At 62.9% G+C, this 45,068-nt stretch carries 38 protein-coding genes; 20 read left to right on the top strand and 18 right to left on the bottom strand.

What is annotated here, in order from left to right; translation table 11 throughout:
* Positions 1–204 precede the first annotated feature (204 nt).
* Positions 205–855, top strand: a complete 651-nt coding sequence (locus tag U4Y90_RS33370) for a hypothetical protein (RefSeq protein WP_321801127.1) — start codon at positions 205–207, stop codon at positions 853–855.
* Here the strand turns inward: U4Y90_RS33370 and U4Y90_RS33365 are convergent, their stop codons facing one another.
* The 5 genes from U4Y90_RS33365 to badH are packed head-to-tail and all read right to left on the bottom strand — an operon-like array spanning position 856 to position 5,551.
* Positions 856–1,080 carry a hypothetical protein gene (locus U4Y90_RS33365; protein ID WP_321801126.1) on the bottom strand — a complete coding sequence of 75 codons (225 nt, stop codon included), beginning with the start codon at positions 1,078–1,080 and terminating at the stop codon, positions 856–858.
* A 58-nt stretch (positions 1,081–1,138) separates the two neighbouring features.
* Complete coding sequence (gene aliA / locus U4Y90_RS33360) at positions 1,139–2,779, bottom strand: cyclohexanecarboxylate-CoA ligase (RefSeq protein ID WP_321801124.1); 1,641 nt, start codon at positions 2,777–2,779, stop codon at positions 1,139–1,141.
* Between the two features lie 27 nt (positions 2,780–2,806).
* Entirely contained in the window at positions 2,807–3,958 is a 1,152-nt protein-coding gene (gene aliB / locus U4Y90_RS33355; protein ID WP_321801123.1) for a cyclohexanecarboxyl-CoA dehydrogenase, read from the bottom strand.
* 14 nt (positions 3,959–3,972) lie between these two features.
* Complete coding sequence (gene badI, locus U4Y90_RS33350) at positions 3,973–4,755, bottom strand: 2-ketocyclohexanecarboxyl-CoA hydrolase (RefSeq protein ID WP_321801121.1); 783 nt, start codon at positions 4,753–4,755, stop codon at positions 3,973–3,975.
* A 28-nt stretch (positions 4,756–4,783) separates the two neighbouring features.
* Positions 4,784–5,551, bottom strand: coding sequence for a 2-hydroxycyclohexanecarboxyl-CoA dehydrogenase (gene badH, locus U4Y90_RS33345; RefSeq protein ID WP_321801119.1), 768 nt, complete (start codon positions 5,549–5,551; stop codon positions 4,784–4,786).
* Positions 5,552–5,690: 139 nt separating this feature from the next.
* Between badH and U4Y90_RS33340 the strand changes: the two genes are divergently transcribed.
* Positions 5,691–6,197, top strand: coding sequence for a MarR family winged helix-turn-helix transcriptional regulator (locus U4Y90_RS33340; RefSeq protein WP_415749440.1), 507 nt, complete (start codon positions 5,691–5,693; stop codon positions 6,195–6,197).
* 24 nt (positions 6,198–6,221) lie between these two features.
* Here the strand turns inward: U4Y90_RS33340 and U4Y90_RS33335 are convergent, their stop codons facing one another.
* The gene (locus U4Y90_RS33335; RefSeq protein WP_321801118.1) at positions 6,222–7,400 is read right to left on the bottom strand and encodes a porin; all 1,179 of its coding nucleotides are present in this window, start codon (positions 7,398–7,400) and stop codon (positions 6,222–6,224) included.
* A gap of 117 nt (positions 7,401–7,517) precedes the next feature.
* On the bottom strand, positions 7,518–7,877 hold the full coding sequence (locus tag U4Y90_RS33330) for a hypothetical protein (protein ID WP_321801117.1): 360 nt from the start codon (positions 7,875–7,877) through the stop codon (positions 7,518–7,520).
* 331 nt (positions 7,878–8,208) lie between these two features.
* Between U4Y90_RS33330 and U4Y90_RS33325 the strand changes: the two genes are divergently transcribed.
* Together U4Y90_RS33325 and U4Y90_RS33320 are read left to right on the top strand one after the other, a co-directional pair.
* Complete coding sequence (locus U4Y90_RS33325) at positions 8,209–8,469, top strand: hypothetical protein (RefSeq protein ID WP_321801116.1); 261 nt, start codon at positions 8,209–8,211, stop codon at positions 8,467–8,469.
* Positions 8,470–8,544: 75 nt separating this feature from the next.
* A complete protein-coding gene (locus U4Y90_RS33320; RefSeq protein WP_321801115.1) occupies positions 8,545–10,941 on the top strand; it encodes a phosphoketolase family protein in 2,397 nt (798 codons plus the stop codon).
* 1 nt (position 10,942) lies between these two features.
* Here the strand turns inward: U4Y90_RS33320 and U4Y90_RS33315 are convergent, their stop codons facing one another.
* Both U4Y90_RS33315 and U4Y90_RS33310 read right to left on the bottom strand, forming a co-directional pair.
* Positions 10,943–13,219: a mechanosensitive ion channel family protein gene (locus U4Y90_RS33315; RefSeq protein ID WP_415749441.1), complete on the bottom strand. Its 2,277-nt coding sequence runs from the start codon at positions 13,217–13,219 to the stop codon at positions 10,943–10,945.
* A 211-nt stretch (positions 13,220–13,430) separates the two neighbouring features.
* A complete protein-coding gene (locus tag U4Y90_RS33310; RefSeq protein WP_321801113.1) occupies positions 13,431–14,054 on the bottom strand; it encodes a TetR/AcrR family transcriptional regulator in 624 nt (207 codons plus the stop codon).
* A 263-nt stretch (positions 14,055–14,317) separates the two neighbouring features.
* Between U4Y90_RS33310 and U4Y90_RS33305 the strand changes: the two genes are divergently transcribed.
* Genes U4Y90_RS33305 through U4Y90_RS33295 form a run of 3 tightly spaced genes read left to right on the top strand, consistent with a single transcriptional unit; the run spans position 14,318 to position 20,042 of the window.
* Positions 14,318–15,439 carry an efflux RND transporter periplasmic adaptor subunit gene (locus U4Y90_RS33305; RefSeq protein WP_321801112.1) on the top strand — a complete coding sequence of 374 codons (1,122 nt, stop codon included), beginning with the start codon at positions 14,318–14,320 and terminating at the stop codon, positions 15,437–15,439.
* Positions 15,436–18,585 carry an efflux RND transporter permease subunit gene (locus tag U4Y90_RS33300; RefSeq protein ID WP_321801111.1) on the top strand — a complete coding sequence of 1,050 codons (3,150 nt, stop codon included), beginning with the start codon at positions 15,436–15,438 and terminating at the stop codon, positions 18,583–18,585. Before U4Y90_RS33305 ends, U4Y90_RS33300 begins: the two co-directional genes overlap by 4 nt.
* On the top strand, positions 18,582–20,042 hold the full coding sequence (locus U4Y90_RS33295) for an efflux transporter outer membrane subunit (RefSeq protein WP_321801110.1): 1,461 nt from the start codon (positions 18,582–18,584) through the stop codon (positions 20,040–20,042). Before U4Y90_RS33300 ends, U4Y90_RS33295 begins: the two co-directional genes overlap by 4 nt.
* Before the next feature lie 53 nt (positions 20,043–20,095).
* Here the strand turns inward: U4Y90_RS33295 and U4Y90_RS33290 are convergent, their stop codons facing one another.
* Together U4Y90_RS33290 and U4Y90_RS33285 are read right to left on the bottom strand one after the other, a co-directional pair.
* Complete coding sequence (locus tag U4Y90_RS33290; protein WP_321801108.1) at positions 20,096–21,097, bottom strand: sulfate ABC transporter substrate-binding protein; 1,002 nt, start codon at positions 21,095–21,097, stop codon at positions 20,096–20,098.
* 92 nt (positions 21,098–21,189) lie between these two features.
* On the bottom strand, positions 21,190–21,795 hold the full coding sequence (locus tag U4Y90_RS33285) for an alpha/beta hydrolase (RefSeq protein ID WP_321801107.1): 606 nt from the start codon (positions 21,793–21,795) through the stop codon (positions 21,190–21,192).
* A 157-nt stretch (positions 21,796–21,952) separates the two neighbouring features.
* Here U4Y90_RS33285 and U4Y90_RS33280 point away from each other — a divergent pair, with 157 nt between their 5' ends.
* The 4 genes from U4Y90_RS33280 (at position 21,953) to U4Y90_RS33265 (ending at position 25,864) form a co-directional block, all read left to right on the top strand.
* The gene (locus U4Y90_RS33280; RefSeq protein ID WP_321801106.1) at positions 21,953–22,759 is read left to right on the top strand and encodes a GntR family transcriptional regulator; all 807 of its coding nucleotides are present in this window, start codon (positions 21,953–21,955) and stop codon (positions 22,757–22,759) included.
* Positions 22,760–22,827: 68 nt separating this feature from the next.
* Positions 22,828–24,564, top strand: coding sequence for a fumarate reductase/succinate dehydrogenase flavoprotein subunit (locus U4Y90_RS33275; RefSeq protein ID WP_321801104.1), 1,737 nt, complete (start codon positions 22,828–22,830; stop codon positions 24,562–24,564).
* A gap of 12 nt (positions 24,565–24,576) precedes the next feature.
* Positions 24,577–24,822 carry a ferredoxin family protein gene (locus U4Y90_RS33270; RefSeq protein WP_061148611.1) on the top strand — a complete coding sequence of 82 codons (246 nt, stop codon included), beginning with the start codon at positions 24,577–24,579 and terminating at the stop codon, positions 24,820–24,822.
* Between the two features lie 37 nt (positions 24,823–24,859).
* A complete protein-coding gene (locus U4Y90_RS33265; RefSeq protein WP_321801103.1) occupies positions 24,860–25,864 on the top strand; it encodes a HEAT repeat domain-containing protein in 1,005 nt (334 codons plus the stop codon).
* On the opposite strand, the gene U4Y90_RS33260 is transcribed toward U4Y90_RS33265, so the two are convergent.
* The gene (locus tag U4Y90_RS33260; protein ID WP_321801101.1) at positions 25,855–26,742 is read right to left on the bottom strand and encodes a LysR substrate-binding domain-containing protein; all 888 of its coding nucleotides are present in this window, start codon (positions 26,740–26,742) and stop codon (positions 25,855–25,857) included. The two genes, U4Y90_RS33265 and U4Y90_RS33260, sit on opposite strands and share 10 nt — an antisense overlap.
* Before the next feature lie 122 nt (positions 26,743–26,864).
* Here U4Y90_RS33260 and U4Y90_RS33255 point away from each other — a divergent pair, with 122 nt between their 5' ends.
* On the top strand, positions 26,865–27,626 hold the full coding sequence (locus tag U4Y90_RS33255) for an SDR family NAD(P)-dependent oxidoreductase (protein WP_321801099.1): 762 nt from the start codon (positions 26,865–26,867) through the stop codon (positions 27,624–27,626).
* A gap of 689 nt (positions 27,627–28,315) precedes the next feature.
* Here the strand turns inward: U4Y90_RS33255 and U4Y90_RS33250 are convergent.
* From U4Y90_RS33250 to U4Y90_RS33230, 5 genes are all read right to left on the bottom strand, one after another.
* Positions 28,316–29,107 carry a helix-turn-helix transcriptional regulator gene (locus U4Y90_RS33250; protein ID WP_321801097.1) on the bottom strand — a complete coding sequence of 264 codons (792 nt, stop codon included), beginning with the start codon at positions 29,105–29,107 and terminating at the stop codon, positions 28,316–28,318.
* A gap of 148 nt (positions 29,108–29,255) precedes the next feature.
* Positions 29,256–31,226 (bottom strand): hydantoinase B/oxoprolinase family protein, encoded by a 1,971-nt coding sequence (locus U4Y90_RS33245; protein WP_321801096.1) that lies wholly within the window; start codon positions 31,224–31,226, stop codon positions 29,256–29,258.
* A gap of 7 nt (positions 31,227–31,233) precedes the next feature.
* The gene (locus tag U4Y90_RS33240) at positions 31,234–33,288 is read right to left on the bottom strand and encodes a hydantoinase/oxoprolinase family protein (protein WP_321801094.1); all 2,055 of its coding nucleotides are present in this window, start codon (positions 33,286–33,288) and stop codon (positions 31,234–31,236) included.
* 9 nt (positions 33,289–33,297) lie between these two features.
* On the bottom strand, positions 33,298–33,519 hold the full coding sequence (locus tag U4Y90_RS33235; RefSeq protein WP_061178399.1) for a hypothetical protein: 222 nt from the start codon (positions 33,517–33,519) through the stop codon (positions 33,298–33,300).
* Between the two features lie 33 nt (positions 33,520–33,552).
* Entirely contained in the window at positions 33,553–35,052 is a 1,500-nt protein-coding gene (locus tag U4Y90_RS33230; protein ID WP_321801130.1) for an aldehyde dehydrogenase family protein, read from the bottom strand.
* A gap of 450 nt (positions 35,053–35,502) precedes the next feature.
* Between U4Y90_RS33230 and U4Y90_RS33225 the strand changes: the two genes are divergently transcribed.
* Positions 35,503–36,612: a porin gene (locus U4Y90_RS33225; protein WP_321801092.1), complete on the top strand. Its 1,110-nt coding sequence runs from the start codon at positions 35,503–35,505 to the stop codon at positions 36,610–36,612.
* Between the two features lie 109 nt (positions 36,613–36,721).
* On the opposite strand, the gene U4Y90_RS33220 is transcribed toward U4Y90_RS33225, so the two are convergent.
* Positions 36,722–36,997, bottom strand: coding sequence for a hypothetical protein (locus tag U4Y90_RS33220; RefSeq protein WP_321801090.1), 276 nt, complete (start codon positions 36,995–36,997; stop codon positions 36,722–36,724).
* Positions 36,998–37,318: 321 nt separating this feature from the next.
* Here U4Y90_RS33220 and U4Y90_RS33215 point away from each other — a divergent pair, with 321 nt between their 5' ends.
* The 7 genes from U4Y90_RS33215 to U4Y90_RS33185 form a co-directional block, all read left to right on the top strand.
* Positions 37,319–38,116, top strand: coding sequence for an SDR family NAD(P)-dependent oxidoreductase (locus U4Y90_RS33215; protein ID WP_321801088.1), 798 nt, complete (start codon positions 37,319–37,321; stop codon positions 38,114–38,116).
* A gap of 207 nt (positions 38,117–38,323) precedes the next feature.
* On the top strand, positions 38,324–39,079 hold the full coding sequence (locus U4Y90_RS33210; RefSeq protein ID WP_415749439.1) for an enoyl-CoA hydratase/isomerase family protein: 756 nt from the start codon (positions 38,324–38,326) through the stop codon (positions 39,077–39,079).
* Positions 39,080–39,144: 65 nt separating this feature from the next.
* Positions 39,145–40,035, top strand: a complete 891-nt coding sequence (locus tag U4Y90_RS33205) for an SMP-30/gluconolactonase/LRE family protein (protein WP_321801087.1) — start codon at positions 39,145–39,147, stop codon at positions 40,033–40,035.
* Between the two features lie 27 nt (positions 40,036–40,062).
* Positions 40,063–41,553, top strand: coding sequence for an aldehyde dehydrogenase family protein (locus tag U4Y90_RS33200; RefSeq protein WP_321801086.1), 1,491 nt, complete (start codon positions 40,063–40,065; stop codon positions 41,551–41,553).
* A gap of 59 nt (positions 41,554–41,612) precedes the next feature.
* Positions 41,613–42,683 carry a zinc-binding dehydrogenase gene (locus tag U4Y90_RS33195; RefSeq protein WP_321801084.1) on the top strand — a complete coding sequence of 357 codons (1,071 nt, stop codon included), beginning with the start codon at positions 41,613–41,615 and terminating at the stop codon, positions 42,681–42,683.
* A 212-nt stretch (positions 42,684–42,895) separates the two neighbouring features.
* On the top strand, positions 42,896–44,305 hold the full coding sequence (locus U4Y90_RS33190; protein ID WP_321801082.1) for an MmgE/PrpD family protein: 1,410 nt from the start codon (positions 42,896–42,898) through the stop codon (positions 44,303–44,305).
* A gap of 79 nt (positions 44,306–44,384) precedes the next feature.
* Positions 44,385–45,068: MFS transporter (locus U4Y90_RS33185; protein WP_321801081.1), on the top strand; the 684-nt coding region annotated here is incomplete at its 3' end.

Below are 45,068 nucleotides of genomic sequence, written 5' to 3'. Positions count from 1 at the left end.
ATGCGATGGCTGCTCGCGTCTTCATGTTCCCTCGTCATTCGTTCAGGTTGCGATCGCCCCGATGATCGGGCACGGCGGCGCGCATCGGCGCTCTTCATCCGCGTGCTGGCGAAATTGCAGTGCATGTTGGCCAGCAGTCGGTGTTACGCACATTCCGTCCCGCGCGAGTTAAGCTACTCACTCCACGCGCATCGGGATGACGTCATGAGTCGAACAGATGGAGTTGCGCAAAGCCGATGGCTCGCCGACGCGCGCGAGGAAATCGCCGCTGCGCTCCGAACGTCCGATGAAGCCTGGCTTCACGACATGAGCATACGCTGGGGCTGCCGGCTCGCGATGCTCGTCGCGGATTTCGGCGTGCGCGTGATGCTGCATGAAGAAGGCATTGTTATGAAGTTAGAGCCGCCGTCGGAGTTCAACGGCGCGCTCGTCGACTGCGACGACGGCAAGCCGTGTTCCCTCGCCCGCGCCGCCTCGATCAAGCTTGCGAAATTCGAGGAACTCGCGACCGCCGTTCTCGAAGCGAGTGCGCTCATTCAGGGCGACGCGCAATGCGACACCTGTCGCGAAACCATTCTCGCGTGGCGTCAAATGCTCGTCGCCGCGAACGAGTGGCCGAGAGAGGAAGCGGACGCGTATATCAGCCACGCCTGCCGGCCGATATTGAAGCAGTTCATGAATCTCGCGGCGTGCGCGACAAACGGGAATCAGTTCGAACTCGCGCGCGACGGCGATTACAAGGAAACGTGGCGCGAGTTCGAGCACTTCTGCTCGAACGAATACGCATTGCCCGCGACCGAATGGGGCCGCAAGTATCGGCACGAAGTCAGCATCGCCACGCGGCCCGCGGCCTGATCAACGGTGATCGAACGCCGGCGTGCGATTCTCGATGAACGTGCTCCTGCCTTCATGTGCATCCTCGCTCGCGAGGCGCGCTTGCAGTTTGCGCCGCTCGAAGCGGAGCCCTTTCGCCAGCGACGATTCATACGCGCGGTTCACAGACTCCCTGATCGCCCTCAACGCAGGCAGCGAATAGCCCGCGATGCGCGCGGCGAGCGCCTCGCCGCCCGCTCCCGGCATCACGCCGTTGCTTGATCTCGGGCAGTCCGAAAGTCGATGATGGCTGGCTTCTCCATCTTCACGCTCCTTCGCGCAACCACTCGCGCAGCTTGAACTTCTGCACCTTGCCCGCCGGTGTCGTCGGCAAGCTGTCGCGCACGACGAGGCGCTCGGGAACGTATTGCATCGCCACCTTGTGCGACTTCAGAAAGCCGGCGATGTCGGCCAGATCGAGCTGCTCGCCCGGCTTCATGACGACGACGGCACATGCACGCTCGCCGAGCCGCTCGTCCGGATACGCGACGAGCGCGGCCGCCGCGATCGACGGATGGCGATACAACAGCGCCTCGATCTCGACGACCGGAATGTTCTCGCCGCCGCGGATGATCACGTCCTTGCTCCGGCCGCTGATGCGGATATAGCCGCGCTCGTCGAGGCAGGCGAGATCGCCGGTGTCGAACCAGCCCTCCTCGTCGGTGGCGTTCAGATGCGCGCGATAAAGATAGCCGGCGAAGCCGGAGCACGAGCGCACCAGCAGGCGGCCGACGACGCCCGACGGCACCGGTGCATCGCAGGCATTGGCGATGCGCACCTCGACGCCGGGAAGCGGTGCGCCGTCGGTGCTGGAGGCGCGCTCGTCGTCGTCGTCGAGCCGCGTCAGCGTGACCGCGCCCATCTCCGTCATGCCCCACGCCGATACGATCTTCGCGCCGAGCGCCGTGCGCGCCTTCTCGACGAGCGGTCCGGGAATCGGCGCGCCCGCGCACAGAAACGTGCGCAACGTCGGCGCGGATTGCCCGCTCTGACTGAGCGCATCGGCGAGATCCGTCAGAAATACGGTCGATGCCATCGTGAAGCTCACGCGCTCGCTTCGTATCAGCGCGATCGCCGTCTGCGGCTGCCAGATGTCCTGCAGCACCGCGCTCGCGCCGAGCATGAGCGGCATCATCAGGCCGTACATGAAGCCCGTCTGATGCGCCATCGGCGAAGCCATCAGCACGACATCGTCCGGACCGAGGCGCATCGCGTCGGCATACGGGCGAATGTTCGACATCAGCGTGTTCGCCGTGTGCATCACGCCCTTGGGCTCGCCCGTGGTGCCGGACGTGTAGAGCAATTGCGTGACGTCGTCCGGGCCGGGACGATGACGCGTGAGGATCTCGCGCGCATCCGCTTCGCGCTCCCACGCGGGTTCGCTCAATCGCGCCTCGAAACTGTCGATGCCCTCTCCGCCGACCACCACGACATGTTCCAGCCGGGGCAAGCGCGCTTGCAGGCCCTTCGCCATCTGCTCGAAGTCGAAGCCGCGAAACATGCGCGGCACGATCAGCACCTTGCTCGCGGCATGTTCTAGCATGAAGCCGAGCTCGCGCTCGCGAAAGATATGCATGAGCGGATTCACCACCGCGCCGATGCGCGAGCACGCGAGATACGTCAGCGTGAATTCCCAACCGTTCGGCAACTGCATCGACACGACGTCGTTGCGTCCGACGCCGAGCCGCGCGAGACCGACGGCGATGCGATCGGCCATCGACGCCATCTCGCGATACGTGAAGCGCGTCGTCGTGCCGCTCTCCACCTGAAACGCCGTGAGCGCGAGCTTGTCGGGGCAGCGCGCAACGCACGCATCGAGATCGTCGTTGATGGTGCGGTCGTGCCAGTAGCCGCGCGCGATGCTCTCTTCGCGCCTCGGCGGAATCAGTACGGCGTCGAACTCCATGTGATGTCTGAGCTCCTCTGATGTGGGTCACGCGGGCACCGCGTCGCGCCCGGCGCGCGTACGGGCGATGATCGTTTTCATGATCTGCGCGGTGCCGTCGCCGATCTGGAAGCCGAGCACATCGCGCAGCCGCTGCTCCATCGGTCCGCGATCGTAGCCGCCGTGTCCGAACGACAGCAGGCATTGATGCACGACGTCATACGCGAGCTTCGGGCCCCACCATTTGCACATCGCGGCTTCGGCGGTGTGCGGTAAGCCTCGGTCCTTGAGCCACAGCGTTTGCAGGCACAGCAGACGCGCAGCTTCGACCTGCGTCTCGAAGTCCGCGAGCGGATGCGACACGCCCTGAAATGCCGACAGCGGCTTGCCGAAGGCCTCGCGTTGCGCGACATGGGCCCACGTCTCTTCGAGACTCACCTTCGCGACCGCGAGCACCTGCAAGCCGATCAGCGCGCGCGAAAAGTCGAATCCCTGCATCACCTGCACGAAGCCTTTGCCTTCGTCGCCGAGCCGATGATCGACCGGCACGCGCACGTTCTCGAAGAAGATCGAGCCGCGCCCGATCGCGCGCTGGCCGTGACAGTCGAAACGATTGCGCGTGATGCCCGGCAGATCCATCGGCACGAGCATTGCGGAGACGCCGCGCGCGCCATCCTCGACACGTCCGGTGCGCGCGAACACGACGGCCGCATCGGCCTGATCCGCCGCCGATATCGACGTCTTCTCGCCGTTGAGCACGTAGTGATCGCCGACGCGCTCCATGCGCAGCCGCAGATTCGCCGCGTCCGATCCGCCGCGCGGCTCGGTCAGCGCGATCGCGAGCAGCGCGCGCCCTTGCGTCAACCGTTCGAGCCAGGGCCGCGCGATCTCGGGCGCGGCGTGCTGCGCGAGAATCTGCCCGTTGAGCGATGCAAGCAGGTTGATATACGAAAGACTCAGATCCGCGCGCGCGATCTCTTCATGGATGACGCCCGCCGCGAGACAGCCCAGCCCCTGGCCGCCATAGCGCTCGGGCAGCTCGGGCGCGATGAAGCCCATCTGCCCCATTTCGAGCATGAGCTCGCGGTCGAGCGTGCGCGTCGTGTCGCGTGCCTCGAAGCCGGGCGCGACGCGTCCGAGTGCAAAACGTCGCGCATGTTCGCCGAGCGCGACGAGGTCTTCATCGAGATAGGGATTCATGGCATCGCTCCCGCTTACTTCGCATGACGCCGGAAATCCGGCTTGCGCTTCTCCTGGAATGCGCGCACGCCTTCACGCGATTCCTCGGTGTCGTAGTAGAGCTTCAGCGCGTACATGCCCATGCCCGCGATGCCTGCCTGATGGGCGGTGTCCATGTTGAACGAGCGCTTCGCGATCGCTATCGCGGTCGGGCTCTTGTCCATGATCTCGTCGCACCACTTCTGCACTTCGGCATCGAGTGCCTCGTGCGGAACCACTGCATTGACGAGGCCCATCGCGAGCGCCTCGGATGCGGGGTAGCGGCGGCACAGATACCAGATCTCGCGCGCCTTCTTCTCGCCGACCACGCGCGCGAGAAATGCGGTGCCGTAACCCGGATCGACCGATCCGACCTTCGGGCCGGCCTGCGCGAACACGGCCTTTTCCGATGCGATCGTGAAATCGCAGATCGTGCACAGCACGTTGCCGCCGCCGACCGCATAACCCTGCACGCGCGCGATCACGGGCTTGGGCACATCGCGGATGGCGTTGTGCAGCTCTTCCATCGGCAAGCCGATGGTGCCGCGTCCGTCGTATTGCCCTTCGTGCGCCGACTGATCCCCGCCGGTGCAGAACGCTTTCTCGCCCGCGCCCGCGAGCACGATCACGCCGATCTCGCGCGCATAGCCCGCGCGATTGATCGCGTGAATCAGTTCGTCGCAGGTGCGTCCGCGAAACGCGTTCATCTTCTCGGGACGATTGATCGTGATCCATGCCGCGCCGTTGCGCACTTCGTAGAGAATGTCTTCGTAGTTCATCGTGATGATTCCTCGTTCCCGTTCGGATTCAGCCGGCCATCGTCAGGCCGCCGGATACGCTCAGCACCTGGCCGGTGATGTAGCGCGCGTCGTCGCTCGCGAAGAAGACGATCGCGCCGGGCAGATCGTCGGGCTGGCCGATGCGGCCGAGCGGAATGGAGCGCTGGAACGCTTCGAGCAGCTTGTCGGGATTGCCCGCCCCTTCCTTGTATTCGGCGAAGAGCGCGGTATCGGTCGGACCGGGACAGACGACGTTCACCGTGATGCCATGGCGTGCATGCTCGCGCGCGATGGTCTTGGAAAACGACACGAGCCCGCCCTTGCAGGCGGCATAGACCGCTTCGCCCGACGAGCCGACGCGCGCCGCATCCGATGCGATATTCACGATGCGCCCCGACTTGCGCTCGACCATGCGCGGCAGCACCGCGTGATGCAGATGCAGCGCGCCCGTCAGATTGATCGCGATGAGCCGTTCCCACTGGCTCGGCTCCGTCTTCGTGAACGGCTTGAACACATCCCATCCCGCGTTGTTCACGAGTATGTCGATGGGACCGAGCTTCGCCTCGACCGATGCGATCGCCGCATCCACGTCCGCGCGATTCGCGATGTCGCAGCGAATGGCTTCGGCGATGCCATCGGCGCGGCGAATCTCGTCGCGCACTTTGTCGGCCGCGTCGAGCGACAGATCCAGCACCGCGACACGCGCGCCTTCCGCTGCGAAACGACGGCATGTCGCCCCGCCGATGCCACCGCCACCGCCCGTGACGATCACCGTCTTGCCTTGCAGTCTTTGCACAGTCTTCTCCGTGAGTAGTCAGCGTTACCATTGCGGCTATCGGACCGAATCGATCGCGCCGCTTAAATACGTCAACATATTGACGTATACTAGGAACACGTCGCGACGAAGACAAGAACGATGTGCTTAGGAGAATCCCTTGGTTTCCGCAAAATCAGGCAATACGGCGAAGCTCGAGCTCGCCAACCGGCTGTTCTTTCGCCTATACCAATGTGCCAATATGTTGCATAAAACGGGAAGCCGTGCGGTCGAAGCGGAAGGGCTGACGACGCAGCAATGGGCGGTGCTCGGCGCGCTTTCGCGGCCGGAAGCCGAATGCGGCATGAGCGTGGGAGATCTGGCGCGGTATCTGATGGTGAGCCGGCAGAACCTGTCGGGGCTCGTGAGCCGCATGGAGCGCGACGGCCACCTGAGCGCGAGCGCGGATGGCCGCGACCGCCGCTCGCGGCTCATCACGATGACTGCGCCGGGGCGTGAGCTATGGACGCGGCACGCAACGCCGAAGATCCACGGGTACTACGAGGAAGTGCTGAAGGACTTTTCCGTCGATGACGTGACGCACACGCTGCACTATCTGCTCAAGCTGCTCGACAACATGAAGAAGCTCGACGATGCAGCGCAATCCGGCGCGGATGATGAAGCATGACGCGCCGCACGTTGAGAACGGCGCTCAGAAGCGATGCCGCAAGCCGACCGTCGCCTCGACCTGATTGCTCGTCGACGAAGGCGCCGTGAGGCCGTTGATCCATGCGACGCCCAGCGGCGAGTTGCTGCTGGCGCTCACGCCTTGCCATACGCCCTGGACGTAGACATCGGTGCGTCGCGATAAACTATAGCCGGCCATCGCGCTGACCTGATTCCAGTGCGGGTTGCCCGAGCCGGCAAGGCCGCTCGCGCGCGAATACGTGTACGCGGCGGATAGTTCGACGGCAGGCGTCAACGCATAACGCACGTTGCCTTCGAAGTTCTGGACATGCGTGCTCAAGCCGGTCTGAAACAACTCCGTCAGATTGGTCTGCGTATAGACGAGACCGGCAACCGCCGGGCCGAACGCATAGTTTACGCCCGCGCCCCACGTTTGCTGACGGCTCGACAGCGCGCCCAGCGGAACGGCCGTATTCGTGAGCACGCCCTGCAGCGACGAGCCGGTCGTATCGGTGACGGCGCCATTGGTGTTGAGCTGTCCCGGCGTCGCAGCGTCGCTGTTGAGCTGCAGGAACCCCGCCCCGAAATTGAGCGGACCCCAAATGTACGAAATGCCGAAGCTATACGCACGATTGTTCGAAAAGCCGCCGGCCTGATTCGAAAACCCATATAAAGCACCGAGCTTGAATCCCGCGAAATCGGGGCTCTGATATTTCACGGCGTTATTGATCTGGAACGAATCGTTGAGGTTATCGATATCGAACGGATGCGCGAAGTGCGTCCCGCCATATTGCGTTCCCGTCAATGAAAGCGGAGCGACGAAATCGACCATGTCGTCGGTCTGCCGGCCGAAGGTGAGCACGCCGTAATCGCGGCTCGACAAGCCCACATACGCCTGACGATTGAAGATGCGGTTGCTGGACGTGTACTGCCCGTCGTTCAGGTTGAAGCCGCTCTCTAAATTGAAGATGGCTTTCAATCCTCCGCCCAGATCTTCAGCGCCGCGCAAACCCCATCGGCTGTACTGGACAGGGCCGCTTTTCAACTCCCAGTTGCTGTGCCCGCTGCCAGTCGAATTGATCTGACTATTCGAGTAGGTTATGCCCGCATCGATGAGGCCGTAGAGCGTCACGCTACTTTGTGCGTGCGCCGCGCCCGCGAGCGTGAACATCGTGGTCGCGCTGGAAATCAGCAACTTGTTCATTTGCCTGGGCTCCATCGATGTCGGGGAAAGACACGGCGTGCTCCACCCACATTATGCGACTGAATCGACCACCGGCAACCGCGAAATGTCGCGCAGGCCACGCAGCGTGGCACGCCCTCAGAAATCGTGGCGCACGGAGAATGTCATGCCCTTTTCGTGCTCGTGATTCACGCCGAGTTGCGGGTTGGCATAGAAATGCCAGTCGTCGACGTCGCTGCCGATGTCGTCGCGCGGTCGCACCGGGCCGGGCACCGAATTGGGCGATGGCGGCAACGGATAGGCCCGCGCGAGTTGGCTCAGATCGGGATGAACGCTCCTGTCGTATTTCGACAGCGTGACGGCATCGAGCGCGTCCATGGTGCTTTTGAAGATATATCGCGGATGACGGGCGGCGGACGGATGGGTGCTCGCGGTCGAGACAATCGCCGGAGCCGGAAAGAACAGCACATTCGCCGCCACTCGCTGAACGGGGATCACGCGAGTTTGCTCACTGGCTGATGCGAAGCTGCCGACAAGAAAAGCCGCGATGCCGGCGAGCCAATATCTTCGGATATGGCGTGTCATCGAATCTCTGCAAGACGCTTCGGTCGAATCAATCTGAGCGTTGTTAAATCATTTTAATTCATTTGACGGCGTCTTTCCGGGGAATGATGTACAGCGAAGAAATAGTGCATCGCGAATCGCACCGAGGAATTGTTCAGGGAATCGAAACGAGCCCTTTTATTCGCTCAACGCGTTTCACAACTCTTCTCACAGCATCTATCTTGAAGAGCGTCGGGAATTTGTCGACGCACTCTCAGGAGATCGCATGATGCTCGCGCGTCAGCTTCGACTCATTGCTTTGTCCACTGCAATACTCGTCTGTGCCGCACCGAACGCCTCTTTCGCAACGGAACAGGCCCAGCAACGCCGGGCGGCACGCGACGTCCGACAGGACACGCGTCAGCACGCCCGCCATACCAAACAGGATTGCCGCGCCGCGAACCAGCAGTCCAATTCGCATTGCCGTCAGGACAAGCGCGAAACGAAACAGCATGGGCGACAGGCAGCGCGCAACATCAAGTACTGATTCTGCAGGACAGCACCTTTTGTCCATTGCATTTCCGCAATTGCCGATGAACCTTTACTGAAAGGAGACTTCTTGATGAGCAAGCACTCCAGGAATGGCGCGTCGCATTCTTCCGCACTTGGGGACGAAGAACTACGCCTCGTCGATGCATGGTGGCGCGCGTGCAATTATCTTTCGGCAGGCATGATCTTTCTCGCCGAGAATCCGCTTCTGCGCGAGCCGCTCAGATCCGAGCACGTGAAACACCGCCTGCTCGGGCATTGGGGCGCGAGCCCCGCTTTGTCGTTCGTGTGGGCGCATCTGAACCGCGTGATCAAGCGCGATGATCTCGACGTGATCTTCATGGCCGGGCCCGGTCACGGCGCGCCCGGCGTGCTCGGCCCCACGTATCTCGAAGGCACGTATTCGGAGGTGTATCCGGACAAGACCGAAGATGTCGAGGGCATGCAGAAGTTCTTCAAGCAGTTCTCTTTTCCCGGTCATATCGGCTCGCATGTGACACCCGAAACCCCGGGCTCCATTCATGAAGGCGGCGAGCTCGGCTATAGCCTGTCGCACGCCTATGGCGCGGCGCTCGACAATCCTGATCTGATCGTCGCGTGCGTCGTCGGCGACGGCGAAGCGGAAACCGGCCCGCTCGCGACCGCGTGGCATTCGAACAAGTTCATCAATCCCGCGCGCGACGGCGCGGTGCTGCCGATCCTGAATCTCAACGGCTACAAGATCGCCAATCCGACGATTCTCGCGCGCATCAGCCACGACGAACTGGAGGCCCTGTTCGTCGGCTATGGCTATCGGCCTTATTTCGTCGAGGGATCGGATCATGCCGAGATGCATCGGAAGATGGCGGAAACGTTCGATGCCGCCGTCGCCGAGATCCGCGCGATCCGCGACAAGGCGCGCAGCGGCAAGGACGTCGAGCGGCCGCGCTGGCCGATGATCGTATTGCGCACGCCGAAGGGCTGGACCGGTCCGAAGGAGATCAACGGCCATAAGGTCGAAGGCTCGTGGCGCGCGCATCAGGTTCCGTTCTCCGATGTCCATTCCAACCCCGCGAATCTCGCGGTGCTCGAACGCTGGATGCAGAGCTACAAGCCCGAAGAGCTTTTCGACGAAGCCGGTCGCCTGCGTGAAGAGATCAGGGCGACCGCCCCGACCGGCACGAGGCGCATGAGCGCGAATCCGCACGCGAACGGCGGCGTGCTGCGCAAGGAATTGAAGCTGCCCGACTTCCGCGACTATGCCGTCGATGTCGGGCAGGCCGGCAAGATCCAGCATGAGAACACGCGTCCGCTCGGCGCCTTTCTGCGCGATGTCATGCGTTGCAACATGGACCGGTTCCGCGTGTTCGGTCCCGACGAAACGGCATCGAATCGCCTTCAGGCAATCTACGAAGTCAGCAAGAAAGTCTGGATGGCCGACTTCCTTCCTGAAGACGAGGACGGCGGCGAACTGTCCCGCGACGGCCGCGTGATGGAAATGCTCTCCGAGCACACGCTGCTCGGCTGGCTCGAAGGCTATCTGCTTTCGGGGCGACACGGCTTCTTCCATACCTATGAAGCTTTCGCGCATGTGATCGACTCGATGTTCAACCAGCATGCGAAATGGCTGGACATCTGCAAGAACCACGTGCCGTGGCGCGCGTCGGTTTCGTCGGAAACGATTCTGCTTTCTTCCACCGTGTGGCGGCAGGATCACAACGGCTTCTCGCATCAGGACCCGGGCTTCATCGATCTCGTCACGAACAAGAGCCCATCGGTCACGCGCGTGTATCTGCCGCCCGATGCCAATACGCTGCTCGTCGTGGCCGATCAGTGCCTGCGTTCGAGCGATTGCATCAACATCATCGTCGCGGACAAGCAGAAGCATTTGCAGTTCGCGACCATCGACGAAGCGATCGTGCATTGCGCGAAAGGCATGGGTGTGTGGCGGCGCGCGAGCACCGATGAAGGCGAAGAGCCCGATGTCGTCCTCGCCTGTTGCGGCGATGTCGCGACGCAGGAAGCGCTGGCCGCCGCCGCGATACTGCGCGAACGGCTGCCCGAATTGAAGCTGCGCTTCGTGAACGTGGTCGATCTCTTCAAGATGCAACCCAACACCGAACATCCGCACGGATCGAGCATACGCAATTTCGAAAGCCTGTTCACGCTGGACAAGCCCGTGATCTTCAACTTTCACGGTTATCCGTGGCTGATCCACAGGCTCGCTTATCGCTTCCGCAATCACGAGAATCTGCACGTGCGCGGCTATAAGGAGAAGGGCAACATCAACACGCCGCTCGAACTGGCGATACTCAATCAGGTCGATCGTTTCAATCTCGTGATCGATGTCCTCGATCGCGTGCCGCGATTGCAGGGGAGGACCGCGCATTTAAGGGAAGACATGAAGAACACGATCATTCGCCACCTCGACTACGCGCATACGCACGGCACCGATAAGCCGGAAATCGCCGAATGGGTATGGCCGTTCTGATTCAGGGCGATTCCTTGAGCACGCGAAGATCCGGCTGCACGGCGCCGTCCGCTGCATGCCGGGTCTGCGCCTGCGCGCGCTCTTCGCGTTCCTTCGACGCGTGAATCTGCATCTGCGGCAACAGCATCTCGATGCCGGCTTCATCCATCTTGAGCTTGAGCCGCGCGTTGAACGCACGCGCCACGCTCCATTGCTGCAGCGGTCTCGTCTTGATCTGTCCTTTCACGACGATGCAGTTCGCCTCGAAGCGCTCCAGCCCCAAGACTTCGACCGGCCCGAGTATCTCGTTGCGAAAGCGATAGTCATCGATCATGTCGGCGCCCACTTCCATGATCATGCGCGTGATGTCGTCGAGCTTCACCGAGAACGGCACGCGGACTTCGAACAGCGCATTCGCGAAATCGCGCGACAGGTTCTTCACGATCTTGATCTGCGAGAACGGAATGGTATGAACCGCGCCTTGCCCGTCGCGCAGGCGGACCGTGCGTATCGTGAGGTCCATCACGGTGCCGGCATGTCCGCCGTCGATATCGATCCAGTCGCCGACCGAGATCGTCTCTTCGACGATGATGAAGAGCCCCGTGATCAGATCGGTGACGAGCGACTTCGCGCCGAAGCCGACCGCGAGACCGATCACGCCCGCGCCCGCGAGCAGCGGCGTCAGATTGATGCCGAGACTCGCGCAGGCGACGATGGCCGCGAGGCTCGCGACCGTCACGAAGATCCCGTTGCGCACCAGCGGCAGCATCGTGCGGGCGCGCACGCCGGGACTGAGCGTCTTGTTGCGCGAACTGTTCGGACCGAGCGCTTCGAGAATGACGGTGTCGAGGACAATCCAGATGAACCACGCGCCGAACACCGTCGCGACGACTGCGATCAGCGTGTGCCTGAAGCCCGGCGTCATCGCGCTGTGCTTGATGAGCCGCGCGATCGGTCCGCTCCATAGCTCCAGCTCGAAGCGCAGATAGGCAAGCCATATCAGCAGCACGAGCAGCGTGCATCCGAAACGCAGCAGCCGCGCCAGATGCGGCGCCCGGCGCCGCGCGCGGGCGTCGCGCCGGCGCGTGAGATGCAGCAGCATCGCGGAGGCGAACAGCGTGAGCACGAGCAGCGCCGCGCTCAGCACGGACGGCCGCAGCACGTCGCCCTCCGCGCCGCGGCCGTCGACGATCGCGACCACGGCCGCCACCGCGATCAGCAGTATCGGGATATGCCATAGCGAGGCGAGGATATCGAGCGCTTCCGTCGCGAACTGATGATCGCGCCTGCGCGCATACGGGCGATTGCGGATCAGATGCGTGACGGGCCTTCGGAAAGCGAGCGCGAAATAACCGGAGAGCAGCGCCGCGGCAAGACTGGCGAAGGTCGACACGACGCCCGCGAGATTGGGTCCGAGCTGTCGCATGACCTCGGCGTTGGTGGTCGCATCGCCGAGCGCGCCGCATGCGCCGATCGCAAAGAGCGGCCAGAGCGTGTGCGCGAGCAGTTGCTGCACGGCGACGCGGCGATGCGCCGTGCTGAACACCGAGAACACGATCATGCAGATCGCCGAAAAAATGGAGCCCGCGACGATCGCATAGGCGATCACGAGCCCGAGAGTGCGGCCGAGCGCATCGGGCATCGCGCGCACGAAGAGCAGCACCGCGAAGAATGCGACGACCCACGGCCCGGTCTGACGCAACGCGAAGAAAAGCAGTTGAACCGAGGTCGGATTCGGCGCGAGCGCGACGTCACGGCCATAGCGCGCGAAGATGCGACGCTGGACGCGAATCAGCAGGTATGCGCACAGCCCCCATCCCGCGAGCGTTGCGCCCACCCCGGCGACGATCCTGCCGAACGGCTCGCCTTTCGCGCCCGTGACGACAGCCTGCAACTCGCCCGCGGCCGCACTGCCGCGCGCGCTCCATAAACGTAAGGGTGTGAGCCCGTCGCTCAGATTCGTTTCGACCGATGCGATGCTCGATGCGATCGCGCCGAGCAGATCGGCATTGGCAGGCGCGGACGCAGGCGTGGGCGGCGCGGCATTCTGCGTCGCGTCGCGAAGGGCTTTCAGTTGCGCGACGAGCGCGCTGCGCTGCGCATCGTTGTCGAGCGTGCCGATCAGCGTGTTCAGCGAACGCACCATGTCGGCCTGACTCGCGGGCGAAGGCGCGGATGCGGGGCTCGCGGCGGAAGCCGGCTGCGGCAAGACGAATTTCTGCATCGGACCGGGCAGCGGCGCGGCCGTCGCGCAAAGTGCGCATGCCGCCCATCCGATCAGCACCCCGAGCGCGATCATCCATGCGCGAGCGTGAGTCAGGACGTGCCCCGCTTCGATGCGCCGCATGGGAGATTCCCTCCAGGATGTCATCCCCGTTTCGCGAGATCGCGAGCGAATTCGAAACACTGCAAACGCGGCCTCTACGGCTCTCGCGCCAAGATTAGCGTATCGAATTCATGCGTGCCATCGGCAATGCAATCTCCGGGGCGACGCAAACCGCAACGCCGCTTTATTCGGCGGCGCCGCTCAGCACGACACGCCGGAAAAACTGTGCGAGCACGTCCTCGGCGAATTGCGCCGGCACCGATTGCGGGTCGGACGAATAGAAGAACTGCACGCCGTCGCACAACGCGATGAGGCCGAGCGCCATCTGCTCCGGCGGCATCGTGAGCGGCGTGCCGACACGCTCGGAGAACGCCCTGATGTAATCGGTGGTGGTCTGACGCAGCTCGCGCATCAGCGCATTGAAGCTCTCGCGGAATTTCGCGTCGCGGCTCGCGTGCAGCTTCGCTTCGACCCACAGCAGAAAGCATGCGTTGTTCTGGTAGCACTCGCTGTAGTACTGCAGCACGCGCGCTTCCATGTCGGCGCGCGACGCCTCGCCGTCCTCGAAGAGCGTGGAAAGTCGCGCCATGATGGAGTCGTGATCGCGCTTGAGCACTTCGAGCAGCAGTTCGGCCTTGCTCGAGAAATTCGAATAAAACGCGCCGCGCGTATAGCCCGCGTCGGCGGCCACATCTTCGACGCTCGACGCGCCGAATCCTTTGGTGATGAAGACCGCTTGCGCAGCGTCGAGAAGACGCTGGCGCGTCTGGTCACGACTCTGCTCGCGGGTGAGACGTACTGGTTTCATGCGCAAAGTGTAGCATCGCCGGGCTTACAAATCCGTCTTTGCATTCAGATACAACTATGTATTAGAATTCATTTCGTATCTGTGTCCGGGCCATCGAAACCCTTGCCGGACGGGGCATTCAGGCCGACTCGATCTTTCGCCCCGCTCACGCTCGTTTCTCGAAATCGCTCGCCGGACGACCCTTTTCCCCTGCTCCGCCCATGTGCCGCGCGTCGCTCGTGCGCGACGCGCGGCACCATGCCCTTGCGGGCGCCGAGGTTCCTGTGAAGCGCTTCCATTCACCTGCGTCGGTCGTGACACGCGCGGCATTCGTTCCGATCATCTGCGTGGCGCTCGTCGCTTGCAAGCGGCACGAGGCCCCTGCGCCCGCGCCGCGTCCGGTGGTCGCCGTCGCCGCACAAGCCGACGGACACGCGAACGCATCCAGCCTGCCCGGGCAAGTTCAATCGCGCTATTCGACCCCGCTCTCCTTTCGCATCAACGGCAAGATTCTCGAGCGCCGCGCGCGCCTCGGCGACAGCGTGAAGACCGGGCAAATCGTCGCCCGGCTCGATCCTGCCGATGCCGAGAAGAACAGCGCAAGCGCCCGCGCGCAGCTCGATGCCGCCGAGCATCAGCTCGTCTATGCAAAGCAGCAGCTCGATCGCGATCGCGCGCAGGCCGCGGAAAACCTCATCGCGCCCGCGCAGCTCGAACAGACGCAGAACGCGTACGCGTCGGCGCTGGCGCAGCGCAATCAGGCGCAGCAGCAAGCCGGGCTTTCCGCCGATCAACTTCGCTACGCGACGCTCACCGCCGATCACGGGGGCGTCATCACCGCCGAGCAGGCCGATACCGGCCAGAACGTCACGGCGGGGCAGGCCGTCTACACGCTCGCATGGAGCGGCGATATCGATGTGATCTGCGACGTGCCCGAAGCCGCGCTCGGCGCATTCGCCGTCGGGCGCGAAGCGAGCGTGAAGCTCGCGGCATTGCCGGCGCGGACCTTCAAGGCGCGCGTGCGCGAGCTCTCGCCCGCCGCCGATACGCAAAGCCGCACCTGGCGCGCGAAGCTCACGCTCGAAGCGCCGACGCCCGACGTGCGCCTCGGCATGACTGCGGATGTCGCGTTCGCCGCGTCCGATGGCGCGAAGGGCGCGTTCACGATTCCGTCGACGGCGCTCTTTCACGACAACGGCCATCCCGCCGTGTGGATCGTCAAGCAACCGGGCGACGCGCTCGAACTGCGTCGCGTCGATGTCGCGCGCTATGGCGAGCGCACCGTGACGCTCTCGGGCGGCATCGAAGCGGGCGAGCGCATCGTGTGGCAGGGCGTGCATACGGTGTCCGCGGGCGAGAAGGTGCGTGTGGTGGCGCCGCTGCGTCCCGAGGACTTCGCGTCATGAGCGACATTCGCGAAGACGACGACGCGCATCGCCACGAAGAAGGCCGCTTCAATCTCTCGGCGTGGGCGCTTCGGCATCGCGCGCTCGTCGTGTTTCTCATCGCGATGGCGACGATCTTCGGCATCCTCTCGTACACGCGGCTCGCGCAGTCCGAAGATCCGCCGTTCACGTTCCGTGTGATGGTCATCCGCACCTTCTGGCCGGGCGCGACCGCACGTCAGGTGCAGGAAGAAGTGACCGACCGCATCGCGCGCAAGCTGCAGGAAACGCCTTACACGGATTTCATGCGCAGCTATTCGCGCCCGGGCGAGTCGCTCATCTTCTTTCAGATGAAGGACTCCGCACCCGCGAAGGACGTGCCCGAGGAGTGGTATCAGATCCGCAAGAAAGTGGGCGATATCGCCGCGACCTTGCCGCCCGGCGTGCAAGGCCCCTTCTTCAACGATGAATTCGGCGACGTCTATACGAACATCTACGCGCTCGAAGGCGACGGCTTCCCGCCCGCGCAACTGCGCGATTACGCCGATGCGTTGCGCACGGTCCTGTTGCGGGTGCCGGGCGTCGCGAAGGTCGATTACTTCGGCGATCAGGAAGAGCGCATCTACGTGGAGATTCCCAATACCACGCTCACGCGCCTGAATATCTCGCCGCAGCAGATCGCGCAGGCTATCGACGGCCAGAACGCCGTTTCGAGCGCGGGCGTTCTGACCACGCCCGAGGACCGCGTGTTCGTGCGCCCGAGCGGTCAATTCAGGAGCGTGGACGCGCTCGCCGATACGCTCATCAACGTGAACGGCCGCTCGTTCCGGCTCGGCGATATCGCCACGATCAGGCGCGGCTATATCGATCCGCCCGCCACGCAGATGCGTTCGGCGGGCACGCCCGTGCTCGGCATCGGCATCACGATGCAGCCGGGCGAAGACGTCGTGCGTCTGGGCAAATCGCTCGATCAGGAAATGATCAGGCTGCGCGCGCAACTGCCCGCGGGCCTGAAGCTCACCGAAGTCTCCAGCATGCCGAATGCGGTCTCGCATTCCGTCGACGACTTTCTCGAAGCGGTCGCCGAAGCGGTCTTCATCGTGCTGATCGTGAGTCTCGTGTCGCTCGGCGTGCGCACGGGCATGGTCGTCGTGATCTCGATTCCGATCGTGCTCGCGGTCACCGCGCTCTTCATGTATCTGTTCGATATCGGCCTGCACAAGGTGTCGCTCGGCACGCTGATTCTCGCGCTCGGCCTGCTCGTCGACGATGCGATCATCGCCGTCGAGATGATGGCCGTGAAGCTCGAACAAGGCTGGAGCCGCGCGCGCGCCGCCGCGTTCGCGTACACGAGCACCGCGTTCCCGATGCTGACCGGCACGCTCGTCACCGTCGCGGGCTTTCTGCCGATCGCGCTCGCAAAATCCAGCACCGGCGAGTACACGCGCTCGATCTTCGAGGTATCGGCGATCGCGCTGATCGCTTCATGGCTCGCGGCGGTCGTGCTGATTCCGTTGCTCGGCTACAAGCTGCTTCCGGAGCGCAAGAAGGAAGCGCATCTGCCCGACGATCACGCACACGACGCCACGAGGGAAGTTTCCTTGGGGGACATCTACGACACGAAGTTCTACGGACGCCTGCGCCGCTGGGTCGGCTGGTGCGTGAAGCGGCGCTTCGTCGTGCTCGCGATCACGGTCGCGCTCTTCGTCATCGCGATGGCCGGCTTCGCGCTCGTGCCGCAGCAGTTCTTTCCGAGCTCGGACCGGCCCGAGCTGCTGATCGACGTGCGGCTTCAGGAAGGCGCGTCGTTCGAGGCGACCTTGCGCGAAGCGAAGCGGCTCGAAGAGGCGTTGAAGGGCCGCGATGAAATCGATCATGTCGTGAGCTTCGTCGGCACCGGCGCGCCGCGCTTCTACCTGCCGCTCGACCAGCAATTGCCGACGCCGAACTTCGCGCAGTTCGTCGTCACCGCGAAGTCGGTCGAAGCGCGCGAGCAACTCGCGCGCTGGCTCGAGCCGATGTTGCGCGAACGGTTTCCCGCCGTGCGCACGCGCCTGTCGCGCCTGGAGAACGGTCCGCCGGTCGGCTATCCGGTGCAGTTCCGCGTGAGCGGCGACGATATCGGCACGGTGCGTCGCATCGCGGAGCAGGTCGCCGCCGACATGCGCGCCGATGCACGCACGACCAACGTGCAGTTCGACTGGGACGAGCCTTCGGAGCGCTCGGTGCGCTTCGAAATCGATCAGCAGAAAGCGCGCGATGCGGGTGTCTCGTCGCAGGACGTAGCGAGCTTTCTCGCGATGACGCTCACCGGCACCACCGTCACGCAGTATCGCGAGCGCGACAAGCTGATCAGCGTCGATTTGCGTGCGCCGCGCGCCGAGCGTGTCGATCCGTCGCGGCTCGCCACGCTCGCGATGCCGACGCCGCACGGGCCCGTGCCGTTGGGCGCGCTGGGCCGCGTCGTCGACACGCTCGAATACGGCGTGGTCTGGGAACGCGACCGTCAGCCGACCATCACCGTGCAATCGGACGTGAAGGGCGACGCGCAAGGCATCGACGTGACGCACGCGATCGACAAGAAGCTCGACGAGATTCGCCGCGCGCTGCCCGTGGGCTACCGCGTCGAAGTGGGTGGATCGGTGGAGGAAAGCGGCAAGGGCCAGGCGTCGATCAACGCGCAGATTCCGGTCATGGTGATCGTCGTGCTGACGCTCCTGATGATCCAGTTGCAAAGCCTTTCGCGCGTGATGATGGTCGTGCTCACGGCGCCGCTCGGCCTGATCGGCGTGGTCGTGACGCTGCTCGCATTCGGCAAGCCGTTCGGCTTCGTCGCGATGCTCGGCGTCATCGCTATGTTCGGCATCATCATGCGCAACTCGGTGATTCTCGTCGATCAGATCGAGCAGGACATCGCTTCGGGCCACAAGCGGTTCGATGCGATCATCGGCGCGACGGTGCGGCGTTTCCGGCCGATCACGCTGACGGCCGCCGCCGCCGTGCTCGCGCTGATTCCGCTCCTGCGCAGCAACTTCTTCGGGCCGATGGCGACCGCGCTGATGGGCGGCATCACGAGCGCGACCGTGCTCACCCTCTTCTATCTGCCCGCGCTCTACGCGGCGTGGTTTCGCGTGAAGCTCGACGAACGCGAAGGAGCATCGTCATGAAGCGCACCTGCGCGATGATTCTCGGATGCGCGATGCTCGGCGCATGCGCGCTCGGCCCCGACGGCAAGCCGCCCGCGATGCCGCAGCCGGCGCACTACGGCGCAGCGCCGCAGACCGAAGCGAGCGTCACGGCCGAAGGCGCATCGCAACGCTTCGTCACGGGCGCGGCGTCCGTGCCCGAATGGTGGAAGCTGTATCGCTCGGATGCGTTGAACGCGCTCGTCGACGAAGGCTTGCGCGCGAGCCCGAATCTCGCGGCGGCGGACAAGAGTCTCGTCGCCGCGCGCGAACAGTTGCGCGCGCAAGTCGGCTCGTCGCTGTTGCCGCAGATCGACGCAGGCGGCCAAGCGACACGGCAACGCGGCTTCGGCATTCCCGAGGCCGGCCCGCCGACCGTGCTCTACAACCTCTTCGTCGGGCAGATTCAGGCGCAATACACATTCGATCTCTTCGGCGCGGCGCGCTACGCGAATGCAGCGCTTGCCGCGCAGGTCGATCAACAGGCGTTTCAGCTCGACGCCGCGCGCCGCGCGCTCGCGGCGAACATCGTGACGGGCGCGATCGGCGCGGCCGCGTTGCATGCGCAGATCGACGTGACCGAGCGTCTCGTCGCGCTGGCCAACGACGATGCATACGATGCCCGACGCCGCTATGCGCTCGGCTCCGCATCGCGCGCCGACATGCTCGACGCGCAGCAGCACGCGGCCTCGCTCGCAACGCAACTGCCGGGCTTGCGCGCGCAATGGCTCGCGACGCGTCATGCGCTCGCCGTCCTGCTCGGACGCACACCCGATCTCGCGCCCGACGATCTCGATCTCGCGAGCCTCGCCGTGCCGTCCGATGTGCCCGTCGTCCTGCCTTCGGAGTTGCTGCGAACGCGCCCCGACATCCAGGCCGCCGATGCCGCATTGAAGGCGTCGGCCGCACAGGTCGGCGTCGCCACCGCGCAGTTGTTTCCGAGCCTGTCGATATCCGCATCGATGGGCAAAGGCGGCTTCGACTGGCCGACGGCGCTCTCGGGCGCGGGCGCGTTGTGGAGCGTGGGCGCATCGCTGTCGCAGCCGCTCTTTCATGGCGGCGCGCTGCTCGCGCAACGCCGCGCGGCCATCGCCACATACGATGCCGCCGTCGCGCAATACAAGCAGACCGTGCTCGCCGCGTTTCAGAACGTGGCGAACACGCTGGCGTCCCTCGAAACCGATAGCGAAGCACTCGCCTTCGCCGACAGCGCGAGCCGCGCGGCGCGCGATGCATCGGCGGATGCGGCGGCGCGCGTGCGTCTCGGTGCGATCCCGCCGCGCGCCGCGCGCGGCAGCGAGCAGCAGTACCTCAACGCGCGTCTTTCCACGATCCGCGCGAGCAGCGCGCGCCTGAGCGACACCGCCGCGCTCTTTCAGGCGATGGGCTCGCCGGTCGCGGCGGGCGCGAAGGTCGCGCAGACGCGGGACGATCGCTGACACGTCGCGCGGCGGCGTGAGCGGATCGCCCGCATGCGCGACTCGTCGCGCTGTCAGTTCTTGTCGGCCACGACCTGATCGAACGTTCCGCCATCGGCGAAATGCGCCTGCTGCGCCTTCTGCCAGCTTCCGAACATCTGCTCGACGGTGAACGTCTTCAGCGGCCTGAATTCGCTCGCATGTTTCGCGAGCACGTCCGCATTGCGCGGACGCAGATGATGCCGCGCGATGATCTCCTGCGCGCCCGGCGTGTACAGGAAGTCGAGATACGCCTGTGCTTCCTTGCGCGTGCCGCGCTTGTCCACGACCTTGTCCACGATCGACACCGGCGGCTCCGCCAGCAGGCTCACCGACGGATACACGGCCTCGAAATCCTTCGCGCCCGGACCCGCGCTCATCAAGCCGACTTCGTTTTCGAACGTGACGAGCACATCGCCGATGCCGCGCTGCGTGAACGTCGTCGTCGCGCCTCGCCCGCCTGCATCGAGCACGGGCACGTTCCTGAAGACGGCTTTCTCGAAGTCCCGCGCCTGCGTGTCGGATGCGCCCTGCTGCTTCTTGTAGCCCCAGGCCGCGAGATAGGCATAGCGCCCGTTGCCGGATGTCTTCGGATTCGCGATCACCACCTGCACGCCGGGCCGCGCGAGATCGCTCCAGTCCCTGATGTTCTTCGGGTTGCCCTTGTGGACGAGGAAGACCATCGTCGTCGTGTAGGGCGCGCTCGCATCCGGAAGACGAGTGCGCCAGTTCGCAGGCACGAGCTGGCCGCGCTCGGCGAGCAGGTCGATATCGTTGGGCTGATTCATCGTCACGACGTCCGCCTGCAGGCCTTGCGTCACCGACAGCGCCTGCGCGCTCGATGCGCCGTGCGACTGCCGCACCGATACCGTCTCGCCCGTATTCTTCTTGTAGTCCGCGACGAAGGCCACGTCGATATCCTTGTACAGCTCGCGCGTCACGTCGTAGGACACGTTGAGCAGCGTCGTGTCCGCATGCGCCATGCTTGCCGCGATGCCGAGCGCAACGGCAACGATCAGTTTCTTGTGTACCGCCATTTTTTCTCCAGTGACAAGGGTTCGAACCGCACAACAAACAAAGGCCGCCCGAGGGCGGCCATGCACGCATCGCGCGTTTTCAGACAGCAGGATCAACCATACGCGCGCTGCGCCTCCTCTTCGTAGTCGGGCGACACGCGGCGCGCCAGCGTCTCGACGAAATGCTTCGCGAGCGGCCACGGCCCGAATCCCGCCGCGGTATTGATATGCCCGGCATCGCCGAGATTCACGAACGCGCTGTTCCAGCGCTGCGCGAGCGTGCGCGCGTCGTCGAGCGGCATCCACGGATCGGTCTCGCTGCCGACGACGAGCGAAAGCGTATCGAGTCGACGCGCGCTGAACGCACCCGCGAAACGGAACTTCGCGGGGCTCGCGGGCGCGACGAACAACACGCCCTTGACATTCGCGGTATGCGTCAGCGCATGCGCCGTGGCGAGACATCCGAAGCTATGCGCCGCGATGACGACCGGCCCGTCGACGCTCGCGAGCACATCACGAACGGCATCGCTCCAGATCGCGAGATTCGGCGTATTCCAGTCGCGTTGCTCGACGCGCCGCGCACCGGGCGTCTCATCTTCCAGCCAGCTTTGCCAATGCGCGTCCTCGCTGCCGTACAGGCCGGGCACGGTCACGAGCGTGACCGTCGGCAAAGAGGACAAACCTGATGTTTCCGCGTGCCGCGCGCTGCGTTCTTTCATCTTCGATCCTCGCTCGACTCGAACTAGCCAGTCTGCATTCTCGGGCAGCGCGCCCGCGCGGCTAACCAATATTTCGTCATTTGTTTATGGCGATGAGGACGAGGCTCGCCGCTATAATCGCAGCCTGAAGCGCCCGCCTCCTTGTCTTCCCGTTCTCATGCCGACCCGCCGCCCAACCGTCTCGCTCGATTCACCCGTGCCGCTCTACACGCAAATCAAGGACGTGTTGCGCGCCGGCATTCTCGATGGCCGCTATCCGCCGATGAGCCGCGTGCCCTCGGAAAGCGAGCTGATGGCGATGTTCGATGTGAGCCGCATCACGATCCGTCAGGCGCTCGGCGACCTGCAAAAGGAAGGGCTGATCTTCAAGGTTCACGGCAAAGGTTCGTTCGTGTCGCAACCGAAGGCGTTTCAGAACGTGACCGCCTTGCAGGGTTTCGCGGAGGCGATGTCGGAAAGCGGGCACGAGATCATCAACCGCGTCGTGCAAATGCGCGTCGTGGCCGCGCCTTCGGAGGTCGCGGCGCAACTCGCGCTGGCCGAAGGCAGCAGCGTCATCGAGATTCATCGCGTGCGCCTGCTCAATCGCTCACCCGTTTCGTACGAAGTGACGTTTCTGCCCGAGGCCATCGGAAAGCGCCTGAAGCGCGCGGAGCTCGCATCGCGCGATATCTTCCCGATGCTCGAAAACGACTGCGCCGTGCCGCTCGGTCATGCCGATCTCGCGATCGACGCGATTGCCGCCGCGCCGGATATCGCCGACGCGCTCGATGTGAAGAAAGGCGCGCCGCTCCTGCGCATCGAACGCCTCACGCACGATGCCGAGGGCAAGCCCATCGACTTCGAATACCTCTATTTTCGCGGCGATACGTTCCAGTATCGCCTGCGCATCGATCGCGAGCGCGCCGCGCCCGGTACTTCTCGCGTTATTCGAAGCAGGCAGAAGCAAAGCAAAAACAATTGATTCCCACGCGGTTCACGCGCTTCTAGAATCTGGTCCTGACTTGTCATAACAAGCGGCGAATCCAGATCATGCAGACCCACGAACTCGAATACGACATCGTCGTCGTTGGCGGCGGCACGGCGGGCCCGATGGCCGCCATCAAGGCGAAACAGCGCGATCCGAACCTGCGCGTGCTGCTCATCGACAAGGCGCACGTGAAGCGCAGCGGCGCAATCTCGATGGGCATGGACGGCCTGAACAACGCCATCATCCCGGGGCACGCGACGCCCGAGCAGTACACGAAGGAAATCACCGTGGCGAATGACGGCATCGTCAATCAGGCCACGATTCATGCGTATGCGCGCCACAGCTTCCGCACGATCGAGGAACTCGATCGCTGGGGCGTGAAGTTCGAGAAGGATCACACCGGCGACTACGCGGTGCGCAAGGTGCATCACATGGGCGCGTATGTGCTGCCGATGCCCGAAGGCCACGACGTGAAGAAAGTCCTGTACCGGCAACTGAAACGCGCGCGCGTGGAGATCACGAATCGCATCGTCGCGACGCGCCTGTTGAATGGGCCGCACGGCGAGATTGCGGGCGTGATGGGCTTCGATTGCCGCAGCGCCGACTTTCATGTGATCCGCGCCAAGGCGGTGATTCTCTGCTGCGGCGCGGCCGGCCGGCTGGGCTTGCCCGCGTCGGGATATCTGATGGGCACCTACGAGAATCCGACCAACGCCGGCGACGGATACGCGATGGCGTATCACGCGGGCGCGGAGCTCGCGAATCTCGAATGCTTTCAGATCAACCCGCTCATCAAGGACTACAACGGGCCGGCGTGCGCCTACGTGACGGGGCCGCTCGGTGGATATACGGCCAACGGCAAGGGCGAGCGCTTCATCGAATGCGATTACTGGAGCGGGCAAATGATGTGGGAGTTCTATCAGGAACTCCAGAGCGGCAACGGCCCGGTGTTTCTCAAGCTCGATCATCTCGCGGAGGAAACGATCCAGACCATCGAAACGATCCTGCACACCAACGAGCGCCCGAGCCGTGGACGCTTTCATGCGCGGCGCGGCAACGACTATCGCGCGCGCATGATCGAAATGCACATCTCGGAGATCGGCTTGTGCAGCGGACACAGCGCATCGGGCGTATGGGTCGACGAGCGCGCGCGCACTTCGGTGCCGGGCTTGTATGCGGCGGGCGACATGGCCGCCGTGCCGCACAACTACATGCTCGGCGCGTTCACGTATGGCTGGTTCGCGGGCGAAGATGCGGCCGCGCATGTCGCGGGCCGCGCGCTGCCCGCGCTCGATGCGTCGCAGATCGAGCACGAGCGTCGGCGCATCTTCGCGCCGCTGTCGCGCGAGCACGGCCTGCCGCCCGCGCAAGTCGAATACAAGTTGCGCCGCTTCGTGAACGACTATCTTCAGCCGCCGAAAGTCACGCGACGCATGGAAATAGGCCTGCAACGCTTCGCGGAGATTCGTGAAGATGTCGAGCGACTCGGCGCTTCAGATCCGCACGAACTGATGCGCGCGGCCGAAGTCGCCGCGATTCTCGATTGCGCCGAAATGGCCGCGCGCGCGTCGCTGTATCGCACGGAAAGCCGCTGGGGTCTTTATCACCATCGCGTCGATTATCCCGAGCGCAACGATGCCGAATGGTTCTGCCATGCGCATCTGAAGAAGGACGCATCGGGACGCATGACGTCGTTCAAAAAACCCGTGGAGCCGTATGTGGTTCCTGTCGACGAGTCGGAGCGCGGCGCGTATTCGCGTCTGCGTGTGGCTCGCACGTCGCAGCCGGTCGCTGCATAGGAGAGAAAGAACATGGCCCTCGTGCCCCGCGAAGCGCGTCTGCGCTCGTCCCTTCCCGTCATGATCGACGAAGACAAGTGCATCGCCGACAAGGGCTGCACCGTCTGCATCGACGTCTGTCCGATGGATCTGCTCGCGATCGATCCCGACACCGGCAAGGCGTTCATGAAGTTCGACGAATGCTGGTACTGCATGCCCTGCGAACGCGATTGCCCGACCAATGCCGTGCATGTCGACATTCCGTATCTTCTTCGATGACGAGCCCGCGCATCGACAATTCACACCCGGTATTCTCATGACGCGTACCCATCCACTTCTCGATGCCGTCGCCGACGACGCCCTCGCCGCACGCTTCATCGATGACGACGCCGCCGTGCGCCGCCTCGCCGTGATCGAAGCGGCCGATCTCGAAGACGAAGCGTGGCTGCCCGCGCTCGCCGATGCATTGCGTCACGACACCGATGCCGGCGTGCGCCGCACGGCCGCACAGCGTCTCTGCGCATGGGACACGGCCGACGCCGTCGATGCGCTGTGCGCCGCGCTCGGCGATGCCGACGCCGGCACCCGCGAGGCCGCCGCGGAGAGTCTCGCCGCGTTGAAAGATCCCGTTGCGGGCGAGCGCCTGCTGCCGTATCTCGCCGATGCCGACACGTTCACGCGCGCGGCGCTGCTGCGCGCGTTGCGTGAATTGCGCTTGCCTCGCGCGACCGGGCCCGCGCTCGCGGCACTGTCGGATGCATCGTCGATCGTGAGGCGCGAGGCGATCGGCGTTCTGGGCTGGCTGCGTCATGCGAACGCGTTGCCGCAATTGATGCAGCTCGCACGCACCGATGCATCGCCGGACGTGCGTCACGCCGCCGTCGGCGCGCTCGGCTTCGCCGCGGACGACAGCGTGCGCGAAACGTTGATGCACGCGCTATCGGATGAAGCGTGGCGCGTGCGTGAGGAAGCCGCCGCGACGCTCGGCAAGCTGCGTCTCGTCGCGTCGCGCGGTGCGCTCGAACGCGCGCTCGCCGACGACTACTGGCAAGTCACGCTGCAGGCTGCGCGCGCGCTCGGGCGTCTGCGCGATGTCGCGAGCACGCACGCCGTCTCGGCGTTGTTGACGTTTCCGGTCAGTAACGTGCGCAAGGAGGCCGCGCTCGCGCTCGGTGAGTTCGGCAATGCCGATGCGCTCGCCGTTCTCGAAGCCGCGCTCGGTGACGGCGATCCGGAGGTGCGCAAGGCCGTGCGTATCGCGATTGCGCAGATCGGCGAGCGACACGCGACGGATGCGGCCCGCACTCATATTCAAAGCTGAAAGACAGACGCCACGTGATCGATGAACGCACGGACCACGGGCGGCAGTCCGCGGCGGGTCGTGAACACGATGTGGACGATTCCACTTTCGGTTTTCCACGCCGGAAAGACATGAACGAGCGCGCCGCTTGCCACCTGCTCGCGGCATGCGTGATCGGGCAGCAACGCGACGCCGAGTCCCGCCATCGCCGCATCGCGCAATGAGACATAGTCCACGCATGTCATGCGCGGCTCGCTCCGGACCGTATGGGATGCATCGCCGGGTCCGGTGAATGCCCACTCGATCTCGCCCATCTGATCCGTGGTCGCCAGAGTCGGCAATGCGGACAGCGCGGCAATGTCGCCGCTCATGCAAAGCGACGCGACCTCGGGCGCAGCCACCAGGATGCGGCTCGAATGCCCCAAGGTGCGCACGATCAGCGACGCATCGGTATCGAGCCTGGCGCGCACGCGGATGGCGATGTCGATGCGCTCTTCGATCAGATCGACCGGGCGATCCACCGCGACGACCTGCAGGCGCGCCTTCGGAAAGCGCGCGAGGAACGTGCTGTACGCCTTCGAAAGCACGGGCATCAGCCCGAGCGGACAACTGCACCGGATCACCCCGTGCGGCTCGCCCAGCGCCTCGGAGACCACCGCGTCGGCCTGCTGGACGTCGAGCATGATCGTCCTGCAGCGCTCGTGGAAGGCTTGCCCGACCTCGGTCACCCGAAAGCGGCGCGTCGAGCGCTCGATCAGACGCACGCCGAGCCGCGCCTCGAGCCCGGCGATGCGGCGGCTGATCGTCGACTTCGGCGTGCGCAGCGCGCGGCTCGCCGCAGCGAAGCCGCCGTGCCCGACCACCTCCGCAAACAGAACGTAATCGTTGATGTCCGCCATGCTCATTGACCCATTTTTGGAACAATCAAACCCGGTTTTGCAGTCTACCGCGTCGATTGTCTCATTGGCATCATGCTTTCAACGCGATGCAGCGTGCGTCGCAAAACCAACGGAGCGCTGAAATGACTGACAAATTCGAAAACAAGGTGGTGGTCGTCACGGGCGGCACGAGCGGAATCGGCTATGCGACGGCGGCGCGCTTCGCCGCGCTCGGCGCGTCGGTGTTCATCACCGGTAGGCGGCAGAAGGAGCTGGACGAGGCGGTCGAGTCGATGAAAGGGCGCGTCACGGGCATCCGGGCGGACATGTCGAAACTCGCGGACATCGACCGGCTCTATGACGCCGTCCAGCAGAAGCACTCGCACATCGACGTGCTGTTCGCCAATGCTGGCGGCGGCTCCATGCTGCCGCTGGGCGCCATCACCGAAGAGCACTACGAAGACACGTTCGGACGCAACGTAAAAGGCGTGATCTTCACGGTTCAGAAAGCCATCCCGCTCCTGCGCGATGGCGCGTCCGTGATCCTGACGGGCTCCACGGCGGGCAGTACCGGCACCGCCGCATTCAGCGTCTACAGCGCCTCCAAGGCCGCCGTGCGCAATCTCGCGCGTAGCTGGACGCTGGACCTGAAGGGCCGCGGCATTCGCGTGAACGTCGTCAGCCCGGGGCCGGTGAAAACGCCGGGCCTGGTTGGGCTCGCAGGCCCGGATCAGGCGCAGCAGCAGGCCCTGCTCGACTATATGGCGACGAACGTGCCGATCGGACGGGTAGCCGATCCGGATGAAGTCGCAAAGGTCGTGCTGTTTCTCGGGTCCGACGAATCCAGCTTCGTCGCCGGGGCTGAATTCTTTGTCGACGGCGGCGTGGCCCAGGTGTGGAGTTAAGCAATAAGTGTCGTGCCGAGGCAACCAATTAATGGCGTTTTTCGAGCATCAGCGCGGGGGGCAAGCCCCATTTCTGAGGGCTGTATAGGCAATAGCTGTCGCTGCGGCATGCGCATACATTGAAGACGGAGCATTTGTCCCCAATCATTACAATATGGATTAAAACGTTTGAACGACGCCGCGTTCTATGCCAGCGTTTCGCTCGCGAGCGAGCGCGCAACTCTGCCGTTCAGTCGCCCGTAGCATCCGTTTCGGCAAGCCTTCACAACGGCGTCGCGCGGGCACCGACCGCGGCCCATGGCATCCGATGCGCCCGTTGACCCAGACCGCGCAAGGACGCTCCACGTGCACGGCAGGTCGACAAAATTCGGGCGATTCCCTGAGGTTGCACACCGGATCGAAGTCGCTAACCACGGCGAAAACGTCACGCACTCGGTCACATCAGCGGGCTATATTAACCGCGGGTCAGGGCATCGTCGGGCTCCGCGTGCTGCTCTGCGACAAGCAGAACAGAATAATCGCCTCCCCGACAACCACGTCATATGCATATCTAACGAAAAATACGTCAAATAGATTTATGTCAAATATGCGACGACCTGACGATTAAGGCGCCGATCTCTCTTCCCGGTCCGGCATCCTACGATAGCAACTTTTTAGACATCGCCTGAAGAGAGGCGCGATATATCACGTTACTGTAGCTGCCCGCATAATCCAAGATACCACAGCAGCAATTCGCGATGGCTGCCGATGGCGAGCCGTTCGTACAGGCGCTTCCGGTATGTATTGACCGTCTCGGTACCAATCCCAAGGTCGGACGCAATGCCGGCCGTCGACACACCATAAAGATACCGGGCGCACACCTGCACTTCCCGCGCAGTCAGCGAGTACGCTGCCGCCAAAACTCGTTGCTCTATCGCTGGCAATTCAGTTAGCAGGCCCGCCAGACGGCGCGCGCGCATCGCGATGTCGCAATGCTTGGCGACAATCGAGAGGATCGTCGCTGAATGTACCGCCAGTTTGTCTACCTGACGCTTTTCAAATGGACCATGCTGTTCGGAACGCGTGATACTCAAGACGAGCGGATTTCCCTCGAAATGCGTGCACATCAATACGCGGTCCCGGATGTTCAACTGGTCATAGAGTGTTTGACGCAATCGTCCCGATGTCGATAGCTTGATATCCGTCTTCAGCATCGGGAAGCACGTTGCGTTCTCTGTATCGAGTGCACTGATCCCATCGTCGACTTCCCAGCATCTATTTCCAAGGTAGACATCGCGGATGTGCTCTACTCGATGCGTGCCTTCGCAATCGACCGATGCAAACTCCACCGGCCGTGTTTCAAAGAGACGAAAGATGAACGCGAATTCCGCGCCACACATCTCACGCAATCCCCATGCGAAGCGCTCGGGAAACACAGCGGTACCGATCGCGTTGATCATGTCATCGAGCGGACCATGCCGCTCCGCCACCGCACTGGTCAATCCAGCCTCCGTCGCCAACAGCGTTGATCGATAACGTTGGTCCTCGTGATGCAGGAGCCGCCTACCTACCGATCAAATGTTAGGCATTCGGACGCGGAGTTCCAAGTTGGTATTTACCTGTAGACATGCAACGCCATCGTCAATGCACTCACCGCGCCATTCGCAGACGCCGCGTTGCCGCTTCGTCGATCCGCAGACCTTCGGGATCATTGCGCGGATCGCCAGTCACCACCACGCGATAATCGCGCGCCGCACTCGCGATACTGACGTATTCATCGCGCACGTCGGCCAGCACTTTCGCGGGATCGCGGCTGCACGGATCGCCCCAGCCTCCGCCACCGTTCGTGATGTAACGCGACACAGCCCCGGGTTCCGTCTTCCACACGGGTCGGCTTGCGTAGTAATGGTAGTGACCACCGTGCGGGTCGAGCACCTTCGACTCCATATTTAACACGCCCGCAACGGGCGTGCTGGCGGAGTAGACCTCCTCACCCGTGCCGAGCAGTGTGTCGGGGCGACCAGTTCTCACCCCTGCTGGCGGGAAAAACCATACTCCCCCGCAAGGTCCGGCGTGGCCGCCATTCGCGCCCACGCCGCTCGGCTCGCGTGTACGGAACGGCGAGCTATGGTGATCGGCCGACGTGAGCCAGAGCGTGTCCTTGAGGTTGGCCGCACCGCCCCGATGCTTACCCGCCCCGCCCGTGTCAATCGCATGCTCCTTGCGCAGCAGCACCACGGGTGCGTCAGCCTCAATGGACTCGGTGGCCGGATCGAGGTTGTTCAGCGTGAGCAGCACGGTGTAGCTATCGCCGTCGCCTTCCTTCGTCGCGCCCCACGGTCCGTGCTCGCCGCCGCATTGACACACGTTGGCCCATGGCGTGCCTGCAAGCGTGACGCCGTAAGCGTTGTGCGTGCTCGTCGATCCGTAATCGCCTGCAACGGCGTTTTCGCCGAGGACGGGATTGAGTGCCTTCAGAATCGCGGCGACGAGTGCGCCGCTACTCTCCCAGAACATCATGATCGCCCCCTCGGGCGGAAGGGATGTGAGCAAGGTTCCGGCCGGCGCGACGAGGTCGATATCGCGCCATGTCCCGGATGTGAACGGCGCCTCGGGATCGAGCAGGATCGTCAGCGCGACGCCGAGCGCGGTCTTTGCATCAAGAATTCCGCAGTTGATCGACGAACGCGCCTGCGCCGAGGTGCCCGAAAGGTCAGCCTCGATCCGGTGGCCACGTTTGCGCAGCGTAATGTTCACTCGATAGTCGAGGCTGTCATCCACGCCATCGGCATCAATCAGCGCAGAACCTGTGTAATCGCCGTCGGGCACTCGCTCGATTGCACGGCGCATGCGCTCGGCCGAAACGTCGCACGCATACGATAGGCTGCCGAAGAACGCCTGCAGCCCGTAACGCGCGATGTTCTCCCGCACCAACCGTTCGCCCAGTTCCAGTTGATGCGCGATACTGTAGAAGTCCGGCAGTAGCAAGCCGCCAAAGCGCGAGTTATCGAAGATCAGGCTGAAAGTGGAGCGCACGGGCTCGCCCTTCGACCACAGCAACATCGGCGGAATGACGAGGCCGTTTTCGTAGACGTTGCGTTTGGTCGCGGAGAAGCCACCCGGCACGATGCCGCCGATGTCCAGTTGATGTGCGCGAATGTTCACGAACGACACCAGCCGGCCGTCGGCGAAGACCGGCCGGATGAAGCACACGTCGTTGACATGCGTGCCGACCCGATACGGGTCGTTGCAGATCAGAATATCGCCCGGCGCGAGGTTCTCGGGGCCGTATTCCTGCACTGCGTTGCGCACTGCATCGCCCATCGTGCCGAGGAACACGATCAGACTGTTGCTCACCACCGGCATCGGGTAATCCATATCCGGGGGCCCGCTGATGGTGCAGGCAAAGTCATACCAGTCGCGAATGATCGGCGAAAACGCCTCGCGCATGAAGCCGGTCGACATATGCTCCACCACATAGCGCAGCCGGTTGATCAGCACGGAGGCGGTAAAGCGCTCGCATGCGTAGCGTTCGAAGAACTGCGTGTCTGACAGATCGCGAATCGGCACATGAGAGTCGGACGCACGCGGCATAGCGGGGAAATCGTTCAAGCGATTCATGATGAGCTCATTCCTTATTGCGGATCAGCAATTCACCGAAACGGCCAACGGACGCATACTGTCGTGCCCCGATATGAGTGGTCGACAAGCCCTCATTGACGATCGCCGGTCCCTGAATGACATCGTCCAGACGCAGTGCGTCGCGGTCGTAGACCAGCGCCTCCTGAAGTCCTTCGCCGGACGCATCGCCAAGATCGCCAAGATCGCCGAGATAGCGCAGCGTCGCGCGTCCCACTGGCTCGAGCGGCTTTCCCACGCGCGGCGGCAATTGCGGATAAACCACCTTCGGCGTCTCGAGCACCGCCCGCACACGGAACGTGACGCCCTGCACCGGCAACGCTTCGAAGCGGTTACCCGAGCGTGCCTCGTAACTCTGATGGAACGAGGCGATAAGAGTCGCGACCGCTGCGGCGTCGATCTTGCCGTCCGGCGCGGGAACAAACGGCGTTTCCCAACTCTGTCCCGCCAGACGCGCGTCGAAACTGCGCTCGAAGGTGACCTTGGCGTTGGCGTCGAGCCCCTCGCGCAGTTGCGCTTCCATCCCTGCAAACAGCGCGTCGATCTCGGGTGCGACATCCGCCGACAAGATCGCGTACAGGCTGCGGCTCGCGGTGAAAACCTGATCCGCCGACAACAACCCGAGTGCCGAAAACAGTCCGGGATTCGGCGGCACGATCACCTGCTTGCACTTGAGCACATCGAGTACGGCAGGCAGCAGCATCGGACCGGCCGCGCCGTACGCCATCAGGCTATAGTCGCGCGGGTCGACGCCGTTCTTGATCGCGACGTTCAGCAGCCCCTCCGAAATGTTGTGTATCGCGATCTCATACGCATACCGCACGCGCTGCGCGAGCGTGAAGCCGGTATCGAGGGCCTCAAACGCCCGCTGCGACAGCGCTCGATCGAGCTTGAGCGCGCCATTCGCAAAGCTGTCGGGGTCGATCACCCCGATCATCAAGAAGGTGTCGGTGGTGGTGGGCTGAGTGCCGCCACGGCCATAGCAAGCCGGTCCTGGCGTCGAGCCCGCACTGGCCGGACCCACCTGGATCTCGCCCGCTGGCCCGATCGCGACGATACTTCCGCCACCCGCACCGATCGCGGACACGTCGATTGCAAGCGAATTCACGACCATGTCGTGTTCGAGCTCGAACGAGGTGTTTACGAAAGGCGCGCCATCCGTGACGATGCTGATGTCGAGCGAGGTGCCGCCTACGTCAGCACACAACAGGTTGCTCTCGCCGATCATCGCGCCGAAATGCCCGCTACCGATTGCACCCGCAGACGGGCCCGAAAACACAATGCGATAAGGCTGTTCCATCGCACGCCGCACCGGCACCAGCGTCGCAGCGCAATCCGCGAAGTTCAGTTCCCCTTTGAAGCCAGCGGCCTTCAGACCGCTTTCGAGGCGCTCGGTGTAGTCCGAGTAGATGATTTTCATGAAGGTGTCGATGACCGTCGTCGATGCACGCGGATATTCCCGCGCCAGAGGTGACACCTCGCTCGAAATCGAACAGGCTACATCGCCCAGCACTTCATGCACGAGCGCCTTCAGTCTGACTTCGTGGGCAGGATTCACGTACGAATTCAGCAGGCAGATCGCGACGCCCGCGACGCCACAGCGCTTCAGCACGTCAAGCTCCGCGCGCGCCTGATCTTCGTCGAGCGAAAACAGCGCCGAGCCGTCCGCGAGCATGCGTTCGCGAATCCCGCGCCGCAGATAGCGCGGCACCAGCGGGCGCGTCGCGTCACCGAAACTGCGGCGCCAACTCGGATCGAGAATCGCCGATGCCGGACGCCAGACACGTCCCATGTCGAGGATGTCGCGATGACCTTCCGTGGTCAGAAAGCCGATCTTCGGCAGGCGCCGCGTGATGACCGCGTTCAGGCCATGCGTACTGGCATGATTGAAGGCTTGCGCGTCGGCAACGCCGAGATCGCTCGCACCGGCCAGAATCGGCCGCGTCACGTCGTCATAGTCAGTAGAGATTTTCGTGGTCTCGATCCGGCCGTTGCGCAGCGAGACCACATCGGTAAAGGTACCGCCTACATCGATAGCAATCATCTTGCTCTCTCAGAGTGTGTCGGACAGGAGCCGGAGCGCGGGCCCGAGCCTGGCGCCGCGCTCGCGCCTGACGGAATGCAGGCATGCCTGGCACTTCACGACGTCGAACCAGCCGCCCTCGGAATGGACGGGATAGCGCCTCAGCGCGAGCGCGCCGCATTCAGGGCACGCGCCGTTCACCGCTTCGCGCTCCAGATGAAGTGCGGCACTTGTCTTGGTCGATAAAGTCATTGCTTTCTCCTCGAACGTGGCCACGTTCATGAGTCATGCGTCGAGATTGAGCATCACGGTCTTGAGTTCGGTGAACGCTTCGATAGTGGTCCAGCCGCCTTCGCGGCCGATGCCCGAGCGCTTGATCCCGCCTGCCGGCGAATTGGGCATGACCGAGTAGCCGTTGATCCCGATCGAACCCGTGCGCATGGCGTGCGCGACGCGGAACGCGCGAGACAGGTCGGTGGTATAGATGCCGCCGGAAAGCCCGTATTCGCTGTCGTTCGCGATCGCGACCGCTTCGTCCTCGGTCTCGAAGCCAATCACGCTCAGCACGGGACCGAAGATTTCCTCGCGAGCGATCTTCATCGTGTTGTCGACGTCGACGAATAGCGCTGGATTCACCCAGTTTCCGTTCGCGAGATGACCGCCCGGACGATCGCCGCCGAACACGAGGCGGGCGCCCTCCTGCTTGCCGCTCTCGATGTAGCTGCATACGCGGTCGAGTTGACGCTTCGAGATGATCGGAGCGGACGTCGTGGCAGGATCGAATGGATCGCCGAAACGTATTTCCCGGACCTGCTCTTGAGCGTGATGAACGAACTCATCAAGGATCGACTTGTGCACGACCGCGCGGGTAGGCGTCGAACATACCTGACCGGAGAGGAAGGTGGAGCACAGCCCCATCAGATTGCGTGCGGCAACACGAACGTCGCGTGTATCGGGGAACACAAGCGCCGCGCTCTTGCCGCCGAGTTCAAGCGACATGCGCTTCATGTTGCTGCCACTCGTAGACAGGATCTTTTCGCCAACTACCGGACTGCCTGTGAAGCTGACCTTGTCGACGTCGGGATGCGTGGACAAGGCCTGGCCAGTAATTGGACCGCCAGTGACGAGGTTGAATACGCCCGGCGGCAGGTCGGATTGAGCAAGAATGTCGGCTAACCTGATCGCGGCCAGGCTCGCGAGTTCAGACGGCTTCAGTACCACGGTATTGCCGCATGCCAGTGCAGGCGCGACCTTCATGGCAAAGGTCATCACGGGACCGTTCCATGGCGTGATCGCGGCGACTACACCGACAGGATCCCGGAACGTGAGGTAGTGCAAATTGGTGGCGTCCGTGTATTGCGGGAAGGTCTCGCCCGTAATCTTGTCGATCCAGCCAGCATAGTGATCGAAGTTGTCGGCGGCAACACGCGATGAAACGCGCGAATGGCGGCTGAAATGAATCGGCATGCCGTTGTCCAGCGTCTGCAGATACGCGATCTCTTCTTCCGCGGCATAGATCGCCTCGACGATCGGCTGCAGTATTCGCTTGCGCTCGCGCGCGGCCATCTTGCGCCACGGTCCGTTGTCGAACGCATGACGCGCTGCTGCAACGGCCTCGTTGACGCCGCTGACGCCGGCTTCGATCAAATTCGTCACGACCTCGTTGGTCGACGGGTGAATCTGGTCAAATCGCCCTTCTCCTCCATCGCGCCATTGGCCGTTGATGAAGAGACGCCCAGGGCCGACACCAAAGCGGTCGCGGATAGGCAGCACACTGAAGTTCATCGACAAGTCTCCTGTCTGGTTTCGATCGGTCTATGCGTCATCGCGCCGCGACACACAAGGGGCGCGGACGACTGTCGGCTTTTCAGTTGAGATGCTTCCAGAGCGCAGCGCTGAGAAAGTGCGCCCAAGAAATTTCTGGAACTGATGATAAAAACAATGCCAGCTCAGGCCCATCCCCCTGCAGAGGGACAAAAGCGACTTGCGGGTTATATCCGATGGAGATTCCATATTCCGCCATTCATTCTACCGACCGTTAGTTATACGGATTTGGAGTAATCGTCGACGAGAGCCGCTAGAGCACGATATCCGGCCAGCCCTTTCGATTGGCAAAGCACTGCACTGGAACCGCGATGAGCACTCTTCGCGAAACGTGGGGCTCTTGCGCACAGCTATCGATTCTGGTTTGAAAAACTTTATAGACGCACCAATCGCCTTACTTGGGATTCCAAAATGTATGATTGTCGTTCTATCCGTCTTTCCTCAAAGCAGCAAATTCTCGCACTCGGACTGTGTCTTCTGCCCGCGCTCGCCTCGGCACAGAGCAGCGTCACGCTTTATGGCACGCTCGACGTGGGCTTACTTTTCACGAACAAGACGCTCAATACCACGACCGGTGAGAACGGCGGCAAGCAAATCAGCCTGATCAATGCAGGGCTTGAACCTTCCAATTTCGGTTTTCAGGGTCAGGAGGATCTGGGCGGCGGCATGAAGGCGACGTTTCAGCTGGAAAGCGGCTTCAGCCTAGTCAACGGTCATTTCGAGAACAGCAACGGTGGCGTCTTTGGGCGCCAGGCTTGGCTGGCGCTCGACGGCGTCTTCGGCCGATTGAAAGCTGGCGTGCAGTATTCACCGTTCGTGCTGGCAATCTACGAAGCCGACCCCCGTAACGCGGGACAGTTCGGCACCGCATTCTCGGTGTATGGAGACCAGACTTTCGTGGGCACGTTCAACCCGAAAGCGATTACGTATTCGAGTCCAAGCTTCGCTGGATTTTCGGGCAGCGTAATGTATGCGCTTGGGGGTGTAGCAGGCGACTTCCGGGCCGGGCAGCAGTACTCGATCAGCGCGCGATACAGCTATGGCGGGCTTGTCGTGAACGCGGCCATGTATGACTCCACCTCGGGGAACAGCACACCGTCGTTGGGCACGTTCCAGCAGCCGTTCGACGGCCGAATGATTGGAATTGGCTACAACTTCGGCCCGTTGACGGTGAAAGGATCGTTCACGAGCTACAAGATTCCGACAACCAGCGTCAACGGCGCTCTCATGGGGGGCGCCAACAATGTCTGGAACGTAGGCTTCGACTACTTTCCCCTTCCGCAGCTCGATCTAAACTCGGGTGTCTGGTATATCCGCGATCCGCACGACTCGGACAATCATTCAATTGTCGGAGCACTGACAACGCGCTACTTTCTTTCGAAATCGACGTCGCTTTATGTCGAAGTCGGCGCGGCGAACAATCACGGCCGCGAGCATACCGGGCTTTCCATCGATAATGCGTTGTTCGGGGCGCCGGGCACGACCATCGGCGCTGTCTTCGGGATCAACAAGCGATTCTGATTGCCATATGCAAAAAACCGCACCGGCGCACTGCGGGTGCGGTCATGACCAATCATATCGATCAATAGATCAGCGCAATCGGGAAGCGGCTGAACCGATTCGGCGGCGTCTAGGCAATACGCATTGTGGCGTGACGCGGCAGCGGCGGAAACACATGCCACGCGCCGTCCTCATGCTGAAAGAAGCAGAGCGCGACGTCACCAGTTGGGGCTCTGGCGTCGATTCTCACACAGCGCCTGCACGCCGTACGTTGAAGGAAATGGATGCGAAACGGGATCGCCCCGTTCGGTGTCAGCCAACTTTCGATGGTATCGCGCAAGGTCTTTCGCGTCACGTTCATTACACTCTCCTGCTTGCCGCCTGTTGCTTCGAATATCTTCATCATCGCGCTCATCGTGCGACGCGCAGCAATCGAAGGTCAACGTCGCTGCACGACGTGTTCCGTACTTTGGAGAGGCTATCCGGCTGCGACCGGACATCTATGCCACGTAAGCTAGCGGAGATGGCGACCCGCCTGTTTACCCACCTCGTGCGGTCGCACCTTACGAACATATGTTAGATTGAGAAAAAGAGATACGGCGAAGCCTGCACCCAGGCGCGTGCGAGTTCAGCCACACAAATTCAAACCCGGACGATCGTGCGTTCACGTTGCCACGCGCAACAAGCACTGTCTCTAGCCTGAAACTTGCAACCGGGAGATCGATGCATGAGTGAATTGGCAGGCCAGATCGCGCTGGTGACAGGCGCCGCGCGCGGTATCGGAAAAGCGATCGCAACGCGTCTCGCCGCCGACGGCGCACATGTGGTTCTGGCGGATATCGCAGCCGACGCGGTTCGTGAAACCGCGTCGGCCATCGAAGCGTTGGGTGGCAAAGCGAGTGCAGTGCACCTGGACGTCACCGATGCCGGTCAGATTCATGCTGTCTTGGACGAGTTGTTACGCGCACTCGGCAAAGTGGACGTGTTGGTCAGCAATGCGGGTAGCGGGAAATCCAACCCGTTCCTGGAAACGACGCAGGCAGACCTCGCCTCCCAGATGGCGCTGAATTTCGGCGCTGCCTTCACCTGCGCACAAGCTTGCGCAAGACCGATGCGCAACGCCGGCTACGGACGCATCGTCTTCATCACGTCGGTCACAGGGCTCGCGGGGCCCGTGAATCTTTCCGTTTATGGTTCTATGAAAGCCGGACAAATGGGACTCATGCGTGCGATGGCGCTGGAACTGGCGGCATTCGGCATTACCGCGAATGCCGTCGCGCCCGGTCCGATCGACACGGACTTGCTGCGCACGGCTTGGCCCGAGGACATGGTGGCGGAAGCCGCGGACAGGATCCCGGCGCGGCGCATCGGCAAACCCGAGGAAGTCGCTCATGCAGTAAGTTTTCTGGTCTCGCCGGGTGCGGCTTTCGTCAACGGCGTCACGCTGCCTGTCGATGGTGGCTTCACGGCGGCGGGTGGATACATGGCCGAAATCTACCGCCAGCGCAGGTATGGGCAAGGGTGATGTTCTCCCTGCACGAAGGGACCCGCGCCGGGCGTCAACCAGTCGAGTCCCGCGATCGCCAGAGTACGGAACGTCCGCATCACGCGCATTGCGCCAATCGATGTTGCCGCGTTCAATACATGGTGCCCTCGTTCAATCGACTCTGGAAGCGCGCATGCAATACAACGACTTCAATTCCTTCTGTTCGACCGCCAGCCCGACGGCGTATTGCTTGTCACACTGAATCGTCCGGAAGCCATGAATGCCACGAACAACCGAATGCACTGGGAACTTACCCAAGTCTGGGGCGTAGTCAACGACGATCCAACGGTCAAGGCGATCGTGGTAACGGGCGCGGGCGATCGCGCCTTTTCCGCGGGCGGCGATCTGTCCGTGGTCGAAGAGATGTCGACCAGCCCGGAGGCGACCATGCGCGTGACGAAGGAAGCCTCCGACATTGTCTATAACATGCTGGCCTGCGATATGCCCATCATTTCCGCGATTAACGGGACCGCGGTAGGCGCAGGCCTCGTCGTGGCGCTGCTCGCGGATGTCGGCGTGATGGCTGAAGACGCACGCCTGACCGACGGCCACGCGCGTCTGGGCGTGTCGGCGGGCGACCACGCCGCCATCGTATGGCCGCTGCTCTGCGGCATGTCCAAGGCCAAGTATTACCTTACGACGGCAGATTTCGTCGACGGGAAAGAGGCCGAACGTATCGGCCTCGTCACCTTCTGCGCACTGCGCGCCGACGTGCTGGTCAAATCGCTCGCAATTGCCGCGAATTTGGCACGCGGCAGCCAGACCGCGATCCGTGCGACCAAGAAGTTGCTCAACAACTGGATGTGCATGGCAGGGCCCATCTTCGACAACTCGCTCGCCATGGAGATATTGTGCTTCCTCGGCGCGGACGTGAAGGAGGGCGTGGCAGCATTTCGCGGCAAACGTCAGACGGATTTTCCTTCGGCCCGATTGCCCCGGTAACAAACGATCAGGCTATTCGTAATGCCACGTCGTATCTGTTCCACCTAACTAATAATAGTTATTCTATGAGACAACAGACGGTTTTGCTCGACGGTATGACGCATACGGAAGGCGCACGCTGGCATGACGGGCGGTTCTGGTTCAGCGACCTGTACTCCGAGCGAATCTACTCCATGCGCGAGGACGGCACGGACGTCCGCGTGGAAATGGACGTGCCCCAGTGTCCCTCCGGCATTGGATGGCTGCCTGACGGACGTCTGCTGGCGGTGTCCATGCACGATCGCAAGTTGCTAAGGCGCGAACATGACGGGGCCGTGGTCACCCATGCCGAACTATTCCCGTTCCTCGAGTTCGAGCCCAACGACATGGTCGTGGATGCAAAAGGCCGCGCGTGGGTAGGCAATCTCGGTTTCGACGTCATGAAGCTCGCACCTCGTCGCCCGGGCAGATTGGCGCGCGTCGATCCCGACGGATCGGTCGTCATGGTCAGTGAGCCCCTGCACTTTCCCAACGGTTCAACCGTAATCGACGGCCGCACGCTGGTCGTGGCCGAATCATTCGGCAATCGCATGTCCGCATTCGATATTCAGTCCGATGGCTCGTTGTCGCCACGCCGGGATTGGGCAACCTTCGGCGCAGTCCCTCAGAACGACGACGTCATTCAATCCATGGCCGAAATCGCAGTCGCTGCGGACGGCATTTCGCAAGTCGACGCCGAAGGCACTATCTGGGTCGCCGACTTCACCAAGGCGCGCGCATTACGCGTCGCGCCCGGCGGAGAGATTCTCGACGAGATTCAGACGGCCGATCGCAACTGCTATGCGTGCGCCCTGGGCGGCGTCGACGGACGCACGTTGTTTATGTGCGTGACGCCGGCCGACTTCAACCCCGAGGTGCGTCGCACCCACCCGATGAGCGCCGTGGTGTCCGCCCGGGTCGACGTCCCGCTTGCCTGAGCCACACCCCTTTCGCAGAGAGATTTCATGACAACCGCAACCAACACTGCGCAAGCCGCACGCGCAAAAGCGCTCGAATGGATCAACCTGGGCTCCAAGCGCCTGCTGATTGGCGGCGAGTGGACCGGCGCAGCATCGGGCAAGACGTTCGAGGTCATCAATCCGGCAACCGAGCAACTGCTTTGCCGCGTGGCCGAAGCGGACAGCGCCGACGTCGACGCCGCGGTGATCGCTGCGCGCAGGGCCTTCGAGGCGCCGTCCTGGGCGGCCATGTCGCCTCACGCCCGCACGCGCGTGCTGCTCAAGATCGCCGACAAGATCGAGCAGCACATCGACGAGTTGGCCGCCATCGAGTCGCTGGACAATGGCATGCCTCTATGGTTTGCGCAGGGCGCCGTGACAGCCGCAGTAGATATCTTCCGCTACTACGCGGGATGGTGCTCCAAGGTGCTCGGCACCACCGTGCCATCGGACGGCAGCACACTGATCTATACGTTGCGCGAGCCGCTGGGCGTGTGCGGACAGATCATCCCGTGGAATGTGCCCATTCTCATGGCGGCCATCAAGTTTGCGAACGCGTTGTGCTGCGGAAATACGGTAATCCTCAAGCCCGCCGAACTCGCCTGCCTGACCTCCATCCGTCTCGCCGAATTGATCCAGGAGACGGACCTGCCTCCCGGGGTCGTCAACGTGCTACCGGGCTTCGGGGCCACGGCGGGCGCGGCGCTGGCGCAACACCCGGGCGTCGACAAGATCGCCTTCACGGGTTCCACGGCGATCGGCAAGCAGATCGTGCGCGATGCGACCTCCAATCTCAAGAAGGTGACGCTGGAACTCGGTGGCAAAGCGCCAAATGTGATATTCGCCGACGCCGATATCGAGCGGGCCGTGCAGACCGCGGTCAAGACTTTTTGCGGCAACTCGGGCCAGGTGTGCTCGGCCGGCACGCGCCTGTTCGTACAGGAAAGCATCCACGACCAGGTGGCCGAACGTGTAGCCCAAGTCGCCGCCACCTGGAAGGTCGGTGACCCGTTCGCGGCGGACACGCGGCTCGGCCCGCTGATCTCTGCGAAGCAGCGGGACCGCGTCTGGTCCTACCTCGGCGCGGGCCAGGATGAAGGTGCGTTGCTGCGCGCGGGCGGCAACGCCTGGACGGGTCCCGGTTACTTTGTCGAACCCGCGGTGTTCCACAACGTGCGCAACGGAATGAAGATCGCGCAGGAAGAAATCTTTGGCCCTGTGCTGTCCATCATCCCGTTCAAGGATGAAGAGGACGCCGTGCTGCAAGGCAACGACACCACCTATGGCCTCTCGGCCGCCGTCTGGACCCGGGACATCTCGCGCGCCCACAAAGTAGTGCGCGCGCTGAAGGCGGGGCGCTTGTGGATCAACACCTTCGGTGAGTCCGATCCGGCCATGGCGTTCGGCGGCTACAAGCAATCGGGATGGGGCCGCGAATTCGGCCAGGAATCGATCGAGGCCTACACGCAGAGCAAATCCATCATGGTTCGCCTGTAACGGCCGCGCGCGGCAAAAGGACTCCGTCGATCGGGTCATCTATCAACGAGGAGACACAGATGAAAGGCGTGGTTTTCAGAGGCGACAAAAAGCTGGAGATCCTGGATTTCGACGATCCGGTACCTGGCCCCGGCGATGCCATCGTCGAGATGAAGGCGTCGGGCATGTGCGGCAGCGATCTGCACTTCTACCGCAACAAGCCCGCCGACGTGATTCGATCGCTGGGCTTCAAGGATCTGGCCTCGCGCGGCATGTCGGAGGACACACCCGTGATCGGCGGCCACGAGCCTTGTGGCCAGATCATCGCCCTTGGTTCGGCCGTCGATCACCGGGCCTTCAACGTAGGCGATCGTGTCGCAGTGTTTCACTACGAAGGTTGCCAGCACTGCGACCACTGCCGCACGGGCTGGACGCAGATGTGCAGCCATGGCGCGGATATTCACGGCGTGATCAAGCACGGCGGACACGCTCATTTCATGAAGGTCCCCGTTACGTCACTCGTCCACCTCCCCGAAGAGGTTTCGTATGCCACCGGAGCGGCCGTGTCATGCGGCACGGGCACGGCGTGGGGCGCGCTCCTGCGACTCGAAATCAGTGCGCGCGACACGCTTGCTGTGTTCGGCTTGGGTCCCGTGGGTCTGTCGGCCGTGCAACTCGCGGCTGCCATGGGCGTGGAGGTCATCGGCGTGGACATCGCAGCCGATCGTGTAGCACGCGCCAAAGCCTTCGGTGCGGCACACGTGATCGACGGCAGCAAGCTGGACCCAATCGAAGAAATTCACAAGCTCACCGGGGGCTTGGGTGCGACTTGTGCGATGGACTGCGCGGGGGGTGACGTTCCCAAGCAACAAGCCGTGCGCTGCACCCGCCCTTGGGGACGCATCGCGTTAGTGGCCGTGGGAGGCAACCTCAACGTGGACGGCATGAAGGACGTGATCGGCAAGCAACGCACGATCATCGGCTCGTACACGTTCTCGGAATTCAGCATGAAGGACTGTCTCCATTTCGTGGCGGACCACGGCGTCGACGTGGACAAGCTGTTCACCGACCGTTGGAAGCTGGATCAGGCGGAAGATGCCTATCGACTCTTTGATAGTCAGGCCGGCGGCAAAGGCGTGTTCCTATTTTAACTTCCGTGTGATGTAGCCGCCTCTCGGGCTGGCCGACTGGCGTCTCTAACCTGCCCAACACAACGAAATTGAACTTCGCCGCGACTCAAGCGGAAGGACTGCACGACGTCATGTCGAAGTACGCCCGCACAAGTTCGAGCGTCTGATGGCGGGTAATGCCCGCATCGGCACAAACGAAAAATTGCGAAAAGCAAATAAACGGAGACTTTGGAATGAGCCAATTCAAGCCGCAACAGGGCGAAGACCCGATGGCCACGCTCTGCCGAATGGCATTGCAAACCCAGTACGCCGACTTGCCGGCCGACGTCGTGCGTCACGTCAAACATACCCTGCTCGATGCCATGGGCGTCACGATTGGCGGATCCGCGATGGAAGGCATCCCCGCTATCGTTTCGCTCGTCAAAGAGCGCGGGGGCAACCCTCAAACGCCGCTGCCTTTCTATGGCGGTCGGGTGCCGGCCAACGAGGCAGCGTTGGCCATGGGCCCGATGCCGCGCGCCATGGACTGCGGCGATCTGCACGAGGAGGCCGGTCACGTAACCGAATACATCGTGCCCACGCTGCTCGCGGCCACCGGTCTTTGCGGCCCCGTTTCGGGCAAGGCGTTCGTTGCTGCGATGGCGGTCGGTCAGGAAATTCTCGTGCGGCTGGGGACCGCCTATAAGGTCATCAATCGCGCGATCAAGCATCATGAATGCGGCGGCCATTATATTTTCGGCGCCGTAGCCGCCGTTGGAAGGCTTATCGGGCTGACACAAGACGAACTGGAAAACGCCCAAGGCATCGCACGTACCATGACGCAACCCAACACCATGGGCATCTACTCGCCCGCCACGCTGATGGTGCGCATGCATCACGGACTCGTCAGCCAGGCCGCCATCACCTGTTGCCAGCTGGCTCAACGCGGCATCACCGGGCCGCGCGCCGAGGTCTTGCTCGGTCCCAAGGGCTACTTCGCCACGGCGCGCTGGGAGACCGATCCAGATTTTATCCTCAGGGATCTCGGTGAGCATTGGGAACTGGAAAACATCATCACCAAGGGCTATAGCGCCTGCTATTTCTCGCATTCGTCCATCGACGCCATCCGCGCGCTCATGAAGGAAGAGGCGTTCGGAGCGCTCGACATCGCCAGCATTCACATCGAGACTTCCACGCCAAGTTGGCGCGCCGTGTGCGAGCCGCAGGATAAGAAGTGGCATCCGGTCACGGTGCCCGAGTGCCAGTTCAGCCTGCCTTATGTCGTGGCCATTGCCGCGTTTGACGACAAGGTCTTCCTAGAGTCGTATAGCGAAGCAGCGCGCGCCCGGCCCGAAATACGCGAGTTGATGACGCGCATCACCGCCGAGGAAAACCCTGGCGTATCCGATTGGGGCGCACGCCTGACTGTAAAGCTGCGCGATGGACGCGAGGCGAGGAAAGAGTGCATATACGTGAAAGGGCACCCCAGGAATCCGTTCGATGAAAAGGATTTCAAGGCCAAGTTCGACCTCTGTGTGCCCTACTCCGCCATACCGCTCGCCCCGGAAATCGTGGACAGGATGGTCAACGACATTCTTCATTTCGATGAAGTGGATGACGTTGTCAGCGCCCTGCTCGACCCGCTGATACCGACCGAAGCCTGAGCCCGGCAGAAAGCGGAATCGCTACGCGCGGAGGGTTACACAACGCCTTCCCGCGATACAAATACTATTCGGAGACAGCATGGATTCGCTTGAGCAAACCACCATGCGCAAGGTATTTCGGCGTCTGGTGCCATTCTTTGCGCTGTGCTATTTCGTATCCTTTCTCGATCGGGTGAACGTCGGGTTCGCCAGTCTGCAGATGAATCAGGCCATTGGGCTGACGGCCGCGCAATACGGTCTGGGTTCAGGGCTGTTCTTTCTCCTTTATTTCCTGTTCGAGGTGCCCTCGAACCTGATGCTGGTTCGCGTAGGAGCGCGCGTGTGGCTCGCGCGCATCATGATTACGTGGGGCTTGATCTCGGGCGCGACAGCGTTTGTTGTCGGCCCGCATAGCTTCTATGCCGTCCGCCTTCTGCTGGGTCTGGCCGAAGCGGGCTTTTTCCCCGGCGTGGCGTATTTCCTCACGTTGTGGTTTCCATCGGCTTATCGCGCACGTGTCATGGGTTATCTCCTGGTTGCCGCGCCACTGTCGTCGGTGATTGGTTCGCCCATTTCAGGCATGCTCTTGAGCCTGCATGGGCTTAATGGCCTGGCCGGGCTGCAGGGCTGGCAGTGGATGTTCCTCATCGAGGCGTTGCCCGCGCTCATTCTGGGCATCGTCATCATTCAATACCTCAAGGGCACCCCCGACAACGCGCACTGGCTCCAGGCAGAGGAGCGCGGCTGGCTATCCGACCGTATGAGCAAGGAAGACGCGCAGCGA

Origin of the sequence: Caballeronia sp. J97, from assembly GCF_905220305.1 — a bacterium.
Taxonomy (GTDB): domain Bacteria; phylum Pseudomonadota; class Gammaproteobacteria; order Burkholderiales; family Burkholderiaceae; genus Caballeronia.
The sequence above is the reverse complement of the archived record's forward strand: the minus strand, read 5'-3'. Positions and strand labels throughout refer to the sequence as shown.

Excerpts from the sequence above, each read along its gene's own strand:
- badI (WP_321801121.1), bottom strand. The coding sequence starts at position 4,755 with ATGAACTACGAAGACATTCTCTACGAAGTGCGCAACGGCGCGGCATGG.
- aliB (WP_321801123.1), bottom strand. The coding sequence starts at position 3,958 with ATGAATCCCTATCTCGATGAAGACCTCGTCGCGCTCGGCGAACATGCG.
- aliA (WP_321801124.1), bottom strand. The coding sequence starts at position 2,779 with ATGGAGTTCGACGCCGTACTGATTCCGCCGAGGCGCGAAGAGAGCATC.
- U4Y90_RS33245 (WP_321801096.1), bottom strand. The coding sequence starts at position 31,226 with ATGAATCGCTTGAACGATTTCCCCGCTATGCCGCGTGCGTCCGACTCT.
- U4Y90_RS33225 (WP_321801092.1), top strand. The coding sequence starts at position 35,503 with ATGTATGATTGTCGTTCTATCCGTCTTTCCTCAAAGCAGCAAATTCTC.
- U4Y90_RS33255 (WP_321801099.1), top strand. The coding sequence starts at position 26,865 with ATGACTGACAAATTCGAAAACAAGGTGGTGGTCGTCACGGGCGGCACG.
- U4Y90_RS33240 (WP_321801094.1), bottom strand. The coding sequence starts at position 33,288 with ATGATTGCTATCGATGTAGGCGGTACCTTTACCGATGTGGTCTCGCTG.
- U4Y90_RS33300 (WP_321801111.1), top strand. The coding sequence starts at position 15,436 with ATGAGCGACATTCGCGAAGACGACGACGCGCATCGCCACGAAGAAGGC.
- U4Y90_RS33290 (WP_321801108.1), bottom strand. The coding sequence starts at position 21,097 with ATGGCGGTACACAAGAAACTGATCGTTGCCGTTGCGCTCGGCATCGCG.
- U4Y90_RS33310 (WP_321801113.1), bottom strand. The coding sequence starts at position 14,054 with ATGAAACCAGTACGTCTCACCCGCGAGCAGAGTCGTGACCAGACGCGC.
- U4Y90_RS33315 (WP_415749441.1), bottom strand. The coding sequence starts at position 13,219 with ATGATCGCGCTCGGGGTGCTGATCGGATGGGCGGCATGCGCACTTTGC.
- U4Y90_RS33320 (WP_321801115.1), top strand. The coding sequence starts at position 8,545 with ATGAGCAAGCACTCCAGGAATGGCGCGTCGCATTCTTCCGCACTTGGG.
- U4Y90_RS33260 (WP_321801101.1), bottom strand. The coding sequence starts at position 26,742 with ATGGCGGACATCAACGATTACGTTCTGTTTGCGGAGGTGGTCGGGCAC.
- U4Y90_RS33370 (WP_321801127.1), top strand. The coding sequence starts at position 205 with ATGAGTCGAACAGATGGAGTTGCGCAAAGCCGATGGCTCGCCGACGCG.
- U4Y90_RS33280 (WP_321801106.1), top strand. The coding sequence starts at position 21,953 with ATGCCGACCCGCCGCCCAACCGTCTCGCTCGATTCACCCGTGCCGCTC.
- U4Y90_RS33220 (WP_321801090.1), bottom strand. The coding sequence starts at position 36,997 with ATGATGAAGATATTCGAAGCAACAGGCGGCAAGCAGGAGAGTGTAATG.
- U4Y90_RS33235 (WP_061178399.1), bottom strand. The coding sequence starts at position 33,519 with ATGACTTTATCGACCAAGACAAGTGCCGCACTTCATCTGGAGCGCGAA.
- U4Y90_RS33275 (WP_321801104.1), top strand. The coding sequence starts at position 22,828 with ATGCAGACCCACGAACTCGAATACGACATCGTCGTCGTTGGCGGCGGC.
- U4Y90_RS33195 (WP_321801084.1), top strand. The coding sequence starts at position 41,613 with ATGAAAGGCGTGGTTTTCAGAGGCGACAAAAAGCTGGAGATCCTGGAT.
- U4Y90_RS33365 (WP_321801126.1), bottom strand. The coding sequence starts at position 1,080 with ATGCCGGGAGCGGGCGGCGAGGCGCTCGCCGCGCGCATCGCGGGCTAT.
- U4Y90_RS33325 (WP_321801116.1), top strand. The coding sequence starts at position 8,209 with ATGATGCTCGCGCGTCAGCTTCGACTCATTGCTTTGTCCACTGCAATA.
- U4Y90_RS33200 (WP_321801086.1), top strand. The coding sequence starts at position 40,063 with ATGACAACCGCAACCAACACTGCGCAAGCCGCACGCGCAAAAGCGCTC.
- U4Y90_RS33270 (WP_061148611.1), top strand. The coding sequence starts at position 24,577 with ATGGCCCTCGTGCCCCGCGAAGCGCGTCTGCGCTCGTCCCTTCCCGTC.
- U4Y90_RS33190 (WP_321801082.1), top strand. The coding sequence starts at position 42,896 with ATGAGCCAATTCAAGCCGCAACAGGGCGAAGACCCGATGGCCACGCTC.
- U4Y90_RS33205 (WP_321801087.1), top strand. The coding sequence starts at position 39,145 with ATGAGACAACAGACGGTTTTGCTCGACGGTATGACGCATACGGAAGGC.
- U4Y90_RS33265 (WP_321801103.1), top strand. The coding sequence starts at position 24,860 with ATGACGCGTACCCATCCACTTCTCGATGCCGTCGCCGACGACGCCCTC.
- U4Y90_RS33335 (WP_321801118.1), bottom strand. The coding sequence starts at position 7,400 with ATGAACAAGTTGCTGATTTCCAGCGCGACCACGATGTTCACGCTCGCG.
- U4Y90_RS33295 (WP_321801110.1), top strand. The coding sequence starts at position 18,582 with ATGAAGCGCACCTGCGCGATGATTCTCGGATGCGCGATGCTCGGCGCA.
- U4Y90_RS33215 (WP_321801088.1), top strand. The coding sequence starts at position 37,319 with ATGAGTGAATTGGCAGGCCAGATCGCGCTGGTGACAGGCGCCGCGCGC.
- U4Y90_RS33230 (WP_321801130.1), bottom strand. The coding sequence starts at position 35,052 with ATGAACTTCAGTGTGCTGCCTATCCGCGACCGCTTTGGTGTCGGCCCT.
- U4Y90_RS33285 (WP_321801107.1), bottom strand. The coding sequence starts at position 21,795 with ATGAAAGAACGCAGCGCGCGGCACGCGGAAACATCAGGTTTGTCCTCT.